Source organism: Klebsiella sp. 141198 (assembly GCF_050600785.1).
GTDB classification, from domain to species: Bacteria; Pseudomonadota; Gammaproteobacteria; order Enterobacterales; family Enterobacteriaceae; genus Klebsiella; species Klebsiella aerogenes.
Genome location: NZ_JAQIRM010000007.1, coordinates 286,163 through 343,833, shown reverse-complemented (window position 1 = coordinate 343,833; position 57,671 = coordinate 286,163). Strand labels below are relative to the sequence as shown.

Sequence of the window (57,671 nt, the reverse complement as noted above, 5' to 3'; positions counted from 1 at the left end):
TGTTCTTGGTAGCTACAGACAGTCGATCGCGATCGATTTCTTGAGTATTCCATTTAACCTGCCGAGCGATACCCATACCCTCTTCCACCCATTCAGGATGATACTGGAAGTCTGAAGTAACTTTACCTAGCAAATAAGTACGGTTGGCTGGCGAATAGGTAATAACCCAATCACCCTTTTGGATTTCGTTCACAAAACGCCAGACCTGCGATGCACCAGAACGCGCAGTTCCCAGCTTTGTTAATGGATCTGCCTCCTGGTATAAGGCGAGTAACTGAGCTCGGGACAGGCCGGGTTTGACTAATGGAGCCAGCTGAGACCAACCGATGCCTACAATTTGCTTATCGCGAAAATCGTCATAGAGCTTGCCGCCGTCACCACGGATCATCCACATTCTGTTGCCCATAGCCGTCCCTTCATGAGGAAAAGAAATTAAGCTGGATCATAAGCTTGTTCGCAGTATGCGTCAAAACCATCAATAACGACGGCCCAGCATTCCCGGATTGTGCTTGCGATAATGTGCCCAGTTAAAATTACAGCTTCAATTTGCATGATATTTCGTCCATATAAGCAAAAGCACCGGCCAGTATCGGCAGGTGCTTTCTGGAATGAGTAAATAAGTGAGGAAAGCTGCAGTGTGAATCAGAAAGGTTATTCCCAATGTTCACTGTGCCGCGCTAATACGATTTCTTTTCAATAAACCAGTTGCCTGCCGCGCCCGCAGAATATCGACTGCCCGCAGATATGGGGACTGTTCCTGCCAGTTGAATCCCCTGCGATCGATACGAACCAGTTCGTACTTTTCTACCAAAAAGTTAACGGCATCGGCCAAAGTTATACCGGCATCGATATGTTCCTGAATTACCGTTTCATCACTGAATGGTGTGTCGTTGAGTGTCAGGCCATAATGTTGTTCCAGCAGGCGTGCAAGCAGCATTTGCCACACTGCCACGGGCGACAGACATAGCGTCGCCGCCTGCGGAGTTGTTGCAGGTAGAGTTTTCATATTTGCTCTTGTGGAGTTAGTTAACGTTGAGTGGGGTAAACGGCGATGTATACATAGCCGCAACTGCCAAGTGTATCGGCTTCGCAGGTGAAACCGTTGTGGTACAGGGTGACGCAGTGGGCATAGCGAGGATTCATTTCACCAGTAGTCAACATCGATTCCATCTGGCTGATAAAACGTGGGAATACTTCATCCAACTTCAAAGATTCTGCGTTACTGAATTCACCGGTAATGCTGACCCGGTCAGCCAGATAGTGCAGTTGGTTTCCCTCCTGTACCAGACGAGCGCCAAAGCAAGGTGTCACATTACGATTCAGACCCCACTTGAGAAATGAATCGTTCTCTGAGTCAGTAGATTTCATTGAAGTGCCCTCATATCCAGCCTCGCTCTGCAAACGACACAATTCCATCTGAACCGATAACCAGATGATCGAGAGTGTTCACATCAACCAGTGCCAGCGCTTCTTTAAGCCTGCCCGTAATGTTGCGGTCACATTGGCTGGGCTCCGGATCACCGGATGGATGGTTATGCGCCAGCACAACAGCAGCAGCATTGAAGCGAAGCGCTGACTTCACCACCTCACGGGGATGGACCTGGACATGGTTAACCGAACCGGCAAATAGCGTTTCACTCTCCAGTAAACGGTGCTGGTTATCGAGATAGAGCACCATAAACACTTCCCGTTCTTGTCCTGCCAGTTGTAACCGAAGCCAGTCACGGGCAGCAGTGCTTGAGGTTAAGGATATGCCGGGCTGGCGCAGATATTTATCCAGCAAGTTGATAGCGAGGCGGATGGTCCGTTGGGCATAGGGGGTTAATCCGGATGTTGCGGGGAGCATGCAACCATGCTGGGCCACAACCGTCAGCGGAAAGAGTTCAGGCTGCGATGACAGCGGGGATAATGCAGTATTCATGTTCGGTATCCCTCAGTCGATGAGATGCATAATGGCGCTGCACTCTGGATGGTTCAGCGCGTAGTCGCGTAAGCGATAATAGTGCTCAGTCATCGCGTCACACTCGGTGCGACAGGCGTGGTGGCTGTAAGCCATTAGGCAGACTGCTATACCGGCAGCCTCTCCGCTCATCTCCGCATCGTTGCCATTCATCAGGTTGAACAACGTCCATTTCTCACCATCAGGCTCCGGAACCATAAATGCGCCGCCGTTGCAGAGTGTATAAAAGCTCCAGACGCCGCCACTGTAATCAGCGCACAGGCGATCCATCCAGGCAAAGATTTGAGGCTCAAGCGTTATCCATTGCGGGATGGAGCCAAAGTGCTGTGGCCAGAAGCCTATGCGTAACTCGTCAGGGACCACCGAGGCAGTAATTGCGGTCTGCTCCGCGAACTGATGATTTAGTGTATTCATTAAACTATCTCCTTATGCCGGAACGGTTGCTTAATATCCGAAAAACTCGAGCATGTTTTCTGCCATCACCCACAGGGCACGATTGAGCTTCACATCACCATCAATACCGGTAACAGCACGGGTGCGGCTGCTTTTCCCCTGTGCGGTTCGCCCTGACAATCCACCTTTCATCAGGTTCTCCTGCACACGCTGGTAGACAGTCCACAGGTCGTCGCTGTAGTCCTCCCGACGACGCGGGGTCAGCAACTGCGATACCGTGACTGGCTGGTGGTCCTCTCCAAATCGATACTTCAGTGCGGCATTTGCCAGTGCATGACGGGCGGGTGCTGGCAACACCAGTGACTGCATTGCATCACGTTTTTCTTCCACCCGGTCAAAGACACCGAGCACTTCGTAAGCCCCTTCAATCACCTTCTCGACGACATTGCCTTTATGCGATACCCGCACTTCTCCGAATGACTGGCCGCAGACCAGACCGTTGGTACAGACACCTCGAAATAGCCCCGGCAGCATCTGATAGCTTGAGGAGCCGTCATGACTGTTGAGCAAAATGATTTCCGGAACCTGATGGCCAGTCAGTTGACCGGCACGACGCAGGCGCAGCATGTGTTTGGTATGCTCCCGCTTGCTCTGGTCGCGAACCTTTGTCTGGCAGGCAAAGAACGGCTCAAAGCCTTCCCGCTGCAGGCTGTCGAGAATGGTGATGGTCGGGATGTAGGTGTACCTGTCTGAACGAGATTCATGCTTGTCACTCCCGAACACGCTGGGTACATGACTCATCAGCTCTTCGTAGGTCAGAGGCCGGTCACGGCGTATCTGGTTTATACGACCAAAGCGGCTGGCTAATCGCATGGCTAACTCCTTATCTGATAATGAAATAAAAACAAAAAGGCCATGTTCCCGAAGGAACATGGCCTGTTGGTATCTGGTATTGGTGTGTTGCGGGGTGGAGAGGTCTGAAATGTAAGTAACTAATCGCTGTAGTGTGTGGTCCGGCACTCACTGAGGTCAGACAGCTCTTTTTGCGTATTTTCCAGGCCCGGACTAAAGGAGCCAACTTTGTTATTGTTGATGTAAACATCGAAATTAGACGACTGACCCAGCGCGTCAATAAATGACACCCAGGCATTATCGCCATTCCTCCAACCGAGGGATGAAGGTAACGGATACTGACTGTTATCCATGACCACCGTTATTTCTGTCCCGTCGTCGTGAGAATCCAGCATCGTACCATTGGGCAGGGTTACTAATACGCCATGCTGCAGAATGTTTTGCTCATCCGGATTACCGGTGCAGTTGAGGTTAAAAATGACCTTCTCGGGGTTACTGATAATGTATTCCGTCACCCCCATACCAAAACCACTCGTCCACATATTGGGAATAGCCTGTGCTGTTGATACAGAAGCCAGCATAGCTAATGTAACTATTACGTAAGGCAGTCGCATAATGTTGTCCTCAAATCATGTAATAAAGCTTTTGTTGTTCAAAACAATAAAGTAATGAAAAAGCAGTTGGATTATTTTATTTGTTTGTAGCGAAACGCTTCTTTCCCGGCATAAATCCCGACGAGATCGTCATAACGAGGGTCCTTTTTATTCGGGCGGAACGTCACTTTCATATCGGGACTGCACATATCCTTCATGGTGAGGTTGAATTCTTTACCTGGCGTAATGGTATAACCTGTTGCCACATCGTCTTTACTGGGAGTGATCCACCCCCATATTCCACCCGGACAATCTCTTGAAGGTCTCGAGCGAACAACAATAAACCATCCCATTGAATCCACTTCCGTCGCTGTACACAGTTTTCTGACCTGGCGGTGGGCATCACACCAGAATATATTCCCACTCTTATTATTCACTGCCGCTGGCAGGAACCCGCTATAAGGACGTGCTGCGTGAGCATTACCTGCGATAAGTAAGGGGAACAACATGACTGGCAGCAAAGACAATAAGTTCAATTTTTTCATTGCATTAACCTTACATTTAATTAGGGAGACCATCTCTAATCAGTTTGTCCGGATTGCCCCCGACTTTCTGAGGGAGAAAATGAATTCAGCGACTGCTGAATAAAACGGAAATGAGGTAAGGCAGAGATAAAATGCTTATCCTCCGACAGCTGATAGAGAAGCTCACTGCGAATAAATGTTTCCCGCGATGGCCTTACCAGATGAATCTCATCCAGCCGGAAGACACGTAATTGCCTGTTATGTTCAGCGACAAGGTACCAGTAACCGTCAAGAGCGATTAGCCGGTAAGGTGCGATGGCCTCATGACGCTCCCCTTCAGTCAGAACGGTGATGCGCTGACATCCCGAAATAGCTCTGACCAGCCTGTAGAAGGAGAGCTTTCCTGCCGGGGGATGAGGTCTGTCCTGATGCCATACCAGACAGGGTCTATCATCACAGTCCAGCAGGCTGCTGACCAGTCGCCGGTCAAAGCCCGGGAAAACTCCGGCCAACCCCGTGCGGTGAGCAAAGGTCAGAATATCTATTTCCTGCCGCGTACTGTGAATATCTGAGCGCAGACTGCACTGCCCCTGGTAGTAATCCAGGTCGAGATACATCAGACGCTCCCGAAAGTCACGACGCAGCGTGCGCTCTGACACCCCGAATTCAGTTGCCAGTTTGCGAATAAACAGAGTTTCACCGGACACTAGGCGGCTAATAATCAACGACAACCTGACGGCAAGCCGGTCATGTCGCCGCTCCTGAAGCGTCATGAAAGATTTCTCCTGAGAAGTTAACTCTCTGAATTAATAATGATTACTTTAAAGGAAGGAGTGGACAGGGTATGGACAACATCGGAACTATTTTTTATTAGCCCCCCGGGCTTATGAACGCTCGTCTGACAGATAATGATACTTCTCCTGATTTAATTGATGATAAAACGCAGTGGAAAGGACGTGTCCACAATCAACAAATCATTAACAACCAGTTCATCATTCGCAGAGAAAATTGCGATGTCAAAAGAATATCCAGTCCCAGACGGCCCGTGCGACCGACACCACCGCATCACGCACGCTACGAATCACCGTTTTCAGCGATGCAGACAGAAACGATGATGACTCAGCCGTATCGAAAACCCGACCCACAGCTTCAACGAAACTGTCACGGGCCTGCGACTTTACTGGCTCTGTGCAGAGTTTCCTGTGCAGTTGTGTCACCACCGGGCTGGTGGCGCGGTCAGGCAGACAGCGCATCATGGCTGCCACCATCTCCTCAATGCCCCATCCAGTGCTGGCGGACACCACATAGACCGGATGAAGCGGTTTAAACATCGCCATAATCGCAGCCTGCTTCGCTTTAAGATTTCCCAGTTGATGCGGTGAAGGTTTGCTAGTCAGGGTATCCCACTCATGACAGGGTTCGATTTTGTCGGCCTGGTTAATCACAAACAGTACCTTTTGCCTGTAAGGTTGCATCACACCGTGCCAGAACTGCTCGTCCACGGTTAGTGCCCGATCATCGGCCTTAATGACCCACAGCACCAGGTCCAGTTCAGGTAGCATGCGCCGGTACAGCGCGCGGTATTCATGGTCCCGCTGCCCGTTTTCGCCCACGCCCGGTAAATCGACAATCATCAGACTGTGACGACCGCTGCGCAACCGGAAGCGCAGTACGTCGCGAGTACAGGCGTTCACGTCACTCACCGGGGACACCTCGCCCCGGAAAAGTTCGTTGCAGAGGGAGGATTTACCAGCACCACTTTTGCCCATGATGCCAATCACCGGCTCGTAATGGGTCAGGTTCTGGATGCGTTCAAGAATAAGCTGGCGAAGTGTGCACGGAAGCGACGCGAGCGGTTGTTCAAAGGCCTGAAGGCCGTCAGGTTTATTCATACAGTAGTCTCAGCGTGAAAAATTAAAAACCCCGCGATCCAGTCAGGAAGGCGGGGGATTCACAGAGATGATATCTATCTGAAATTATTTGGAATTTTTGATTAATACGTAAAGAACTTTGTGCAAGAACGGAAACTTTACACATTACTAGTAAATACCTTAGGCTAGTCCACGACGGAGAGCAGATAATAAGAAGTGACATGCTTGCATATTATTCAAAATGCTGGTATTAGATAAACCTTAATAAGTTAAAGACGTTAAAAAGTTGTGGTCACTGAAAAGTACCTACTTAATATAGTTGGTACATATTTAATATTAAAATGAGTGATCTTTTATAGGGAGACAATCTATATATGTTAATTGATGATATTATTTCAGGAATTGATGAGGGCGGACCAAAGAGTTATTACTCTTTCGAAACGTTTGTCTTGCATCTTTTTAAGCACCATCTAGAGAATCAACAAAAGGAACTTCAAATTTCTCGAGACTCATCACAATTTGGAGATGCTTTTGCTCCGAATGGTTTCGACCAATTTCAAGGGCCAACTTTAATTGAAATAAAGTTCGATTTAACAAAATCCCCATTTCGTATGTTCTTAGATAGATACATACTAAGATTCGCGAATGAATACATTGAAAATAAAATAAAAAATGTGTTAATTGTTTCTGCAAAGCCGATTCCAGAACGATTCTTGCTGCGCTTCAATCGTGAGATTTTAAATAGTTCGTTCCCTTTTAAAGTGTTCCTATGGGGGCCAGCAGAATTAAACAAAATAGTATCAAAGAATAAAAAGATAGTAAATGAAATCCTTAAAAACCTCTTTTCATTAAGACTATCATCTGCTATATCCAAGCCAGTTAGGGATTGGAAAATAGAACGAGATGAAATATTAGAAAGGTTAAAAATTTGCTACAACAAAGGTCAGTTTTCATTATTTTTGGGCGCTGGAGTATCAAGTAGTGCTGGAATGCCAGATTGGAATACCTTATTAAATTCATTGTTTGTAACTTACCTTACACAGGAATTTAACGAGGATATCGCAATTAGTGACAAAGATCTTGATGATATTGTCGGCAGGTTAAATGCTATCAACGAGCCCTCAGCATTGATGGCTGCAAGATACCTTCGTAAAGGATTTTCAAAAGGTGATGGTGAAGCAAAAGACTTCATAGAAGCTGTTACTAAAAATCTGTACAAACTGAGAAATTCTAATTTCCCTATCGATTCTGAATTAATAAAATCAATTGCATCAATGTGTCTTCCAAGGCGTACCGGTGCCAAAGTAAAATCCGTTATCACCTATAATTTTGACGATCTACTTGAAAGGCAATTAATTAGCAACTCTATTTTACACAGATGTATTTATACTAATAATGAAAGCTTTGATCCTGATGAACTTCCAGTCTACCATGTTCATGGATTCTTGCCAGAAAATAGAAAACTTTATGATGGGTTAGATAAATCAACTTTAGTTTTTTCAGAAGAGGGCTATCATCATATTTATTCAGACTCCTACCACTGGTCAAATCTCGTTCAGTTAAATTCATTTAGAGAAAATAGTTGCTTGATGGTTGGATTATCAATGACAGACCCAAACCTTAGACGATTATTAGATATTTCTTCAAAAAACATTGAACGCAGCAAGCATTTTACATTTATGAAAAGAATTTCATCAAATGAATTCTGTTATGAGGATAACGCAGGAAAGAAAATAAAAATAATTGACAACATCGAATCTGCTGAAAAATTTCTTGAGCGACACCACACTTTAAACGAAGAGCTGATGAAAGAATTAGGCGTAACAATCATCTGGTATGAAAAATACGATGACATTCCCAAGTTTATTAGGGAAGTAACGAAGCATTAAAAATATAAAATAATTATAATGGATAGGGGTAGAATATATCATTGATAATCCGCTGCTCGCTCAAAGCTGCCGGTCAACTACTGCGTTCTCCTGATGGTGTATCGACAGCCATTCCGCATGCATGGACAGAATTTGTCTACGGGCGTGGGGTCAGTCCATCTATTGGCTTCCTTTGTTTACGCAATGATATAAGCGGGCTAGCGTGACAAAAGCGTTAGGTTTGTTTAGCAAAAAACCAGAAATGGAAATGTGACAATTTAGGAGAAGAGGATCTATGAGTCCCAGAGTTCATGACGCGTTGCCGCAATTCCCCCCCCCAAGTCTTTGTAAAGTGTGCCCCTCTTCACCCTTGAATGCATTCTGTATTCAGTGGTGAAGAGCCCTGAAATAATAAATAATTAAACCTTATTCAGCAGATCGTATTTCGCGAAGACTTAAATCGATCACAATGATTTTTACATCCTTTATCTTTGGATACTTAGGTGAGATAGATAACCAATGTTGAGTTAATGCGTTTTCAAGTTCACTGAGATTTACTTTCACACCATTAATAACCCAATTTTTATCTGATTGATTTTCACCCTGCCAAATGAGTAAAAACACACCGAAATCGGCTTGATTTTCACGTAAATAATCTCCTATCAACTGATTTTCCAAACGCTCACAGAGGTCAGGTCCTGACCAAGATTTATCCAACAGCTTCAACTCAACAGGAATGGGAATACAAACTTCGTGATGTTGAAGCCAAAGATCTGGCCTTTGACTATTAGCGAGTTCAGCCTCCTGAGCGCAAGTGAATCGCCCCTTCGCTGCATTTTGGATATGATGAGCGACAACAGTACGCATCTCAGTTTCGCTGGTAATTTTTTGATAGGTTTTAGCCAAACTATCATTACCACGTTCAAGCCAGTCCTTAAAATCCAGCAAATAATAGACCCCCATTTGGTAAAGTTGTGCTGGAGAATTAGGTGTAAAGACCAAACTGGCATCGAAATCGTGAACCTGTTTATCTGTCCAACACTCGAAATCTGCATCGGCTAATGCCCTATTGCGAGCTGCTCTCATCATCCACTGCGTATAATCTTTATAAGGATACTCGTTAGTAAGTTCCATCAAAGCAACATAGGTCTCTTTTCCTGGAATTGCAGCTAACCACTGAAAAAGCAGTTCACGGGCGCTTTGAGCATCATCCCTGAGCGTTGGTGTGTAGCAGGTAACAGTCGTACGATCCAAATCGTCTTCAGGTTTGATGTATCTTGTCATAATCAAAAATAATGTTTTTAAGCTCGAAGGGTTACGAACACCACCAGTAAAAGAAGTTCTCTCTTCACCATGACGGAATTTCCCGGTGAGTGTCGTCACAAAGTGTTGTGCAAAAACACTTGCATTATCTTTTGGTAATTGTTCAAGCCATTTATTTAGCTTTGGTATGGCCTCATCCGGTAAGGTATCAACATATAAAGCAAACCATATTGGGAGATTCTCCTCCACCACAGGATTACCAATTTTAACGCTCGCCAACTTTGCAAGCTCAGCAAAACTGACACCACCATTAACCAAAGTGCGGATACAATTCCTCAAGTTTTGATTTAATTGCGGCTCGTTTCTCTCAAGCCAGTGATAAATCCGTGGAGCCAGCCCTATATGACTCCATGGAGCCCGATGTACAATGTCATGTAAAAGTTGATTTACTTTATTTGGTTGGCTCTCATTATCAAACTCCCGCTCTATTTCTTTCCAAAGTGCGTCTAATACAGTTTCAGGATAAGTTTGATACATCTTTTCCAGCCAGCCAGGAAAGCCATTCATTTCTTTTGTTAAATACAAAAGGGCATGTTGAACTTCATCCGGTGGAAGATAGCTAGGAAAATCCGGATTTTCTCTAGATTCGATCTCCAGCCCAAGCAATCCAAAAACAAGCCTAAATGGTATCGAAGTCGTGCTTTCATCTTCAGGACGGTACATCCGCCAATATGCCATAGCTGCATCACGAAACGCACAGGCAACGTCCATACCAAATGTTTCAATAAGATCATGCCAGTCATGATTTTTAGCGAGATGATCATGCTTATTCTTATTTATTTCCTGGTATAGCCAATATTGTCCATTGCTGATCTCACCTGTCGCCAGTCCGGGTGGACTTTTTATATCCTTAGGATTGGCTCTAACACGCTCAATCCACTCAATTCGCTTACGCTCGTTCTGTGCTCGTTTTTCCTCACCTCGACGCTTTAAATCAGCCTGTTGCCGGTTTAGTTCATCTATTTCTGGATCAAAAGGAGGATTAAAATATAATTCAACTTTCTGTACTAACTCATCATGTTGTTCGGATACCTCGTTAATTTTGGATAAATATTGTTCATTATTATTCGACTGAGTATAAATGCGCAGAGCCAAAGACAACGCAACCAACCGATCATCAAGTAATTCTTTTTGGCTAACATAGTTCAAAACTCGCTCAAAACTTGGAACATCAAACTTAAAGAAATGCCCTGGCCATTGGACATGCCAGTCATCGATCAATCTGCGGTTTTTGAATTGCGCTTCGGCTCTTCTGTTCTCTACTGCACGCCAGAAAAGAGCATCGTTTAACTCTGGCCACGCGGGTACTAGTTCTGACAATGCCCCTTTGTATTCCCGAATATGATCGCCATGCAAATCTCTGACTTGAACAAAAGCCAAAAGTAAATCTAACACTTTTGTCTCTAAGCAAGTATCCGAACGTAACAACACCATTTTTTCAATAAGCTCCATGGCTGAAGATAACAGCCACCCATTCCCCTGAGATATCCTAATATCTGGTTGTTCACAATAAGGAGGATGTTTTATTAACGCGTAAAATCCATCCAATAGTACGGTGCACGCTTCTTCATCTTCAAGGGATTGAATGCAAGATACTTTATCTATGAAGACCTTGATTCCTTCGACCAATCCTGTCGTCTCGAATGGCCTATAAGGCTCCAACTTCATGAGGGAATTTAATAAATAGTTTACGTTACGAATGTCAAACGTTGAGTCATTTACGAGCTCGGTCAAAATACGTCGAGGAAAAATGTTCTGTTTCTCATTCAGATTTTTCCATAGCAATGCTTTAACATCATCTGTTGCCGTTGTCACTAACGCTCTAACAGCTCCTATACGAGAGTAAACATCTCTTTTTTGATCAATTGCGACAGACATTAACTCTTCAAGACAAATAGGTTGATTAATTTGCCAAATCAACCTAGTTAAAAAGAAAATAGCATCATCATTTGAATAATACTCTCTGATTAGAGATGATATTTCCTCAACTAAATCAGCTTTGGCTATCATTCCAATAGCATCATTATATCTCACATATCTTTCGTCTGTATCATTTGCAATCCGGCTCACAATGCTTTTAAGCATGCTAACTCGTATAGACAGTGGTAAATGAGAAACATCCCCGCCATTGAGTGCTATTTCAGGCTGTATACTTAATGCTTTATCCCTTATATTATCATCCATTAAAATCAACCAGGGCACTAATGTACTGAGTCTAGGAGTGATAACCTGTTCACCATACATATCACGAAATATGAGGGATTCAACGATTCTTCTGGAATGCCCTTTTTTTAATAATGAATCAAGCCATTTCGCTGAAAGATAATCCCGAATTTCTCGGTGGCGAAAACCAACCATATTGTATATCGCATCACTAAAAATGCCTCTCTCCAGTAGAGCCCACACATGAGGAGGCTCCCACTCAGCTAAAACAACCTCAGCATTCACACCGTTGCGATCAGTTTGCTTATCATAAATCTCAATGCCACTTTTTCCTGTGAAAGTTACGGCACCTGCAAGAAGAGCGGCCCCCTCAAGCGCTTTTGTTGCCTTAAGTGGTCTTGCCTGACGCCTTGAAGGATCGATTTCATCGAGCCGTGTTGCAACATTTCGTTCAAACAGCTCGAAGCGAGATCCGAATTTTCGTTCCTGACTCCATGTTGAAATCAAAAAATCGAGGTCAAACGGGCGAGATGCCATTGCTTGTAGATTCGCTCGCTCAATTCCATCAACAAATTCAGTCGTGTTATCAACCTGTCTCTGAGCAGCATAAAAGCGAATATCATCTAAATTTAAAGAGTTAAGGCTATAGATGTTTAGAGAGTTCTCTTTTCTGAAACTGTTAGCAGCGTTTTGAGTTGAGAATGGTAAATAACGTTCAACCATTTCATAATCGCTTGCGAAGCTCCAAGCATAAGGCCTTCCAGAAATATAAATATGCGCTCTGTGACGAGATTTACTTATTTTGTATGCAAATCGTTTTACCGCCTTTTCGAAAGCATTTGGCGCTACCAGACGAGCCTCATCCACGGAATCCAGAAAGAACCAAGCCTCGTTAGTCGAAGCCAGCCAACCCTCAAACTCTTCAGGAGAGCCAACTTCCAGACCCCAAGCAAAATCCGACTCATTCAAATCTTCTATGCGAATAAAAAAAGCTAATCTACCACTTTGCTTGATGATTTCAGCGCGAGAGCGCATTTCAACGGTCTTGCCAGCACCTGCAGCCGCAAGAATCACAACCCGATACTCATCCTCAAGCTGAGACCATTTTATTGATCCCGATGAGATGCCCATAGATGTGGATGCTTCATCTTCATTACCAAGGCTGTTCTTAGGGACTACTGTAAAGGATCGGTCCAACGATATGATGTCCAGATTCATCGGTTTTACCATTCGCTTAGTTAAGAGTGTAACAACTAAAATACTGTCTTCAATTTATTGATACAACGGAAAATATCTGGTTCAGCTCGCAAAAATTCTAGATTGTTTCATGCTCTGGCTTAGGACATCTACGAACTGAGAAACATGTAGAAGCCATCCCCACTTTTAAGAAATCGCCACACGCCATATTTTTCAAAATTGAGAAAAGTAGCAATAGAAATATTCAAGCTGTAATGACTTTCGGAACCACATAATCTATCTGGGTAGGGCTAAAATGGGAGTGAGGAAAATAGAAAGCTAATTATAATCAAGTACGGTTTTCACTCACAGAAGTCGCCCTAAAGATTTCCCATATAATAAAACGCTTTCATTAACTCATCTTCAGCAAGCGGCGATACCAAACTCGCCACTGTATCTTTCTCAACCTTCATCAATAGCTCGCTACGGGTTATGCCCAATCTATTCGCAACATGGTTAGCGCAACTTCGTAAACCACAATAGCTGAAGTTGGCAATAGTGTCCCCTGTTCGCTCATAGCAGACTTCCCAGTTAACTAGTCTACTTAATGCTAAAAACAGACATTGCTCACAATATCGACTTAATAATTCTGCCGTTGATCACTCCCATTGAAAAAATTCTCAGTATCCAATATACCAATGTTGAGGGCTTCCCTCTTACATCTCTAAAGGATAACTATCATGGGTCTTAAACCTGGTCCAAAACCAATTGCTAAATCGACAGGAAAACCGGATCAACGCCGACGAGATAATAAAGATACTCCTGGCAACACTCCGGTACTAAAGCCAAGTAAGTCCACCGGGAAGTAAAAAAATCAGGGTATAAATGACTTATTTATACCCTGACTACATATCCAGTCTACTGAAGGTATTTCTGCAGCCAGATGCACGTTCCTTCCATATCATACGCCTTTGCCCCATATCCTTTCGCAAGCAAAGACTCTGGTAAATACTCGTCATATTTATCCAGATACTTGTCAGGAACAACTGCAGCAAGCTCAAACTCTGAAGGTAACCCCGACAATAACATTTTCTTAAGTGCACGCTGGACAGAGGCAACGTTTGAATCCTCTACCTCTATCACACCTGCAAATGAACTGGCTTTAAAGCCGCAACGTATAAGCAGGGACGTAATTGTATTGACAATTTTATCCCCCATCCACGGGATCACGTAGCAGTTCTGACCGGTGGCAATAAAACAGTCATTTTGTAGATTGTAGCGTTGGAAGTTATTACTGGCTTCCGCAAAGAGGCTTCTGGCAGCAGCATCAGCATAATCGACTCTCTTGCTGCCTACCACGATACGGTAATCATTTTCCCTATAGATAGCGAGCATCTCCTGGCGAACAACATCATGAACAGACATCCCGCTACCACTGAATAGTGGCGGCTGCCCGCCTTTAGTCGCCTCAACATAGATAACCTTTTTTTCGACCTCGATCTCTGTCACTTTCCAGCGCCGTCCGCCGAAGATGATGTGCTGCTCAGGCAAAAGTGGGGAGTCTACAGGCACTGTGCCAAGGGTTCGGTTTCCCGTAACAATCCGAAACTCCTCAGGTGTATTGAATACGGCATAAAACGTATAGTGATTAGTCAACTTCTCCCCCGCAGCCCCGACAACTATTTCACCGCTGGCAAGTTGAGTGAGCAGGCCACATATCCCCATATGTGTAAGCAGACTTTTGAAGTCATTTATATCGACATTCCGGAACGGACCTGTCTGGCAAAGTTGTGACCAGAGCTGATCGGCACGAACTCCGCCCCATTGCGCAGTAATAGCAAGGATCTGGTGTAGCAGCGTTGAGTAATGTTTCTGCCGGACATCTGCAGGCTCGAACCAGCGTTTAGAGATCATCAACCTGATCATTGCCATCGCCTGGACCAACTGCAGACGTAAATGATCCACAATACTGCTGGTTGCGGTAAGTTCAGATTCAGTAATTAACATTCTCAGCACCGATGGGGAACCGCGCCGCCCTGAACGTCCCATACGCTGACGCAGACTGGAAACAGAATGCGGAGGTGTAACTTGTATGACCGACTGCACCTTACCAATATCAATACCCAGCTCTAGCGTCATTGTACAAACAGCGGTTGTGGGCAAATTCCCTTTCTGCAGTCGGGCTTCAAGCGTCTCACGTAACTCCCTGGCCAGGGAACCATGATGAGGAAAGAATTCGTTAGGAACGACATTTGCCTCACACATGTCGCTCAGTGTTGCCGCTATGCTTTCAGTACGCTTTCGACTGTTAGCAAAGACCAAGTGGGAATTGCCACGGCAGAGCCTGAAAATATCCGCGCAGACGAGCTGTTCGGCAGAGCTCTGGAGCTCTTCTCCTTTTTCGGGAACCCGCTCAAGATAACCTTTAACCTGAACCTGTAGTGTGGCTGTGCTATTACTGTCTGTTACCGTTTCACAAGGTAATCTCTTATCCGGGCGCAATAGTTCTGGCACTTTTTCCAGCTCTCCCAGCGTGGCACTCAACGCGATACGGGGAACTGGATTTAACTGGCGTCCTAGCACATGGTCAATTCTATTAAGCAGAGAAAGCAGCTGTATACCACGCTCTGAGCCAATAAAAGCGTGGAATTCATCAATAACAATGTATGCCACTGAAGAAAACGCCTGTTTGAGCCAACCCAATGAGTTTATGAGCAAAGACTCAAGTGATTCAGGTGTGATAAGTAAGATGCCAGACGGCTTTGTCCGTGCTTTCTTCTTTTTGCTTTGTGGTACATCCCCGTGCCAGGGCGTCACTTGCATTTCCAGGGCTTCACCAAGACTCTCAAGACGACGGTGCTGATCGTTAATTAATGCCTTCAACGGGCTGATATAGATAATGCCAAATCCACCGGTGAGATCTGCAACCGCCGAACAGGCAGGCAGAAAGAAAGCCTCTGTTTTACCCGCTGCTGTACCTGCACTAATTAGTACATCACGATCACGGGCTAAAATTGCTGGAATAGAACTCTCCTGCAAGGGCCTTAATGATGACCAGCCCTGCTTATAAACCCATCTACGGACACGGGGATCGAGACTATTGTAGGCACTGCTCATAGTCTGAAATTCGCCAGACCATCATCGTGATCGCTTTCCTCCACAATGGCGTCATCCATATCGCTGGGCTTGTCTTCTTCAATCGCCACCCCCTCGATGAGCGATTGCCAGTTCATCGTTCTGTTTTGTTCCAGCACAGCCAGCATATCCAGAAAACCTTTTATGGTATTGCGGGGAGTTCGAAAGTAAGCATCTCCGATGGTTTTGCTGCAGTGATGTAGGAACCCGGTCAGAGCATCATCTGGCACCAGATAATTCGCGGGATCTCCACCAGCATAAACATGACGAAGATTTTTCAGTAAAATATACAGTTCCTCAGGAGTGAGGCTGGCGAGATGCAGCGTGGGAGACGAGTAGTCAATCACTTCTGCTTTCTGTGCGAATCGGTTTTCTGCCAGACGCGACTGGAGCGCTTCATAGCTGTAGAGCCCCTTACGTGGATCGAAAAGAAACTCTGGCGTCCCCCCGAGGATAAAACCAATATTTTCGGCGGAGCCTTGCAGGCAGTCATTCAGGATCCGCAAGATCTGTTCGTAGTTGGCTGTTCTCGCTTGCGTATTATTCAACTTAAAGAGGTTCACCATCTCGTCGAGGCTAACTAAAAGTCCGGCATAGCCTGCCTGACGGACAAAAAGGCTCATCAATTTCAAAGAATCATAGAATGAGGCGTCTGAGATAATGGTTCTAACGTCGAGATCATTACGGGCATCAGTTTTGGTAGTGTACTCGCCTCGCAACCAGCGAATGGCATTGGATTTTAAGGTTTCGTTATCCTGCTCGTGCCCGCGCCAGAATGCGTCAATGACCTTCGCAAAGTCATATCCGCCCACCATATCTGACAAAGCGGCAAGGCGTTTATGAATTACTAATGATACCAGGGAATCGTTCGCATCAGCCTCCTTCCTTGCCTCAGTAACAAACCTTTCCACAACGCTAATTAACGCATTGCCATCTGGTTTGTTTCTGGTGGACATATTTTTCATAAGCTCGGAGTAGAGATTACGAGCCTGACCTCCCGATGAGTGAATACGTCTGTCGGGAGAAAGGTCTGCACTGACCGTGACCAGCTTCTTCTCTAACGCAATAGACCGCACAACACTTAAAAAGAACGTTTTACCAGAACCGTACTCACCGATGATAAGTCTGAAGCTCGCCCCACCATCAGCTATCCGTTCAATATCCTGATGGAGGGCAGTTATCTCATTCACGCGACCAACCTGGATATGCTGAATACCTATCCTTGGCGTTACTCCTGATTTAAGTGACTGAATAATAGCGTCGCGTTCTTTCACTCTTATACGTGTTACAGACATTCACTAACCCTCTAATTCTTTGGCTATTTCCAGGTCAACCCAAATATGATCATCAGTATCTTCCAGCACTGGTGCATCAACCACCGCATAGGACCAATCATTGATCACCTCAAGCGCACCGCCGAGCATTAGGTTCCAGTTACTGCACAACTCTGTCGCCTCTTTTCTGGACCATTGTTCTTTATCCAGCAACCTGCGATAAAGTTGGCTATGAGCGGGGTCAAGGCCCCCTTCCCCGGTTAATGAGGCTGGAGCGCTTTCTGGTTGTTCTGGTTCTTCTTCAGTGAAAATCGAGTTCAGTAATTTACGAACATCATCAGTGGCAGATTCGTGGCGGGCAAGTACATTGGCATCCAGTGTAAACCCTGCCGTCGACTGATTAGCTGGTACAGATGAAACGAGAGCAGTTTCAGTTGCGGAATGCTGATGGATATTGCTTGATACGGATGAGGGATCCAGCCCCAGGCTTGTATAAATCTTCTCAAGCTGTTTGACTTCGGCAGGCGTAATTCTGCCATCAGAGCAAGCAACACTAACGATAACCTTACCCACAGCTGATTTTTCCGCAGCACCAAGTAATTCAATCCGGCTTTTCATTCCCGTCATATTCGCCGGGGTATGAAGCTGCCACGTTAAATATGCGTGTAGAGAGCGCTTTTCATCATCGCTGAAGCCGGCATTGTTGTTTATGGCATTCTCGAGCACTTTCTGTTCGGCTTGATCGAGAGAATTGTCAATCAAGGCGACTACCGCTCCTAATCGGAGCGTCAATACAGCTGTGATAAATTCAGGAGAAGGAGAGAAGCGTCCACCTTCACCAGCAGGGAATAAAACAAGAACACCATCGACATCTGCTTTTACGTGGTGGTAATAGGGGTCAGGAGCCAGACAGTACCCCATTTTCTGAGCAAAGGCCTGCATCAAGTCGGCCTCTTTTTTATTGATCTTCGCCGGACAGGTAGCATTCATATGTGACCAGTAGTCAGCAACTGTAACTACCCCAGCCTTACTAAGGATCGCGTCATCAGCCCAGCGTTTGAATGCACTTAATATTTCTTCTGCGCTTTCGTTAACGATTTCTGAAGGCAGCAACAAAATTGCAGCGGTATCATTTGCTGACGTGCCTTTTCTACCAAGGTAACGACTGTAAGCATCCAGTTCATCTGTGCATATATCGGCAAGGGTCATAAGCTTCTGAACAGGGCCTTTCAATGCACTTGGATCAGGCAAGTCGGGAACAGGAAGTTGAATACCTCGCAAACTAGGACTTGCAGGTGTGTAATCTAAACGCAGACGCGCTTTATTCGGCTTCACGACCATCCCTTCATCGTATTTAAAGGTGTAACGCCGTTTAAAAAGTGCAGCAAATTCTTTCGCGCAGCGGCGGGCGGGGGTTCGCAATGAGTATTCAGTATGGTTTGTCACCCACGTCAGAGCCAGATCAGCTGGCACCGGGGCTCCTGCCTCAACTGTCTTTGCAAGGATTAGCCTGAACTGCATGCCATTGCTGAACTCCGAATCATTGCCGAGAGCTGCTGCAAGATTTTCGTTCGGGCGAAGAATGGACATCGCTTCAAGTAACTGGGACGAGTAGTTCCGGAAAGATCGGTTTTCATTGAAAACCGATCTGAGACGGCAGATCTCTTTGAAAAGAGAATAGAACTCATCGTCAGATATACTGTTGTTCCTGCTGTCAACAAGTGCCCGTCTTTCCAGACCATACAGATAAATAAAAACGTAACCAATTGGGCAAGAAGTGTCACATCTATCGCTTGCAAGCCAACTCAGGTACGCGCCACGTGCTTCAGGTGAAAGTGAGGAAAAACTGGGCCAGTACCCTAATGAACTATCTTCGTAAATGTAAGGTGTGGGGTATATCTTAAGCGTGTCGTCAATTAGCGATGCCTCGCTACTATCATCATAATAACCACCTGAGTTATGCCCGGCAGGTTTCATTCGCTGTCCAAGATAGAAGTGGCCACCGGTAACCTCTACCCCACCGACTGTGATCACCTCTCCCGGTAAAATCCAGCGAGCCAAAGCACCGGTAGTTTTTGAGAGATTCTGGCGTTGAGTGGCAGTTATGCTGTATTCGACATTCCGTCCGCCACTTAGTGTAAACGTAGCCAGATTATCATCTTCGCTGTCATCGTTGTGCATTACCGCCTGATTTTTTTTGTTGTTAGCAAGCCATTCTTTAGGTGGTGCTTTCACAGGAGCGGAAGTATAAGAGCCCGCGGAATCAGGTTTCTTCTTTTTGAAAAAGATAATATAAATCAAATAAATAGCAATTATAAATATCCAGAACTCCATGAGGCAGTAACCTTAAAAATAGCTTTTCACCAACAGCGAAAAGATGACGATTGGAAGTGGATTAATCTCAAAATAATACTTCTAAACTACAAAGGTTAAAAGCAAATCACAACCTTCCCGAACCTCCGATTTTCGCTTGCTACGACCCCTGCAGAGCATGAATTTCGTCTATGTCCAGAAGCGGACATTGATAATTCAGAAACAATGGCTGGAGTGTGGTATCAGACCCTCACCTGATGCCTGCCAGCATCGCACCTCGCTTCATGTCTAACCTCTCTGTTAGCCCGGCATGGTCAGTGGCTCTGTTGACAATGGTGCCACTTTCCAATACGTTAAGCACAAGGTTAGCGCGACCCGGCAGCTCACGGCCAAAGCGGAATGCAGCGCAGACTTATCAAATCTTTTTTGGTTAAGTGTCTTTGATTCTTATGGTTCGTGAGCACATAAGACAGATTAGAGACTTAAACCATGAAACAACTCCCTACATGCGCTGAAGCAAAAGCCCACGCTAAATACCTTTCACGGTCGCTCAATATCAATCTAAGCTACGCCCGGGATGCAGTGGCATTACGCTATAACTGCCATAACTGGTCGGAACTCAGCACAGTATTTGGTCAGCTTAGCGATAAGTACATGTCGTTCTATGGCCTTGCCAGCCATGAAGAAAAGCGTGTTTTTAGCCAGCTTCTGGCACCGTATATCGCAGAATTGCAAAATGCCATTCATCCTGACCGCCATGTGCCGGAAAGCTTGATACGTAAGATCGCTGAAGGCCATATTTCCCGGGTATCCGGTAAAGTCATGTCGGCTGTAATACGTGAATGCGAGGATTTTCCTCCCACGACAGTTAAAGAAATCATTGAACTTCTTGAATTTTATGATGAAACGGTCAGCCGGGTATTAGCAGGACATCACAAACAGATCCCGACCAATAATCCCTGGCTGGAACCTTGGGTATTTGGTGTGCGCTTTTATGCCTATTACCACTTTAATGGCAAGCAGGTCACCATCTTAAGCCGGGAGTGGGATTTAGATATTCATGATGCCTACCTGCCACATGCCTGTGACAGAGTATTTTCACGCCCATGGTTTCAGGACTATATGATCGGCTATCTGGCCTACCTCGTGAAGCAATTTATCGGATTGGGTTACGACGGTACCGTTAAGATTTGTTGCATTAATAATTATAGCGCGCTGGATTACCATCAGAAAAAAGCAGCCCCCAACGGTCGTGTGGGGCTCAATCACTTATACAGAGAGTTACTTAATCGCGGGGGAGAAGAAAAGTGGTCGTTTAGTCAAAATGGTCATAAACATGATTTTGGTATCGAGCTCCCGTTTGCCGCATTGACCTCATTGAAGAAAGGAAGAAAATGAGATGAACAAAGCCGGAAAAATAGCGTATTTATGGCTAAAGGCACAGAGCGATAGCGAAAAAATTCGATTTATTGCACAAGCGCTGGGGAGTGTCGAATATCAGGCGTTTATAAAAAAATATCAGCCTGAAAAGCAGCATGCCCACAATCTACCTTTAAGTTTTTTGAAATGGCATTTGCCTCAGAAACTAGTGGCCTCCTATCAGGGCAAGGAGATCGGCCTGAGAAGTGTACCGGAGACGGTTGGCGATAAGCTGGAAATTCGGCATACCTGGATGCCAACAGGACAGTTTGCTCCTTCGCGTCATGGATCTTACATACCACTGGGAACCCACGTTGCTTGTACTGCTCTGATGCAACCCTTTTTGCAAAAACAGCAGGAAAAATGTCTGGAGCAGGCCTGGCAGGCAGCACTTCCCCTGCTTATGTCACCTGACATCAGTAATAACAATGAATTCACCGCTCCATGGCTTGATTTCGAGCCCTATCTCAATGGTGAAACGGATGTGTACTTTTTACTGGATGAACCTCAGGAAAGAGTCAAGATTGGAATATCAGGTAATCTCAGGCAACGCGTGGATACCTTGAAGCAACAACATAATACCAGCCTGAGTCTTATCTCCATAATACCCGCAGGGGGTATTGAGACAGAATCCGCATTACATCTTTTCTTTAAAAAATACAGGTTGGATCAGAAGGGACTTGGTCGAGAGTGGTTTTCTTACACGGATGAATTATGCGAATTTATCAATACCCTGAACACCTATGCAATCAGGAGCCACTGTCTAAGAGCTTACGGCATTATCTGACATAAGATCGTATCTTTAGGGCCCGTGGCGCTACGCACCTACAGGTGTGAAAAATCGATTATTTAACCCCTGTGCCGTATGTAACCATTAAGCCAGTACAGGTCAGGCAGAACCAGGCAACAACATGCCAGAATGAACGCTACAAGCCATCAGTCTTGGCAAGAGAAATTATATCTTCTTCGGAAGCGGTCACGATGATGAATACAGCAAAAACCTATCTTATTACGCTACATCCAGATCACACCAACTGCCTTTACGCGCTGGTGCGTATCAGATATCAAGACTTATGCCCTGGAACTCCGGTTCATGTCAGACAGAGAGTCTACAGTACAGCGCAATATATTCTTTATCATATTGCTGACTTTCACCGGCACAAGATAATTCAACCTGGATGAGTCTGAGGTTGCCACGGGATAGATGAAAACGCACAGCATGGCAGGAACAAGAATCAACGTTACTTTTTGCCCTGGTAGACCACTGTTATGTTGTCTGGTTTTCTTAACGTCGGGGCCGTAGCAGGGTCAATCAGGTACACAGGTACTATCACGGCATTTTTCCCACTAAACAGGATTGGCACCCAGCAGTGAACTCGTGGGTCTCCTGTCGTCTCCGGGATACCACTTGTACCGTATGACATAAGATCAACCACATTGATAAAAAGCGCCTTACCTATATCAAAGAAAAACTCGTTAAAAACCACATCTTTTGCCAGCAAAATCACAGCGTCACCTGCCGCAAATTTGACTGGCGATGAGGAGAGTTCTGAAGTCTCGGCATCAGCAAATATAATCCTTTCGGTATAGATAAAACAGGCGTAACGGGCATCCTGTTCTGACCTATCCAGGATAAACTGACAGAGCTCTTTGATATGTCGATTTTCGACCCTGCCAACTGCATTATCCCGACGGTAGTGTCGCTTATGTTCGCGAACATGCACCTTGCCATTGACACTGTCAAAGTCATACCCTTTTCCAACCTGGAGCTTACTTTCCCAGATCTCCATGCAGTACTTTTCAGCAGTCACAACATTTCTTCGGCGAGGCAAATCCTGCTGGTAGACACCAGACAGTAGCCGGGCCTTAAGTTCGTCCGCAAGCTGATAATAACGATTAATATCTTTCAGTACCGGAACGGTGGCATCCAGCAATGTGGAAATAACCTGAGACCGTGAGATCTTCTGTTTTTTGCTGTATTCATCAACAACACGCAGAGTCTCAGAATTGGTTACATTGAAAGTGATTCGTTCTGACATGCCAATCACCTATTAAGCATTTTTTGGAAAGTGCATAACAATTAACCTTAAAAATCTTAATTATCAACAAGTTTATTTTTTTGATCTTTCTCTTTCGTTATCAATTCATAGTAATATGCTCTCACGTAAAAATACTGAATATGATGCTGTCAGGACAGCCTGCATACCAGGAACGAACATTTGGGTTTTTAGTATAATTAAGGTCTTCATGTTTTAAGAACTTCCTCTTCATATCCCCTCCCGCTGTGATCCGCTTAACCCGTCTGTATATCTCCTGTCCCCACAGTACTGCTCAGTAAACAGAAATACTGTGACTTTCCTGCATAAAAATTACATATCACCACCTTCCTTTGTACACACACTACAGAGGATAAAATCATGGACTTTCCCTGGCCCTGGAACCGCAAATACACAATGAACTGGTTCCTGCTGTCGTTACTGAACCACCATCTTGATCAGCTACTGGAACGTTACTCCCGCCTTCAGCCCCTCAGACTCGATGTGTTCTATCAGAATGACACGTGGCGTTATAACCATCACGGATGGTACGAGACAGAAAGGGAGGTACGCCAGTTAACAGAACATCTGATGTTAGAGAGCAACATCGTAGGTCACTTCTGGGTGCTGGAGTGTACTTCCCGACACAAATGCCATGCCCATATCGTGATGTATCTTGATGGTCACCATAACCAGGCCACCTTTCCAGTGGCTGAACAGGCAGGGGCTGTCTGGCAGAAGATTACACAAGGTGAGGGGTACCACAATCGCTGTGATCCCAAGAAATGCTACGAAGCCGATATCACCCGTCCCGTCAATTACGATGATGCTGCAGCCATCAACAACCTGCGCTACATCATCAGCTATCTCGCCAAGGAGAAATCAAAACACGGGCAGACTTACTACGGGGCCAGCGAGGTACCACCCGCGAGTGGACTGGGCAGACCGCGAGGGCTTCGATAAAACGACGCACTTTTTTACGTCAGTTCCGGTTGTTATGCCGGAGAAGGGTACAGTGATTCATCACCCGATTCCGGTACTCATTTAGCTACCGGAGAATCTCGTCATGACCATTAAACCTTCCCTGTCTGAAGACCAGTTCGTCAATATGGCTTTCATTACCCATCTCACCGGATTAACCGATAAATGGTTCTACAAGCTCATCAAAGACGGTGAGTTTCCGGCTCCCATCAAGTTTGGTCGCAGTTCCCGCTGGCGACAGAGTGAAGTCGAAGCCTGGCTACAGGCCCGCATTGATGCATCCCGGGGAGAGAATTCCGCCCTGGCAACGACCCACAAACTTACCGTAACTCCCGTGGAGGCGTTGTCATGAAAACACCGTATTCCCGTCATGACTTCCTGTTGCAGCATTACCAGCGCTGGCTGGACGATTTCACGCGTCTGGCTGTACGACATGGGTTGTGTCACCCGAACATCCAGGCCAGTCATCAACTCACCATAGGTTCGCTCCGCTTCACGGGTACGGGGCAGGTCACTGCCGTGGTACCTCATGCTTTGTACCGGTTGTTCTGCGGTAATCCCCCTTCGGTCATCACGGTGACAGAGGACATGTCCACCCGGCTGGATTCAGATACCACGCTGCTGCTTCACCATCCCATGCTGGAAGGCATATTGCTGAGTGAATGTGCCCGACTAAAGCAGTTCCCAGTACAACGGGCACTGTTGGTTATGCTACAGCGGCTGACCAGCCGGGAAATCCGACAAAAAAATAGTCTGGCTGTGCTGGCGCGATTTGATGTGCGGGGATGACCCTTGCGACTGGCTGGAGCGTCTGGTCGGACAGCCAGACGACGCGCTGTATCTCTGGCTGGGTGACCGCCAGGATAGTGATCCCGTTTTAACCCTGATGATAGATGAATACCTGCTGTTTACCGGCAACTGATGCCAGAGACGAAAGCACATCTTCCTCCCCCAATCCCGCATTACTTTCCACAGATGCCGTTTCCCGCACCGCTTCACACTAGCGGAACGGCGCTGTCTGCGATTCAACGATAAGGATTTACAGATGAACTCAACCATTTTTACCGCGCACTGTCAGGCCTGGCTTGGATGACCTCACCCGGCTGCAGGTCACTCATGGGCTCTGCCAGCCTGAAATTAAAAAGTGGCACAGGCTGACCGTGACGTCCTGCTCGTTACCAAACGGGCTTACCGGACTGCTCATTATCCCGCAGTTTTTGCTGACGGTAACGCAGGCTGCTTGTGTGGAAGAAGAATCGGTAGCGGGACGTATCATTAAACATGCTGAGGGGCCAGCGCTGGCGGGGATGTTGCGCAGTGAATGTTACCGACTGGGACTCAGTGCCCTTGCTGAGCAGTTATCGCTGCTATTCCGCCAGTATCCACAGCCCGGTATACGTGAATCACTGATGTTGCTGTGCTGGTGTGAGCTGGTGAAAGGGATTGAGCCGGAAGCATGGTACGCACTGCATCTGCTGCTTCCGGCCACGCTGAAGAAATGGATCAATACACGACAAAAAGAGTTCAATGGTTTATCGGCACTGACTGAGGATTACATTCGTGCCACCCGGCCACTGTGAAGGTCGGATACCTGTCCGTAACAGCGATCCGGTACCGAGCGGCATGCGCAATGTACCGGAGCATATGACCTGGATTGAGCAGAAAAATACGCGCTTACTGTATGGCTGTAACGGAGTAGCTGACCATCAGTTAACCGTGCGCCGACGAAGTATCGATTTCTGAGTCTGACAGTTTTTTACGTCAGCATTCCATTATGTGACAGCCACACCAATCCCCCCCCTTTAATCATCTAATCGCAAGGCACAGGCTTCCCTTTTCGGGACGACTTGCGCCTGCCCTCAGGAGTCTGAAGATGTTTACCAAGTTCTTCCTCGCACACAACGGTAAACGGTGCTGTGTGACCTGCCATACCGATAGATACATTACAGTACATAACATCCAGATCGAGGTACTGGCATGCGCATGCTGAAATGTTACATTGCCAATAATCGTGACGGGCACGTTGTGACTGCTAAAGACGCGATGCAGTCACCAGGCAGGGTATGGACCTGCTCTTCCTGTGGCTGCCAGTTGATACTTCATGCGGGTTCATCTGGTGAGGCCCCCTGGTTTGAACATGACCAGCGAACAGTGACGACGAACGTTCTGATGCAATGTACCCATCTCGATCCTGAAGTGAAAACCGAAGCCCGATGCCAAAAACTACGCAGTATCATCGGCAATCTGGATGCACCTGTAATGGTGCTGTTCTGGCATTGCGTGTGGTGCGGAAATCATTACAGTGGGAAAAAGCATTGCACTTCATGCGGAACAGGCATCTACAGTATCGAAGAAACTGACAAACAATCAGATGCGAACTGATTGGGCATGGGTTATTTCCTTAATATGATGAAGATCGCTTTAACACTCATGTTATTTCAGGAAATCTTATGGAGTTTTTAAACGATGAGCTGACAGAAATACAGCAAGTAAAGCGGGTGGTTCAGCAGGCCATCGACCAATACCCACGTCTGGCTGTATTTCGGTTGACGTTGGACTGCCCCAGCCCTGAGTCAATAGGGTGTTTTCAGGATACCGTCTACCGAAAAGTAAGTGAACTGGCAGCAATCCGACAATTGAGCGGCAGACCATCGCCACCAACAATTCTCAGATGGATTGGAAGCAAAACTTATCCCCACTCATATCAGACACTACTGATGCTCAACCAGGACACTTTTTACCTTTCCCGACACGACTCACTTCCAGAGAAGTGTTTCCAGACAATAAAAACTTTGCTCCGTCAGGCATACAATACAATCCGAATAACGAATGAACTGTATCAGAGTAATGAAACAAAAATAACCGTCTTAAGAGTGGACAGAACCCAGGCAGGACACTCTGACGCTGAGCATAAATTATTACAGGAAAATGCCCTGTCGTTTCGACCTGCAGCGATTACACAGAGCCCCAGTATCTTTCCCTGACTGAGTGACGAAACTAAAGACGCTCCCCAGCTATACGCTGCGTATGTTCAAATATCAGATCTAAATCACAGTATTGTTAAACATACCTACATCATAAAGAAAGCTCCTACCAGTTCTCCTCATGAAGATTTGGTACGATTTCAAAATGCTTTAAAATGTGATGTATTCGAGGGACCCTGGAGTCCCTCTTTTTTATTCCACGCTGAATAACATCTCCGTACAAAAATCATTCCTGCTGCACCTTCCTTTCAGGAGTTAAATAATGCGTAAAGAAATATCAATTACATCACCAGATAATTATTTGGCGACAATACAATTTCGACTGGATGAAATGACTAATAATAATGTTGATCAGGAAGACTCACATGAGGAAACGTTGCGTTATCATACTCTGACCTGGGTAAACGCAGCCTCTTCAAATGGAAAAAAAATTGCATTCATCGCACCAGTTTTTCTGGTGCGGTGTCTGAATCCTGTAACCAGGCCAGCATATGTCCTCCCGCCATCGTGCGAATTACCGGAACCATTCACAACTGACATCCCATCTCTTTGTCATATTTTACTGAACGAGCTTCAGCGACTGGGTATGATGAAAAGGTATGAAGAGTTAAAAAACACGTTAGAGTTAATAAAACAGAACTGGCTAAAAGAAAAGCTGGTTTTGGCTAACTGGTATCTTTTGATGTCAGGGGAAAATTATTGGATATACAGTAATCAGTGCACATGCGATGATAATGTTCTGGATTCAGAGATAACCCGCTGTCTTCAGGCACACGGACATCTTCATTCAGAGATAGATGCCTGTGTCTTTTTTTCACACTTCGGGTGTTGGTCAACAACACCATATTTCTCTGACAACTTATCTGATAGCGACTGATTTAACCCCTTCTATTTTCAAAATCTCCGGGCACAGATCGCTGATGGAACTCCCGGGACGCAATGTCAGGACCAAAAGCAATTCCCATACATTCTCTCCTGAGGAACTTTTTTTCAGAGAGCGAAAAGCAAAACGTATAGACCTCGTCTGAAGCACAGTAAATACCCAAGGAACGCTATCCGGACCCAGTTTAACCAGCAAACCACAGTGTCTGCTTAACAAGCGATTACTCAACTGACGAAACACTTCCAGTACAACAAGCGTTAATACGGCCCCGTAGATACCAATTTCATACAAACCACTCCCGATAACCAGGCCAATAGCCGCAGTAACCCACATACCTGCGGCTGTAGTCAGTCCCTTAACAACCTGTTTCTGAATGATTATGGTTCCGGCCCCCAGAAATCCCATACCGCTGACCACCTGTGCAGCGATACGGCTTGGATCTAAAGCGACATGGCTTTCCAGCAGAATATCTTCAAAACCATATTTGGAAACAATCATAAACATGGCGCTACCAATACCAACCAGAATATGCGTTCGTAACCCCGCTTCCTTCGCACGCAGCTGACGTTCAATCCCAATAAATCCACCTAATAATCCAGCCAGTGCAATTCTGAGTAGTAAATCAGTAACCATTATTTACATCCATTTCTTAATAAACATTCAGTACAACTTTGTTTAATGAAACCGGAGGATAACAATCGAATCTGTCAGCTGAATGATGACTGTCTTCAGTTGCACAAAAATGCACCAACCAAATCGCTATACGCTAAGTGAGAAACAATAAACAATTTGTGACAACCATCACAAATCAGTGAATGTAAATATCTCATGCCTCTGCAAATGCCCCTCCAACATGGTTGACCATAAAATCCACACCATGTGGTTATTTATACCACCAAATAACAGCAAAACAACGTAACCGTCCATTTCTGAGTGATTTTCTGCACAACAACAGAACTTTCACTTACGGCCTTTGAAAAGGTATGACATAATAAGATTAATTTGTAATGAAAAGAGAACCTGAATTTTTTTACCCAGTCATAACATCATGTTTCCTGCCTTATATTCCCCACGGAAACCGTAATCATGAAAATTATTCTTAAATTACGATCGATATACTCGATCGATACGATCGATTTTGTTCAATTTTAATTCGCTAAGATTTTTCCTATAAATAACCACACATGAACTGTGGCTATGTCATTTATTAATATCTACGTCTTACCTTCCTGAACCGGGAATATTTATCAGTTCTCTACGGGATAAGAGAAAACTCGTCTGAATATTATTCAGTTCATGTATCAACACCTGTCTGTCTGGATTATTTTATTTGTAACCAAGGAATTGATATGTTCAGAAAAACCTCACTGGCTGTAATGGCCGCCGCCATAGTTTGTGGTACATCCGCCTTTGCCGCTGACCCTCCCACCTCGGGCCCCTTTGGACAGGGCACCATTACCTTCCACGGTACAGTGACTAACTCCCCCTGCAACATCGCACCGGGTGATGACGCTCTGAAAGTGGAGTTTGGCCAGGTGTCTTACCGCGCCCTGAAAACAGCAGATGCCACCACAGCATCCCAGCCGATTGTTATTCATCTGACAGATTGTTCATTTGACCCGGATACCGCATCGCCTGTAACCCGCCCGGAGGGTCTGATGTCCAAAGTGAAGGTAACCTTTACCGGGGACGCAACCAGCAATAATAAAGGGTATGTGAATACGGGGAGTGCCACTAACGTTGCTGTCCAGTTGCTCAAAAACGATAACAGCACTCCGATCCCACCGGGTTACGTTCCGACCGATGCTGATGCCCAGCAGCTGCAGCCCGGTAATAATGAACTGCGTTTCTTTGCCCGACTGCTGGCTCTTGGTGCCGCCACGCCGGGTGAGGTTAAATCTCAGGTCACCTACACCCTGACCTACCTCTGATCCCAGAAAAATAAAAGCAGTGGCTGTGCAGACCGTCCCGGAAGGGGCGCCGGGACGGTTTTGCCTCTGAAAATGTTTTCCGCCCCCGCATTCCCGGTGATAACCGCAGACAGAACCCAAAGACATGAAACTGACCCGGCTCGCCATACTCATCACCCTGACGCTTTCCGCACGCCCGGTACTGGCCACGGAATTTAACGTCAATATGCTGAACACAGAGGACAGAAAAAACGCTGACCTCTCGGCCTTCAGCCGGGAAGGGTATATTGCACCGGGCAACTACCTGCTGGATATCTGGCTGAACGAGCAGTCTGTCCGGGAGCAATACCCTGTCAGTGTGGTCCCGGTTAAGGGGGCCGGCAACGAGGAAGACTCCGTCATCTGCGTGACGCCTGAGCTGGTGGATATGCTGGGCCTGAACGCGGAGACTCTCAGTCGTCTGAAACCCGTTTCTGGTACACAGAGCAAACGCTGTCTGGACCTGCGGACACCGGACAGTCAGGTGCGTTACAGCGCGGCGCAGCAGCGGCTGACCTTTGTGATGCCGCAGGCCTGGATGCAGTATCAGGACCCGAACTGGGTTCCCCCTGCCCGCTGGAGTCAGGGCATCAGTGGCGCGCTGCTGGACTATAACCTGATGGTCAGTCGTTATATGCCGCAGCAGGGTACCTCCAGTACCAGCTACAGTCTGTACGGCACCGGTGGACTGAATCTGGGGGCCTGGCGACTGCGGAGTGACTGGCAGTACAGCCGGTATGACGCTGGTCAGGGACGCACACAGTCCGATTTTTATCTGCCCCAGACCTACCTGTTCCGTCCTCTGCCGTCGGTGCGCTCCAGGCTGACGCTGGGGCAGACTTACCTCAACTCTGCCATTTTTGACTCCTTCCGTTTCGCCGGCGTCACGCTGGCCAGTGATGAGCGTATGCTGCCACCGTCCCTGCAGGGGTATGCCCCGCAAATCAGCGGCATTGCGAACAGTAATGCCGAGGTCACCGTCAGCCAGAACGGTCGCATCCTCTACCAGACCCGAGTGTCTCCCGGCCCTTTTGTCCTGCCTGACCTGAGTCAGAACATCAGCGGTAATCTGGATGTCACGCTCCGGGAAAGTAACGGAACCACACGCACATGGCAGGTCAACACCGCCAGCGTCCCGTTCATGGCCCGCCGGGGACAGTTACGTTATAAGGTGGCGGCTGGTCGTCCGCTGTACGGCGGGTCACACAATAACCGGGCGGTCAGCCCGGACTTTCTGCTGGGGGAGGCCACCTGGGGGGCCTTTAACAGCACCTCGCTTTACGGCGGGGCCATCGCCTCCACCGGGGATTATCAGTCCCTCGCGCTGGGTGTCGGCCAGAACATGGGGATACTGGGGGCGGTGTCCGCGGATATCACCCGCTCGGATACCCGCCTGCCGCAGGGACTGCGTCAGACCGGATACAGTTACCGGATAAACTATGCCAAAACCTTCGATAAAACCGGCAGCACCCTGGCGTTTGTCGGTTACCGGTTTTCAGACCGCCATTACCTGTCCCTCCCGGAATATCTGGCGCGCCGGGCGGTGAACGGCGGTGACATCTGGCACGAAAAGCAGAGTTATACCCTCACGTACAACCAGTATTTTTCCGCTCCCGCCATGAGCGCCTCCCTGTCCGTCAGCCGGCTGGCTTACTGGAATGCGGAATCAAACAATAACTGGATGCTCAGTCTGAACAAAAGCTTCAGCATCGGGGCCATTCGCGGAATTTCTGCCTCCCTGTCACTGGCCCGTAACCAGTACGCCGGCGGCGGAACGCAGAACCAGGTTTATGCCTCCGTGACTGTTCCCTGGGGGGAAGGACGTCAGGTCAGCTATAACGCGCAGCGGGATAACCGGGGAAGCCTGCTGCAGAACGTCAGCTACAGCGATTTCAGCCATCCCGACACCACGTGGAATATCAGTGCCGGGCTGCGTCGTGATGACAGTACCGGCAGCAACAGTAACTTCAGCGGCAGTCTCCAGAGCCGGATGCCCTGGGGACAGGTCAGCGCGGATGCCACCCTGCAGCCCGGTCAGTACCGCAGTCTGGGCCTGAGCTGGTATGGCTCGGCTACCGCCACGGCGCATGGCGCGGCCCTCAGCCAGTCCCTGTCCGGTAATGAGCCGCGAATGATGGTGGATACCGGTGGCGTGGCCGGCGTCCCGGTCTCCGGCGACAGCGGCGTGACCAACCGCTTCGGAATTGCGGTGGTCAGCGGCGGCGGCAGCTATCAGCGCAGCGACATCGCGGTCGACGTCACCCGTCTGCCGGAGGATGTGGAGGTCAGTGATTCGGTTATCAGCCAGGTCCTGACGGAAGGGGCGATTGGTTACCGGCGTATCAGCGCCAGTTGGGGGGCACAGGTCATGGGACATATCCGCCTGGCTGACGGCAAAGCACCGCCGTTTGGTGCGCAGGTGATTTCAGAGAAAACGGGTAAAACACCGGGGATGGTGGGCGATGACGGGCTGGCATATCTGACCGGCATCGGTGACGAAGACCGCAGCGCGCTGGCGGTTTCCTGGAACGGGCGCGTGCAGTGCCGGCTGACCCTGCCGGCAGACCTGACGCTCAGCCAGGGGCCGCTTCTGCTGCCCTGCCGGTAAGCCTTTTCCGGGGTTTTCCCCGGACGAACAACAGGGAGAACACAGAGTGAAACACAGCTGTATTACCCGGGGCGTGGTGATTGCCCTGGCGGCGTGGAGCCTGAACGCGCAGGCCGCCGTCAACGCGGACCGCACGCGGGTCATCATGAACGGGAACGAAAAAACGGTCTCCGTCACCCTGACCAATGAGAACAAAACGATGCCCTTTCTGGCCCAGTCCTGGGTGGATGACAGCAACGGCAGACGAAGCAGCATGCTGATGGTGCTGCCGCCGCTGCAGCGAATTGATGGCGGTCAGAAAACGCAGGTCCGCATCATGCAGGTACAGGGGACCGGGCTGGACAAACTGCCGGCGGACCGGGAAACGCTGTTCTGGTTCAACGTCCGCGAAATCCCGCCAGAGCCGGAGACAACGAATGTCCTGCAGCTGGCCCTGCAGAGCAGGCTGAAGCTGTTTTACCGTCCGGTTGCCATTAAAAAAGGCAGTAATGACACCTCAGAGAAAAAACTGACAGTGGAGCGGGAGGGAGGGAATCTGGTCCTGAAAAATCCGACGCCTTACCACATCACCCTCGCCTGGCTGGGGACCACCCGTCGTGAGCGCCTTGAGGGCTTCAGCGAGGGGGTGATGGTCTCCCCGCTGAGCGCGCTGCCGGTAAAGGCCATTCTGCCGGCCGGGTCCACCCGGCTGTGGGTGGGGTACGTGGATGACTACGGCGGGCTGCAGATGAACCAGTACACCTGTAACGCGCAGCGTTGTGCCATGTCACTGCGGGAGACAACACCATGACAGTACGGAGACGCCTTCTGCCGGCGGTGTTGTGCCTGCTCGCCGGGTACAGCCTCACGGCAGCAGCTTTCAATGAGCACTCTTCCTGCACAGGTACGGGTAACACCCGCTTTCAGATGCATAGCGTCAACTTATATTCGGGAGCACTGCCGGCGCCCGGGACGCTCATATACACCTCGCCGTATTATACCGTGACTTACATGTGTACTACGGAGCTGGACTCCTCCCGGGACTTCAGGCCCACGCTGCAGAAACTGGGGGACTTTCAGGGGGCGATGGAGGCTCTTAATCGTGCCGGGCTGAAACTGGATATCAGTATGACAGAATCGGGGCGGTCTCCGGTACTCTGGGACTGGAACAGTTTACAGACGCAGAATACCATACCCTTTGGTGCCAGTATGGGGTCGAACCAGAATGATGTAAAACGTTCGGTGACGTTTCAGCTTAAGCTGTATGTGAACACACAGATAAACAGCGCCCAGATTGTCGACGTGGGTTCCCTGACGGCGTTCAGCATTATTCCCTGCACGAACTGTACCGCCTCTCAGGGCGTCCAGCTGACGTCCACCCCATTCTCCATCCGCTATATGCCATCTAATTTTGGTTATGTCAGCATCAGTCCCACCACGGTCAACCTCGGTCACATCTACACGAATTATCAGAATCCGGCCAAACGGGCCAGCTTTACGGTCACGGCGGGTCAGCGGATGGGCGTCGGGGGACCCGATGGAACTTTTACCATCCCCCTGCAGACCACGTTTACCGCCACCGGTAAGACGCTGATCGATAACGGTCAGGCGGCCCGCATGACAAACGAGGATGGTCAGGCGAACGGACTGAAGCTGAGCATTCTGGACACGTCTTCCGGCGACAGGCTGACCTTCGGGCAGCCCTCCGACCTGGGCAAACTGGAATCCGGCGGAACCGGCATCCTCGCCACGCCGGTCAGTAAAAACTATACGGCACTGCTGGAACAGGATGCCGGTACGCCGCTGAGAACAGGGCCCTTCTCAGCGGATGTGGTGGTGACTGTGACGTACAACTGAAGACGTCACACGTGGATATCGGGCGCTCCGCAGCAAGGGCATGACATGAAAAATAACAGACAAAAAATCTCAGACTGAAAAAGGAAACAACGGAAACAGGGACGCTGTCAGCGGGTTTACCGGGCCCCCTGTTATCCGGTTAAGGAGTTGTCATTATGTATTCAGAGAAAAAAATTAACGAAGCAGACCACACTCATCACCCGAGTCAGGCCGGATATGATGCCTGTTATATACCGGAGTCCGTCCGTCAGTATCGTGGAGAACCTCTGTATATCCTGGTGGCGTGGTGGTGCCTGCAACAGCACGACTGGGTCAACCGCAATCAGATTTCGGAGGCGTTCCGTGTACCTGTCCAGCGGGCCAGTTACCTGATGGCCTATTTGCGTAACAAAACCCGACGAGTAATCGTTGAAAGTCGTGAAATGTTACTGGCCAATAACGTTTATCGCTACGAAATTCAGGTCACCCGCGTGATGCCTCCCGGTTCCCGTAAAAAACGTCTCCCCGGGGAGAAAAGACGCCTGACCCGCAGACGTATTGGTAATGCAGACACGACACAGGCCACTCTTATCTGGAATAACCTGAGAAAAGGTAATCCATCCCCGGTAAAAGGGGGGGACGAACAATGACTGAACCATCACTAAAAATGCCCGCAAGCAGGAACGTCATTCTTTATGGTGACTGCTGGCCTGTGGTCAGTGCCGTACAGAGCCTGACCACGACCATGCTGCCGGACAGTGAGTGCCGGGCGATATTCGACCTGCCATCACTGATTGAGCGGCTCACGGTTGAGCCACGGGCGGCACTGATTTTATGTCTTCGTCCACGAGAGCATGTTTTCCTCTTTTACGCACTCAGACAGGAGCTGTTTGACCATCCGGCCCTGGTCATCAGCGACGAGATATTCTTCAACGACAGACTCATGCTCAGGGTATGGGGCGATCTTCCCTGCATGATGCATGACGAGTTATCCATGATGGTAACCAGCCAGCAACTATATGAGTTCCTGACAGTTCCTTCCGGTTATTGTCCGGAAAAAAGCCTTCTGGCTGATTTTCTGCAATCACCGACGCTTCCTGTCGGATTTTCTGAAGTGCCTCAGATATTCCACCTCGAAGCACCACTGATGGACTATATGTCGTTACTGATATATCGGGAAATGCTCGACAGAAAAATCACACCTTTTCGTATGCGAATGCTCCAGGCGATCTGGTCTGGTTTTCAGACAAGGGATGAGCTTATGACTGAATTAGATGCCCCAAAAAGCAAAATATGGAATGAAAAACACCGTTTGCTGATGCAACTGGAGATGCCAGCACGTCTGCGTGACATTCTTTATGGCACCCGATTTTGTTCTTTCCTGCAAAGAACAGAATTTATATCACCTGCTGAGGTGGAAAATATACGCTCTGAGGTCAGAGAACGATTGAAAGCCAGGGTTGAAAAGAATTGCATAACAACTCTCTAACGAAACAACGTCCTGAATATACTGAAAAATGATAAAAAGCTGCTGCTGGACTCGCAAAAGAACAGACAGAATCAGGAGCGATAAATGAGTTAACACATACAGGTGAACATTGCGGATATTCCCTCAGGATTGCTGTCCAGTTACTGACGTATAACCCACTGTCACCTGATCACTTTTAATATAATGTACTCAAAAATAACCATCATAATGGCAACTCTTACGACTGAAGCCAGTTATCTGATGCAGGAATAAAAATTATGTTACCCGAAGATATCGTACACTCGCTTGCAGACTGGCTTTCAAAAATGAATGATTTAGAGAAAATTGCTGCACTGAATAGCCTGCAACGATTCATACACTATCATGGCCCGTTTCGCAATGAACCCGTCGGTTGCGTCCAGTGGATACCAGCTGAGTGCGTGATAGCAAACGACTATAATCCGGATACCATAAGTCCGGTTGAACGAAAAATACTGGAGTTGTCATTGTTACAGGATGGATTCACTCAACCTATCGTTGTCACTGTGGGACGGGCTGAAGAACTTCATTATCACGTGATGGATGGCTATCAGCGTTATCTTCTCAGCCAGAAACCACTATTACGTAAGAGGCTGCGTGGGCATATCCCCGTGACAATTATCCGCCCTCAAGATGATGCTATTTTCTCGCTGATGGCAGCGGTTACTAGTGAACAGGTGAGAGTCAAAAGCAAATAATTTGATTCAGAATAGTTCAGGACAGAAAACATGATTTCTTAACGATGTATTTCCCCAATTTACTTACAGGGGTTTGATGCTGTCCAACAAAAGAATATCTGCCCGTGGACTCCCGATTATCCTGCTCCCGCAGTCCAGGCTATATGACTCTCCAGCGGATACCACCCACGCTTTATCTGTTCGATACAATTTCACAGTTTTACGAACTTTCCCTAGGGCTGTCTGCACAACTACAATCCCAGTATGTGTCTTTCTTATTCGTTGGTACATATCCCCCCCCAATAACACTGTCAGTACTATCCTCTGATACCAATGATTTTTAACTCATTGGTATCATCATATGTTTTCGTATTTTTAGAATAATCACTACCCATTACTTCACACTCTGACTAGATGGCCATTATCTTTATCAAGTGTCCTTTAATCTTCAGAAAACCAGGGCTAACCCAGTCACTGATTAAGATTAACTTTCAACATTCAGTAAACCACTCGCTTTAAGCCCCTGCAATATCGCTGATATACATACATCACAATGGTGCTAAATCGATAAGCAAGAAATAACAATCCTAAACTCAAACAAATAAATTTTATTATCACGACAAACACACCTTGTTTTAGAACAACAGATGAATCAGCATTAAATCTCATACAGGCCATCGATTTATTCTAATTATTTCCGGAACATCACGATGAAAAGACAGATCTGCCTTTTTAGAACAAAAAAGTGGATACGATTAATGATATAGCTGTATTTGTATCAGCAAGTGATATCTAAAACAATTCATCTGTACTGAAACGGTATAATTCGCTATGCTATCCTGGTTGGCCTGAGTGTTGATATTACGTGTTTAAGGAGTATAAGAATGTCATCGATTTCTGGGATTGATATTGTTACAGGGTTACTCATCCCCGTAGTTCTGTATTTGATAAAGAAAGTTATTGACTGGACAGGAAAAATCGTTGGTAACCCACGACCTAAACGAAAATACCAGTTTGATAAAATTCCTGCGGATAAGAAAGTAGAGATTTTTTCGAAAATTGATGCGTTAAAGGAAAAAACAACAACGCCGCATGTTCTTGTTCAAATGAAACTTTTATATGAACAACTGGGAATGTATTTGCCGGTATGGCATTGTCACCAACTGGTTTCCTGTATGGCGGCTGAAAATATTAGCTCGCTGGATGTACGTCTGCGAGGTTTTCTGAAAAACACAATTATCGGTCACTATCCTGAGAAAGGGTTCAGCGTTAACACCAAGGTTGTCCGCAGATCCTACGTGATAACTACCTTGTTCGGGATATTTGCAGTTGCTATGTTTATTTATGCAGGATGGGATTCCATCTCTTCTTTCTGGAGAAGCAAAGAGACAGGGTTGTTTATCTTGTTTTTATTGATTTATGCTTCCGCTATTATTACTGTTATAGGTTATATAATTTCCCAGATTGAAGATATCTACCTGGGATCTAAATTTGGGCATTTATTCGAGACTTGGCTCAGGAACCATCCACCGTGTAACGATGTGAACCCTGATACTTCTGCAGCAACGCCAACTGAGGAGCAAGCATCATCCTAAGGCCCCCAAGAAGATTCTCTCGCGAGTTAACATGATTTATTAACGGGAGAGAACCGTTTGAAGTGCGCTTTTCTCACAATCACTATACGTTTCATATTACCTAATTACTTACTGCAGGAGGCTGATTATGAAGGGTATTGGAACTGTACTTCAGGCTGGATACCTCAAACTGGATCACAGTATGAAGACCTACTCAGTTCTCACAGAGAATACTCTTTTGTTTACCGGTCATTTTGCCGATCTTGATCCTCATGGCTGGGGTTCTCTTTACGAAAAATTTACTGGTCAGGCATTTGAGGCTGAGGGATATGAAGTGGAATACAGAGGGCTCACAGCAGGGTTTAATGATGGTGGTATCGACCTTATTCTGCGAAAAGGGGATGACACTATTTTTGTTCAGTGCAAACATGCTTTTAAATCTTCACTATCTCGCAACTCCATTGAGAATATCCTGTATAAAGCAGGAAATTATATAAGCCGTAATATGCCCACGAATAGAGTACATCTGTGGTTAGTTGTACCTGATGTTAAACGAATAAAATGGAAACGGTATTTTTTACGGCACAACACTACACAGAATAAAGTTAAACTTGCTTTGATTGAAATCCGTATGCTATCTATCTGACGTCTTGATTTTATAGTTGCACAGACTGCTCCTTACGACCGCTACACCTATCACCTCTGCGGCAGTATGCTGCAATACTATCCTGAATACGACACGAAACGCCCGTAGTTTGAATACCTGGCCAACACACTGACAGACAACGGGGGGGTAACATTGCCCGTATGCATATTCTGAAGCAAGGGAAGTAAAACTGTAAGTACATCTGTTTTAGTTCCACGCACTTTTTGAGAGTCCAGGGTTTTCGGTCATCAGTCGGTACTCTTCCGGGATCAGTTATTCAGAGATTCATGAGGCTCCTCGCTGTTATATTCCACCAGCCAGCGCTCTGTGATTGTCCGTGACTCATTTAGGGTTATGAACATAATATCTCTATCAAATAGTTCCAGTTAAAACGTTCGTTAACATTTCATTGATTTACCTGATTTAATAAATTTTCGCATCACGCCATGCTCTTCAGCCTATTTCACCAGAACCAGTGAGACTAATTTCAGCCCATTGTCCATCCGCATCCTCAATAGATAACTGTCGTTATCTTTCTGTAATGGGAGAAATAACCTCCCCATACTAGCTATTAAAGTAGATAAAAAACCACCTCCATAGAAGGTGGTTTAAATTTGATAATTAATTAAACTCAATAATGTCCCTCAATGTACCCATACGCCTTCCGGAACAACTCTTTATCTTTCCCTAGTCCAAACTGAGCCAAGGTCAGCAAAAGTGCCTTTTGGATTTCGCGAGGGCCACTGTTGGAGTTTTGCCAGCCATCAAAACGGGTAGCTTTGACGATTTTATCAATTTGCTCAACAACATCACCGATTAACTTAGGGGTAGTTTCTGGGCGTGTTTCGAGGAAAAGCTTGGTCAAAGCCTGTTTATTATCAGCTTCAGTTACTGGGCGCTCGCCCGTTTCGCGCTCGGCTTGTACGGTATCTTTCGCAGCATCCAACAGGCCTTTCAACCAGTCGATGGCCTTGATAACACCAGCTTCATAGTCCTGACGCAGTTTTTCCAGACGCTCGCCCAATGCCACAAATTTAGGATCATGACTGCCGCGCAAACGCCCCATAAGATCAATCTCCAGACGCTTGGCGCGTTGCTCCTGTTCTTTAGCGGTCAGGGTAAAAATAGCGTGCTCGTCCATGACCAACTCGTCAATATCATCGCGAATACGATTGATATCAGTATGCTCATGGATCATCTTGATTGTTTCAGGGCCAAGGGCAGCCCAAACAAGCGCACCAGTCTGCCCCACCGGACGCACCGATTCATAAATTTGCGCCAGCCATTTATAGTCTTGACGATAAGGGGTCAAAAAAGGGTCTGGGTTGATAGCTGACCATAACTTGGATAACACACCAAAGCTAGCTGCGAATTCATCACGCTTCTCGTTGGTTGGCAGGCATTCCTGCGCAGCCATAATGCCTTCAAAGCCTTCTATAGAACGATCTATACCAGGGAAGAAGGCCAGACATTTATTTAGTTGTAACGGCAATAGCTCTTTAAATGCCTCAATTCCCTCTACAACCCCTTCAATTTCTTCAGGGTTGTAGGCCAGAGCGGTACGCAGGTTTTCGAAAACGCCAAGGTAGTCGATAATTAATCCCATGTCCTTGCGTACAGCATCGGTTTCGTACAACCGGTTGGTTCGGCACATGGCCTGAAGAAGAGTATGATCGCGTAGAGGCTTATCGAGGTACATGCAGTAGCAAATTGGCGCATCGAAGCCCGTAAGCAGCTTGGCGGTAACGATGATAAGCTGTAACGGATGTTCAGGATCTTTAAAGCATTCAATCAGATCCTTCTGTACCTGCTCTTCCGCATCAATGTGCTGCCAGCGTTCGAAATCGGCTTGTTTAACAGGTAGCTCCAATTCGTCATGCCATTTGAGCCAGTCCTTATTGAGCTTATCTTTTTTGCCACCCTCTTCAACTTTAACCGGAGCCTGGTCAACGTTCATAACCACTTCAACCGCATCAAAACCGAGCTTTTCACCGAGCAAATAATACATCTGCACACAGGCTTCACGATCGTATACCACAACCATGCCTTTCATCTTTTTCGGCATAACATGGCCGGTAAAATGCTCAACAATATCATTACTCACCGCAGCCATGCGTCTGGGGGATTTCAGCATGATGGCCAGCTTGCCGGCGCGTCTGGACAATGCTGCTTTTTCTTCTTCATCCAGGTTGTTTTCGGTAGCCAGTTGCTCGAATTCTTCGTTGATAGCATCACGATCCACTCGGAGTTCAGCCAACCGAGGTTCGAATTTCACCGGGTTAGTCGCGCCGTCACGGATCGACTGCTTGTAGCTATAGCGGCTCATATAGCGACCAGGATCTTCTTCGGCACCGAACAACTTGAATGTATTACGATCAATGCCAGAAATCGGAGTACCCGTCAGGCCATAGAAGTGGGCATTGGGCAGCGCCCAGCGCATTTTCTCGCCTAACCCACCTTCCTGGGTACGGTGAGCTTCGTCAACCAACACAATGATGTTGTCACGGTTGTTCAAACCATTGGGGCTGCTATCATCAATTTCGATATCTTTAAATTTAAAGATGGTGGTGATCAAAATGCCACGGCTGTCTTGCTCAATGTATTCGCCCAACTTTTTGCAGCTTTGCACTTTAATCAGATTCTTAACGTCGGCTCCACCAAAGGTCTCGTTAATTTGGCTGTCCAGATCACGCCGGTCCACAACAATGAGTACCGTCGGATTTTTTAACGCATTATCGGCACGCAGCATTTTAGCGGCGTAAAGCATCAACAAGGATTTACCCGATCCCTGGAAATGCCAAATCAGACCTTTTTTTGGATAGCCTCTGCGAACACGCTCAACAATTTGTTTTGCTGCTTCAAATTGCGGATAACGCGGCAGGAATTTAACGCGTTTGGGTGGAGTATTTTTGCCCGTTTTGACGGTTGAAAATAATGCGAAAGATTCCAGTAACTGCAATAAGGTTTGCGGATTTAACAAACTCTCGCAGCTGTTTAGTACCGATGCTAATCCTGGTAAAATCTCATCACGAAGCTCAGTATTATGCCATGGCCCCCAGTCTTTAACTCGGGCATTAATTGCGCCATAGGCAAAGGTTTTTCCTTCGCTGGCAAAGCACAGTAAGTTAGGGACAAAGAAAGATTCAACATTTTTCCAGTAGTACTTTTTGCCGCCCATAAAGTCGGCGGCACCGTCTTGCCAGGTTACGCTAGGGCGTGTTGCGGTTTTAACTTCGCCTACAACTAGTGGTATACCGTTCACATAAAGGACAATATCAAAATAGACTTCAGTGGCCGCGATATAGTGGACCTGCTGTGCCACCACAAAGTGGTTATTTTCTATATTGTCAAAATCAATCAGATTGATGGTGATATGGTCGCCATTCTTGCCAAAAGGCAAGGTTTTTTCAGCCATCAGCCATTCCTGGAAGTTTTCATTGGCCTTTACCAGACCGGTATGGCGGGCCTCTAAAATCACTCCCCGAAGTTTATAGATCACCTCATCAGCATAGTCAGACTGTCTGCCGATATCAGGGTTTAACGAACAAAGCGCGTCTTTTAGCCACTCATCAACGAAGATATCCTGCGCTTGTTTAGGCAGATTTTCTCCGTGGCAGTATGTCCACTTGACTCCGCTTAAACCTTTTAAACGGTCGATAATTCCATTTTCTGTGACGGTTTGTTCGTTAAACATTTATTCAGCCCTTAATTTTTCACTTAAATACTCTGAATTTAATTTAGCTACATTATTCACATGATGCTTATACAACCCTCTGAATATAAATAAATCTGAAAAAATAGATATTATTTCCTTTTGCTCCTCAAGAGAAGGCAGAAGCACCGGTAGATTTTCAATTTCGCTTTGACTAATTGTGGTCATAGTTGTCGTTTGAGCCACACATAAAAAATACTTTCTTGCCCAGGGTGAAAGGGCATAAATATACAAATATTCTGGTAAAATATTATCAATATCAACATTTACTCGGATAAAATGACAATCAAATGTTGAAGGCTTATCTTCATTTAAAACAAGGTATGGCCATCCAATTCCATTTTTAACTAACGAGGAACGGTTGAAAAGAATATCTCCTTTCTTTAAGCGATATTTTTCAAAATCCCTTTTAGAACAGCTAATTGACTCCCGCTGATCTTCATTAGAATATGAGTTTACATAGCCATCAACAACATTAAGAAATAAACATGTAACTTGACCATCAGTACCATCCTTAACAAACTGTCCATTCTGAGGTTTACTGATTAATAACTCCTTAAGTTTTTTTATTTCACAATTAGATGTTGACAATATTTTTGTTGGGAACTTTTTGCTATCATAAATCCCAAAGCGTTTTTTGAAAACATCTAAATACTGGGTGTTAATTAAATGTTCTTGTGCATCAATTAATCCATCAGTTGCTTTAACTACAAGATTAGAAACCTTAATTTGTTCAAATAATTTTCTTTTCCCATTTAAATCAGGAAGAGTTAACTGAAAATTGGCAAGAGATTTAAATTTGGTTCTCGGAGAGAGTGAACCAGATGAAGTTTGAATTGCCCAAGCCCAAAAATCATTGGACTGAACTATAAATGGGAACAAATCAACAACATCGCTGTTGGGTTCCATGACAATAATATCACCAGAACAAATGCCATCAAATTCGGCTATAGCTGCTTTTTTTAAATAGGGGCGACGCTTACCAAATAACACATGTCCTTTTTTAAAAACACGAGTAAAGCTAGGATTATCATCTTCAATGTTTCCCCAACGTTTTATTTTCAAAGAGCCAGAGTCTAGATGCTCCAAACCAATATACCGTTTGTAACCATCAGCAACAGGACTTTTAGAGGTAAGCTTCACTTCCCGGCAAATATCCCCAAACTTAACAATACGCTTAACAGTCATTTTTCCTCACCTCATAACCTAGCTGTGAGAGATTGTCCAATAATCTATTCGTCTGTTTTTTTAATTTCAAACGACTAATTTTCCATGCCTCAATGGCATGCTGCAGGCCATATATTTCGTCAGCACCTTGTGACTCAACATATAATGGAATCGACAAGTTGTAGAGATTGCCTTTTATTTCTTGAACATCCACCAAAGCTGCAATATCGCGTTTTTCCTGAGGGTTAAAATAAGCTTCGCATAACACCGACAAATCGTTATCAGATAAACTGCTATGAGCACGTTCACGGGTGACATGCTCAACCCCGTTGATAAACAACACTTTGTTTTTGCGTTCAGCTGGCTTATTGCAATTAAGCACCACCACGCAAGACTCCATCGGAGAGTTGTAGAATAAATTCGGGCCTAACCCAATCACCGCTTCAATGATGTCCGATTCAATCACCTGTTTACGAATGGCCTGCTCAGAATCACGGAACAGAACACCGTGTGGCCAGAGCATGGCAGCGCGACCGGTATCTGGCTTCAGGCTTTTAATGATATGGGTGTAAAACGCATAATCAGCACAGCCCTGCGGTGGCACGCCATAAAGGTTTCGACCATACGGATCGGCAGCAAACTTGTCACGATTCCATTTTTTGATGGAGTACGGCGGGTTAGCAAAAATCACATCAAACTGCTTGAGCCGATCGTTTTCAATAAACTTCGGCTCAGCCAAAGTGTCACCGCGCAACACATCAAATTCTTCGATATCGTGCAAGAACATATTCATACGGGCGATTGCGGAGGTCAGCAAGTTCACTTCCTGCCCATAGAGATGCACAGAGCGCCACTCTTCCCCTCTTGAACGAAGATCCATCACTGCATTTAGCAGCATCCCTCCAGTACCGCACGTCGGATCATAGGCTGTTTCACCCGGTTTTAAGCCCATAATGCGCGTCATTAAATGCACGACTGTTCGGTTGGTGTAGAACTCTGCTGCCGTATGGCCGGAATCATCAGCGAACTTTTTTATCAGGTATTCGTAGGCCTCACCAAGATCATCCTGGGCGACAGATTTAATACCTAGCGGAATTTTACTGAAATGTTCAATCAGATCAGCCAGCAGATGATCGGGCAGGCGCTCTTTATTGGTCCACTGCGCATCACCGAAGACGCCATGTAAACGCGGGTTATTGGCTTCAATTAGTCGAAGCGCATTCTGGATCGCTTCACCAATGTTTTTACTGGTATTGCGGACCTTTTCCCAACTGGCTTCAACTGGAATGTTGAAACGGTGAAACATCGGCATGGCGGCATATTCGGCATCGCCTTCATGGAGCTCCATCGCCTCGTTATATTCTTCCAGATAGACATCTGACAGGCGTTTATAAAATAGCAAGGGGAAGACATACTGCTTGTAGTCTGATGCGTCGATTTGGCCGCGAAGAAACTCAGCAGCTCCCCAGAGCAGCTCTTCCAGCTTTTTATTACTCATGGTACTCATACCTCGAACCCTTCTTTGATAAGCAGGGCTTCCAGCTCCTCTTCTGCTTTTTTCAGCTTAGCCAGATTCCGTTGAAAATTTTTGAGCGCTTCTTCCACAGTAATGGTTTCTTCTTCGAGTGGTTTTTGCACATAACGAGCAATATTAAGATTGAAGTCATTCTCTTCAATCTCCTTCAGAGGTACCCAGCGCGCAACGCCTTCGATGTCTTTTGCATCCGGTCCCTGTTGAGCAAGGCCATGGTAAATTTGGTATATGTCATCAGCCTGCTTGTTGGACAGCGTATTCTGCGCACGCCCTTTGGTATAGATTTCTTCAGCATTGATGATCAATACATGATCTTTATGCGTTGCCGGGCGTGATTTACGCAGCACTAAAATACACGCAGGAATCCCAGTCCCATAGAACAGGTTGGAAGCGACACCAATAATCGCCACAATGCGATTTTCTTTCAGCAATTTGGTTCGTATTACTCCCTCTGCGCCGCCACGAAACAGCACACCATGAGGTAACACGACAGCCATACGTCCATTGTCGTTAAGTGAAGCAAACATATGCTGCACCCAAGCAAAATCACCATTTGTTTTAGGCGCCAGACCATATTGCTTACGGCCATAGGGATCGTTCGACCACAGATCGTATCCCCATTCCTTCAAGCTAAATGGTGGGTTGGCAACAACGCAGTCGAAGGTTTCTAAACGATCGCTTTGTAAAAACTTAGGTTCACGCAGCGTATCCCCGCGAACAATATCGAAATCCTCCTGACCGTGCAGGAACAGGTTCATTCGCGCGATGGCTTCGGTAGTCAGGTTTTTTTCCTGACCTTTAATTTTTAGCAAGCGCGGATCGCCACCGTTTTCTTTTACATGGTGGATAGTTTCAAGCAGCATACCACCAGTACCACAGGCGGGATCGTAGACACTCTCACCAGCTTTTGGATCAAGAATGTTAACCATCAAGCGAACAATAGTACGTGGGGTGTAGAACTCACCAGCTTTCTTGTTAGCTTTATCAGCAAAACGTTTGATCAGGTACTCGTATGCGCGCCCCATATCATCATCACGGACACTGGCAACGCCGAGATTCACCTTATTGAAGTGATTAAGTAACGTAGCCAGTAACTCATCAGAAAGGCGTTCTTTATTGGTCCAGCTGGCATCGCCAAAAATGCCATGCAGTTTAGGGTTTGCCAGTTCTATACCACGGAAAGAGTCTTTTAAAGCCTGACCAATGTCTTTGGTCTCGACGAAAACATCACGCCAGTGGCAATTTTCAGGTATCTGAATGCGGTGAAACATCTTCCCCTTGGCAAGCTCTGCATCCCCAACGCTCTCCATCGCATCGGCAAATTCTTCGTCATATACGTCACAAATGCGCTTGAAGAACAGGATTGGGAAAATGTACGTTTTGTAATCTGACGCATCGATAGGCCCGGTGATAATATGGGCAGCATGCCAAAGATGGGCTTCGAGATCTTTTAGGTTAATCAGTGTCATTAATTTTTCTCTGAACGATTCTGCGAAGCAGGAACCTTTTGCAGTAAATCGTGTATTTCACAGTCAAAAAGCACGCAAAGCCTTTCTAATGTATCCAGGTCAACCTTCTGAGCCGTCTCTTTATAAAGCAAAGTGATAGTGTTGCGACTCAGGCCAGTTTCCCTGACAACATCGGCTATTCGCATCTTATGTTCGCCCATGAGCCGAGCAAGATGGCAGCGGATCATAATGGTCCTTATCGTTGTGCTTAACGATGCAAATCGTATCCCAAAATGCGAAAAAAGCAAAAAAAATTCAAGCTGAAATGAAATTACATCAGTTGGGAAAACATTGAACGTATGGACAGTAAAACATGCATATTCAACATTTTTAAATTCAGGATACATGTCGGGCATAAATACCCGACATAGGTTCCAGTGAGATCATATGCCAATTAGCGACACTTTGGCCTGCAGGAACTTATAACTAATCATTGCTATCGTTTTTTGTCTTTAGAGTATTCAAATGGACTCACCCTCTTCTCACGGTTCGCATCCAGGTAATCCGCCCACCACTGCAGCATTAGCCTACGCTCCCCCAGATGCTCCGCTTTATGGATGTAAGCCGCTCGCACAGAATTTCGTTCCTGATGACTCATCTGCCGCTCCACCGCATCCCTCGACCACAATCCCGATTCAATCAAAGAACTACACGCCATCGTCCTGAAACCATGCCCACAGACTTCCGTTTTCGTGTCATAACCCATCACTCTCAGCGCCTTGTTCACCGTGTTTTCACTCATAGGTTTACGCGGATCGTGATCGCCCACAAAGATCAGCTCACGGTTTCCACTCATGCTTTTGATCTTTTGCAAGATAGCGAGAGCTTGTCGCGACAAAGGAACAAGATGTGGAGTACGCATCTTCGAACCACGTTGAGAATGCTTAACTCCTTCCAGTGGCTCACGCCCGCCCGGAATCGTCCACATAGCCGTTTCAAAATCCACTTCTGTCCAGCGAGCAAAACGTAACTCGCTCGAACGAATGAAAACCAGTAACGTCAAATCCACAGCTAACCGCGTTAATGGTCTGCCGGTGTAGTTATCAATGCGATGGAGTAACTCAGGAATGCGGTTGAGATCTAGCGCAGCACGATGCTTTCGTTTAGCTGTTGCGATCGCACCAGCGATCTCTTGTGCAGGATTGTAATCAATTAAGCCGTTCTGTACCGCAAAGCGCATTATTGCCGTTGTTCGCTGTTGAAGACGCGCAGCCACTTCAAGGCGTCCTGACTTTTCCACTGCTTTAATTGGGACCAGTAAGTCACGAGTACCAATATCTTTGATATTTCGCTTCCCAACTGAAGTAAATAAATTGTCTTCGAGGCTTTTCAATACACGAGCACTATGCGATGCAGACCACTTCTGATTGCTGGCGTGCCACTCTCTGGCTACCACTTCAAACGTTATTGCCTCTTGCTCCTGCTCTACCTTAACGGCTTTCTTGTTCTCACTGGGATCGACGCCATTAGCTAACAGTTTACGGGCTTCATCCCGGCGTGCCCGGGCATCCGCCAGCGAGACTTCGGGGTATTTTCCCAGTGCCAGCATCTTCTCTTTACCGCCAAAGCGATAACGTAGCCGCCAGTATTTTGAGCCGTTAGGGTGAACCAGCAAAACCATGCCATCACCGTCAGTCAGTTTGTAGGCTTTTGCTTCAGGCTTTGCCGAACGAACCTTCACATCACTCAGAGCCATGATGAGTATCCTTTCAAGGGTTCTGTGTGGGTACAAACATTATCGAACCGGGATATACCCGCAGTTGTACCCGCATCAGTAAGTTGATGTAGATTGAATCAGGTTGACTTAGGTTGAGTGAAAAAGCGAGGAAAGCCTTGCGGATACTGGATTTCAGGCACAAAAAAAGACGTCCGTTGACGTCTATTGATGTTCCGATGGTGCCGAAGGCCGGACTCGAACCGGCACGTATTTCTACGGTTGATTTTGAATCAACTGCGTCTACCGATTTCGCCACTTCGGCACTGAAGGGATACGGAAAACGTTTTGGATTATACCTGTCGATAGCCGCCATGCAAGCGACAGCGTGCATCAGTAGTGCTAAGTGTTGAAAAAAACAGCGCAATCCCACAAACGAGCGGTGTGGCGTCACATTTTTCAGCCATCAATGCGCAGCAAACCGGCTCCCTGGCCTTCGCTTCCCTGCCCCTACTGCCAACACATCACCAATTCCGCCCCAATTTTTCTCAAATCCATCTCACCTCCCCCCTCATCGCGCCAACGTTTTATCGCCGCCCACCATAAGTATTTACGCTTCCTCGAGCACTCAATATAAGATTCCAGAATAATTAATGTAATTAATTTATATATTCCATAAAAAACTACTCCATCGCTTTTTCTTATTACCGCAATCCTTAAGAATTTATTAATTACGCCAATATTTTTATAACTTTACATTAATGAAAAGTTTTGTTCTCACTCTTTATTCCAGGATTTTCCTCAGGCGTGAAAGTTCCGGTAAATACTATTTTTACTAGTCGCTGTACGAGTCTCGATGGACATCTTCACTCGGTGAATTTAATCAGGAGAAAGACTGTGACTACCTTAAAACCTTTACTGGCGCGTAACCGCAGCTGGGCGCTGCAGAAGTGCCAGCATGACCCGGAATATTTTGAAAAACTGGTAGCCGGGCAGCGGCCACATTCGCTGTGGATTGGCTGCTCCGATAGCCGCGTTCCCGCCGAAGTGCTCACCGGCAGCCATCCCGGCGAACTCTTCGTCCACCGTAATATCGCTAACATGATTGACCCCGCCGACGACAACTTTATGAGCGTATTACAATATGCCCTCCACTATCTCGAGGTCGAACGGGTGGTGCTCTGCGGCCACTACGGCTGCGGCGGCGTTCAGGCGGCGCTCTCGTTGCCGCAGATGCCGCTAGCCCGTGAGTCCTCGGCGCTGGCCCGCCGCATCGGCTCGCTGCGCGATACCCTGCAGGGTGATATCGCTAATCTGACACCCACTGACACTGACACTGTCACCGACGCGGCCGAAGCGCTTAATGCCCTGGTGGAGGCCAACGTTCGCGCCCAGTTCAGCCGCCTGCTTGACTGCGATCCCGTACAGACGCTGCTCGCCAGCGGACGGCCGCTCAGCCTGCACGGCTGCGTCTACGATCTGGCATCCGGCCATCTGACCACCCTCGTCGAACACCTCTCACCTCAGGAGCATGCCCCATGAATACTCTTCGTCAGGACTCTCTCGCAGGCATTGTCGTCTTCCTTGTCGCCCTGCCGCTGTGCCTCGGCATCGCCCAGGCCAGCGGCTTACCGCCCTTTGTCGGTCTGCTGACCGGTATCATCGGCGGCCTGGTCGTCACCGCCCTCAGTCCCTCCCGCTTCGCCGTCAGCGGCCCCGCCGCCGGACTGGTCACCATCGTCGTCGCCGCCATTGAATCCCAGGGTTCCTTCTCCGTCTTCCTGATGGCGCTGGTGCTGGCCGGCGTGCTGCAGTTGCTGTTCGGCATCCTGCGGGCCGGGCGCTTTATCTCGCTGGTTCCCGCCAGCGTCATCAAAGGCATGCTGGCGGCGATCGGCATCCTGCTGATTATGCAGCAGATCCCCGTTGCGCTCGGCACGGCGGAAGAGACCGGGCTTGCCGATGTGGTTCAGGGCAATGCCGCTTTCTCCCTCAGTGCTATCGCCGTCGCCCTGGGCGGCCTACTGGTGCTATGGCTGTGGGGTTCGCCGCTTATCCGCCGGGTGAAGAGCCTGCGCTGGATCCCCGGCCCGCTGATCGCTGTCCTGCTCGGTTGTGTCACCACCGTAATAATGACCCAAGCCGCGCCGCAGCAGCTTGCCGCTCTGCCTCGCATTACCCTGCCGGAGTTCGGTAGCCTCGGCGATCTGCTGGGCGAGCTGGAGTCTCCTGCGTGGAGCGCGTGGCGTAATCCGTCGGTGTGGATAGTGGCGTTGACCCTCGCACTGGTCGCCAGCCTCGAAACCTTGCTCAGCCAGGAGGCGCTGAAAAAACTGCGTCCGCAAAATCCGCCGCCTTCGCCGAACCGCGAAATGGTCGCCCAGGGCGTCGGCAACCTGCTCTCCGGGGTACTCGGGGCGATGCCGATCACCGCGGTCATCGTCCGCAGCTCGGTCAACGTCAGCAACGGCGCGCAGAGCAAACTGTCGATCTTTATCCACGGCGTGCTGCTACTGATCTGCGGACTGTGGTTTAGCGGCCTGCTGACGTTAATCCCACTCGCCAGCCTCGCTGCCGTGCTGCTGTACACCGGCTATAAGCTGGCGACGCCGCGGCTGTTCATTGAACAGTTCCGCCAGGGCGCCGCGCAGTACGTCCCTTTCCTTGCCACCATTGGCGGGATTATCGGCTTCGGCATGCTGGCGGGGATCGGGATTGGCCTCGCCACCCAGGTGGCATTCAGCATCTGGCGTAGCCATCGCCATTCGCTGCAATTGGCCCGTTACGACGACCACTACGTGCTGCGCATCCAGCAGAACCTGACCTTTTTACACAATCCACATCTGCTGGCCCTGCTGGCGAAAATTCCGGAAAAGAGCGTGGTGATCGTCGAGCACGATAACGTCGGCTATCTTGACCCGGATGTACAGGCGGTGCTGGATGATTTTGCCGAGAGCGCGCCGCAGCGCGGCATCCGCCTCAATCAGTGGCCGCTTGCCAGCCGCTGACCGTCTCCCGGGCGGCTGGTCCGCCCGCTTATCCACCCCTCCTAATGCCAAGCGACGCCTGTTGCCATGCTCTACACTTTCTTCGTTACTACGCCAACCCCAAGGAAACAAACATGAGCATCATTAAAAGTTACGCCGCCAAAGAAGCGGGCGCCGATCTGTCGCTGTGGGAGTACGATGCCGGCGAACTGTTGCCGGAAGATGTTGAAGTCGAAGTGGAGTACTGCGGGATTTGTCATTCGGACCTGTCGATGATCGACAACGAATGGGGCATGTCGAGCTACCCGCTGGTCGCCGGACACGAGGTGATTGGCCGGGTGGCGGCGCTGGGCAGCGCGGCGCAGGATAAAGGGCTGAAGATTGGTCAGAAGGTCGGGATCGGCTGGACAGCACGCAGCTGCGGCCACTGCGACGCCTGTATCAGCGGCAATCAGATCAACTGCCTGGAAGGCTCGGTACCGACCATTATGAACCGCGGCGGCTTCGCCGATAAGCTGCGCGCCGACTGGCAATGGGTGATCCCGCTGCCGGAGAGCATCGATCTGGCTTCCGCCGGCCCGATGCTGTGCGGCGGCATCACCGTCTTCAAACCGCTGCTGACCCACCACGTGACCGCCACCAGCCGCGTCGGCGTGATTGGTATCGGCGGCCTCGGCCATATCGCGATTAAACTGCTGCGGGCGATGGGGGCGGAAGTGACCGCTTTCAGTTCCAACCCGGCGAAAGAGCAGGAAGTGCTGGCAATGGGTGCCGACCGGGTGGTGAACAGCCGCGATCCGCAGGCGTTAACCGCGCTGGCCGGTCAGTTCGATCTGATTATCAACACCGTAGCGGTGGATCTCGACTGGCAGCCGTACTTCCAGGCGCTGGCTTACGGCGGCAACTTCCACACCGTCGGCGCTGTGATGAAGCCATTCCCGGTACCGGCCTTTACCCTTATCGGCGGCGACCGCAGCATCTCCGGCTCGGCGACCGGTAACCCGTCCGAACTGCGTAAGCTGATGAAATTTGCCGGGCGTAGCAAAGTGGCGCCAACCACCGAACTGTTCCCGATGTCGCAAATTAACGAAGCGCTGAAACACGTGCGCGAAGGCAAAGCCCGCTATCGCGCGGTACTAAAAGCCGACTTCTGATTGTTCTTTATCGCCGGGCGTCCCGTGCGCCCGGCGCTTTTCTCCTTGCTTCATCAAACCGTCATCTCCCCGCCATTCCTCTGTAGTCATCACTTCCCACAATCCGGGCTTCCATAAACGCCTGAACGAGACGCCCGTCACCATGAATAAGCGCTGGCTCCCCTGGCTGATACTGTCGCCTTCCCTGTTGTTTTTACTGCTGTTTACCTGGTTTCCGCTTGGCCGTTCGGTCTATGACAGCCTGTTTGATACCCGCATGGCCAGCGACGGCGCACAGTACGTCGGGCTGGATAACTTCGCCCGCCTGTTTGCCGACGGCGTTTTCTGGCAATCGCTGGTCAATAATCTGCTCTATATCCTGCTGACGGTGGTACCCGGCGTGACGCTCGCTCTGCTGCTGGCGGTGGCGCTGAGCGAGAATCACCGCGTCAACCGCTGGCTGCGCACCGCCTTTTTCTTCCCGATGATTATCCCGATGGTTAGCGCCGCCGCGCTGTGGCTGTTTATTTTTATGCCCGGCCTCGGCCTGCTCGATCACTATCTGGCGAAGCTATTTGGCCCTCAGAACAACAACTGGCTGGGGCGCAGCAACAGCGCGCTGCTGGCGCTGGCGCTGATTGGCGTGTGGAAATTCGCTGGCTACTACATGCTGTTTTTCCTCGCCGGGCTGCAGAGCATTCCGGCCTCAACGCGGGAAGCGGCGCTGATGGAAGGGGCCAGCCGCACCCAGGTGTTTTTTAAGGTCACGCTGCCGCTGCTGCGCCCGACGCTGAGCTTTGTTATCACCACCGCGCTGATTTACTCCATTACCCAGATTGATCACGTCGCGGTGATGACGCGCGGCGGGCCGGATAACGCCACGACCGTGCTGCTCTATTACATCCAGAATCTCGCCTGGGATACCCATGACCTCGGCAAAGCCTCCGCCGCCACCTTCCTGACGCTGGCCGGGCTGTTTGCCTTCTCGCTGATTAACCTGAAATTGCTGGAAAAAGGAGCCCACTATGAGCGCTGAAATCTCGCCGCTGATGGTCCGCTCGCCCGCCGCTGCGCGTCCGCTGTGGTTGCGCCTGCGTCGCTCACAGCCCTTTACCCTGACGGTAATCATGTGCTGCCTGGCGCTGCTATGGGTGAGCCCGTTTATCTGGATGCTGGCGACCTCGTTCAGCGCCACCACCTTCGGCGAAGATATGGCCTCATTGCTGCCGCGCCTGCCGCTGACCCTCGATAACTTCCGCGACGCCTGGGACAGCGCCGACTGGCTGAACCTGTACGCCAACACCCTTATCTTTACCTTCGGCACTTTCTTCGTGCAGCTACTCACCATCACCACCGCCGGCTACGTCTTCGCCTGCCACGAATTTCGCGGCAAGAAAATGCTATTTCTGCTGTTTCTCGTCCAGCTGATGATCATGCCGGTGGTGATGATGGTGCCGAACATGCTGACCCTGAAAACCTTCGGCCTGCTCAACACTCTGACCGGCGTGATGATGCCTTACTTTACCTCGGCGTTCGGCGTGTTTCTGATGCGCCAGGCGTTCCTCGCCATCCCGAAAGAGCTGGAAGAGGCGGCGCTGATGGAGGGATGCCGCTGGTGGCAGGTGCTATTCCGCGTACTGCTGCCGATGTCCTGGCCGTCGGTGCTGGCCTTCGCCACCGTCAGCATTACCTACCACTGGAACGAGTACCTGTGGCCGCTGATGATGCTCAACGATCCCGATAAGCAGGTGCTGACTGTCGGGCTGGTCTCTTTCGCCATGGGCGCTGAATCCGGCGGCCAGTGGGGCACCATCGGCGCCGGGACGCTGATGGTCTGCCTGCCGCTGATGCTGGCATTCATCCTTTTCCAGAAACAGTTCCTGCGAAGCTTCGGCTTCTCCGGGATCAAATAAGGAGTTATTCATGCTGTTAGCGCACATTTCCGATACCCATTTCCGCAGCCGCGGCGAGAAGCTGTACGGCTTTATCGACGTCAACGCCGCCAATGCTGATGTGGTTTCTCAACTTAACGCGCTGCGCGAACGCCCGGATGCGGTGGTGGTGAGCGGCGATATCGTCAACTGCGGCCGTCCGGAGGAGTATCAGGTCGCCCGCCAGATCCTCGGCAGCCTGAACTATCCGCTGTATCTCATCCCCGGCAACCACGATGATAAAGCGCTGTTTCTGGAGTACCTGCAGCCGCTGTGCCCGCAGCTCGGCAACGATGCCAATAATATGCGCTATGCGGTTGACGACTTCGCTACCCGCCTGCTGTTTATCGACTCCAGCCGCGCCGGCACTTCAAAAGGCTGGCTGACCGACGAGACCATTAGCTGGCTGGAAGCGCAGCTGTTCGACGGCGGCGACAAACCGGCAACGGTGTTTATGCACCACCCGCCGCTACCGCTGGGCAACGCGCAGATGGACCCGATTGCCTGCGAAAACGGCCACCGTCTGCTGGCGCTAGTGGAGCGTTTCCCGTCGCTGACGCGCATCTTCTGCGGCCATAACCATAGCCTGACCATGACCCAGTATCGCCAGGCGCTGATCTCCACCCTCCCCGGCACCGTCCATCAGGTACCGTACTGCCACGAAGACACTCGTCCGTATTACGATCTCTCGCCGGCTTCGTGCCTGATGCACCGCCAGGTCGGCGAGCAGTGGGTAAGCTACCAGCACTCGCTGGCCCACTACGCCGGGCCGTGGCTGTACGACGAAAACATCAGTTGTCCAACGGAAGAGCGCTAACCGCCATGCTCAGTCTGCAAAACATCAGTAAACATTTCGACGGTAAACCGGCGCTCAGCGCGCTGTCGCTTGATATTCACGAAGGCGAATTTGTGGTGCTGGTCGGCCCCTCCGGCTGCGGTAAAAGCACCCTACTGCGCCTGCTTGCCGGGCTGGATCAGGTCAGCGAAGGCGAAATCTGGTTGCATGATGAGAACATCACCGACACCACGCCGCGCGAGCGCAATTTTGCGATGATCTTCCAGAACTATGCGCTGTTTCCACATCTTTCGGTGCGCGACAACATCACCTTCGGCATGAAGGTACGCAAGGAAGAGAAAAGCGGCTGGCAGTCGCGGGTAGATAAAGTCGCGCAGATGCTGCAGCTGGAGGCGCTGCTCGATCGCAAACCGGCGAAGCTCTCCGGCGGCCAACGGCAGCGGGTAGCGATGGCGCGGGCGATCGTGCGTAATCCGCGGCTGTTCTTAATGGATGAACCGCTGTCCAACCTCGACGCCCGCCTGCGCAGCGAAGTCCGCGACAGCATTATGGACCTCCACCAACAGTTGAAAACCAGTACCGTCTACGTCACCCACGATCAAACCGAGGCGATGTCGATGGCCGACCGCATCGTGGTGATGAACGGCGGCCACGTGCAGCAGGTGGGGCGGCCAGAGTATCTGTATGCCAACCCGGCCAATCTGTTCGTGGCTGGATTTATCGGTTCGCCGGCAATGAATCTGCTATCGCTACCCTGCGTTGACGGTAACGTTCAGCTTGGCGAACTACGCCATCCGCTACCGTCGCGCCACCGCAGCCAGACCCGCGTCTGGCTTGGCATTCGCCCGGAACATATTACCGACCGCGTGGAGCAAGGCCATCTGCGCCTGCCGGGCACCGTCCTGCAACGAGAACTGATGGGAGCCGATTATCTGCTCCACGTCAGCACCCCGATCGGCACCCTGCGCTTCAGCCGTCGCCACCGCGGCGCAGTGCCGGAAAAAGGCGAATCGCTGATCCTCGGCTTCTCGCCTGCCGATGTGCATCTTTTTCATGCTGAGACCCAGCATAATTTACTGATGGAGTGTAATCATGTTTAAACCCCTCACCGCCCTGACGGTTGGGCTCAGCCTCGCTCTGAGCGGCGCGGCGCTGGCGAAAGAGAAAATAGACTTTATGTTTCCGGCCCCGGTAGACGGCAAGCTGACGATGGAGATGACCCGCGTTATTAAAGCGTTCAACGACTCGCAGCAGGATGTCGAAGTACGCGGCATCTTCACCGGCAACTATGACACCACCAAGATCAAAGCCGAATCCGCACAGAAGGCCGGACAACCGCCGGCGCTGGTGATCATGTCCGCCAATTTCACCACCGATCTGGCGCTGAAGGGTGAGATCCTGCCGATGGACGAACTGTTTAAATATGGCGATCAAAAGGCCGGCGATTTTCTGCAAAAGGAGTTCTGGCCCGCGATGCATAAGAACGCCCAGGTGATGGGCACCACCTATGCGATCCCATTCCATAACTCGACGCCAATCCTCTACTACAACAAGACGCTGTTCGATCGGGCTGGGATCGCCCAACCACCGCAGACCTGGGCCGAGCTGCTGGCCGATGCAAAAAAGCTGACCGACGAGAGCAAAGGCCAGTGGGGGATCATGCTGCCGTCGACCAACGACGACTACGGCGGCTGGATCTTCTCGGCGCTTGTGCGGGCCAACGGCGGTAAATATTTCAATGAAGACTATCCGGGTGAGGTTTATTACAACTCGCCGACCGCTATCGGCGCTCTGCGCTTCTGGCAGGATCTGATCTACAAAGACAAAGTGATGCCTTCCGGGGTACTGAATTCGAAGCAGATCAGCGCCACATTCTTCTCCGGCAAGCTCGGAATGGCGATGCTCAGCACCGGCGCGCTGGGCTTTATGCGCGAGAACAGTAAAGATTTTGAACTCGGTGTCGCCATGCTACCAGCCAAAGAGCAGCGCGCGGTGCCGATCGGCGGCGCCAGCCTGGTGAGCTTTAAAGGCATCAACGACGCGCAGAAGAAAGCGGCCTACCAGTTCCTGACTTATCTGGTGAGCCCGCAGGTGAACGGCGCGTGGAGCCGCTTTACCGGCTACTTCTCGCCGCGCAAGGCTTCTTACGATACGCCGGAGATGAAAGCATATCTGCAGCAGGATCCACGGGCGGCGATCGCCCTTGAACAGCTGAAGTACGCGCATCCGTGGTACTCCACCTGGGAGACCGTCGCCGTGCGTAAGGCGATGGAGAACCAGCTGGCGGCGGTGGTCAACGATGCCAAAGTAACGCCGGAAGCTGCGGTACAGACGGCGCAGAAGGAAGCTGACGCGCTAATGAAACCTTATGTTGATAAGACCGCGCTGGGAGAAGTGAAGTAGCGCAGGTCTGTAGCGGGGCGCCCGGCTTGCGACGTAAACGCCCAGGCCGGGTGACCAACCGCCCCCAGCGTAGAATGCGCCGGGGAGATTTTGTCGAAGCCTTAGATTTTATCCGCCTGCGACGAAGCCCAGGATTTACGCGCGTAGGCTTTTCCCGCCGGGCTGGTATCCAGCTTCTCACGCAGATAGTGTTCGATCTGCTCAAGGCTGCGATTGCGCGTTTCCGGCACGCATTTGATCACGAAGATCGCGCCGAAGATACCGATTGCCGCAAAGATAAAGAAGGTTCCGGAGAGGCCGACCCACGACAGTAGCATCGGGA

At 48.7% G+C, this 57,671-nt stretch carries 49 protein-coding genes, 1 tRNA gene and 3 pseudogenes (2 of these 53 running past the window's edge); 28 read left to right on the top strand and 25 right to left on the bottom strand.

Features of this window, described 5'->3' with window-relative positions; genetic code table 11:
• From PGR10_RS22935 to PGR10_RS22890, 10 genes are all read right to left on the bottom strand, one after another.
• A protein-coding gene (locus tag PGR10_RS22935) for a restriction endonuclease (RefSeq protein WP_001757896.1) crosses the window boundary here: on the bottom strand, positions 1-406 show its start. Its footprint begins 602 nt before the window's first position; 406 of the gene's 1,008 nt are visible here — the first part of the coding sequence; its start codon is at positions 404-406; its stop codon lies beyond the left edge, outside the window.
• Between the two features lie 258 nt (positions 407-664).
• Positions 665-1,006: a TA system toxin CbtA family protein gene (locus tag PGR10_RS22930; RefSeq protein WP_032728834.1), complete on the bottom strand. Its 342-nt coding sequence runs from the start codon at positions 1,004-1,006 to the stop codon at positions 665-667.
• 20 nt (positions 1,007-1,026) lie between these two features.
• Positions 1,027-1,368, bottom strand: a complete 342-nt coding sequence (locus PGR10_RS22925) for a type IV toxin-antitoxin system YeeU family antitoxin (RefSeq protein ID WP_200022417.1) — start codon at positions 1,366-1,368, stop codon at positions 1,027-1,029.
• A 10-nt stretch (positions 1,369-1,378) separates the two neighbouring features.
• Complete coding sequence (gene radC / locus PGR10_RS22920) at positions 1,379-1,921, bottom strand: RadC family protein (protein WP_032434298.1); 543 nt, start codon at positions 1,919-1,921, stop codon at positions 1,379-1,381.
• Between the two features lie 12 nt (positions 1,922-1,933).
• Complete coding sequence (locus PGR10_RS22915) at positions 1,934-2,374, bottom strand: antirestriction protein (RefSeq protein WP_135487965.1); 441 nt, start codon at positions 2,372-2,374, stop codon at positions 1,934-1,936.
• 30 nt (positions 2,375-2,404) lie between these two features.
• Entirely contained in the window at positions 2,405-3,226 is an 822-nt protein-coding gene (locus tag PGR10_RS22910) for a DUF932 domain-containing protein (protein ID WP_430924162.1), read from the bottom strand.
• A gap of 119 nt (positions 3,227-3,345) precedes the next feature.
• Positions 3,346-3,819, bottom strand: coding sequence for a hypothetical protein (locus PGR10_RS22905; protein ID WP_200022413.1), 474 nt, complete (start codon positions 3,817-3,819; stop codon positions 3,346-3,348).
• 71 nt (positions 3,820-3,890) lie between these two features.
• Positions 3,891-4,343 (bottom strand): hypothetical protein, encoded by a 453-nt coding sequence (locus PGR10_RS22900; protein WP_032410767.1) that lies wholly within the window; start codon positions 4,341-4,343, stop codon positions 3,891-3,893.
• A gap of 35 nt (positions 4,344-4,378) precedes the next feature.
• Positions 4,379-5,095: a helix-turn-helix transcriptional regulator gene (locus PGR10_RS22895; protein ID WP_001546959.1), complete on the bottom strand. Its 717-nt coding sequence runs from the start codon at positions 5,093-5,095 to the stop codon at positions 4,379-4,381.
• 243 nt (positions 5,096-5,338) lie between these two features.
• Positions 5,339-6,214: a GTPase family protein gene (locus PGR10_RS22890; RefSeq protein ID WP_430924161.1), complete on the bottom strand. Its 876-nt coding sequence runs from the start codon at positions 6,212-6,214 to the stop codon at positions 5,339-5,341.
• 353 nt (positions 6,215-6,567) lie between these two features.
• Between PGR10_RS22890 and PGR10_RS22885 the strand changes: the two genes are divergently transcribed.
• On the top strand, positions 6,568-8,082 hold the full coding sequence (locus PGR10_RS22885; protein ID WP_032434307.1) for an SIR2 family protein: 1,515 nt from the start codon (positions 6,568-6,570) through the stop codon (positions 8,080-8,082).
• 405 nt (positions 8,083-8,487) lie between these two features.
• Here the strand turns inward: PGR10_RS22885 and PGR10_RS22880 are convergent, their stop codons facing one another.
• The 4 genes from PGR10_RS22880 to PGR10_RS22865 form a co-directional block, all read right to left on the bottom strand.
• On the bottom strand, positions 8,488-12,765 hold the full coding sequence (locus tag PGR10_RS22880) for an NACHT domain-containing protein (RefSeq protein WP_430924159.1): 4,278 nt from the start codon (positions 12,763-12,765) through the stop codon (positions 8,488-8,490).
• An 876-nt stretch (positions 12,766-13,641) separates the two neighbouring features.
• Entirely contained in the window at positions 13,642-15,840 is a 2,199-nt protein-coding gene (locus tag PGR10_RS22875; protein ID WP_205854002.1) for a DEAD/DEAH box helicase, read from the bottom strand.
• Positions 15,837-17,153, bottom strand: a complete 1,317-nt coding sequence (locus PGR10_RS22870; RefSeq protein WP_430924158.1) for an ATP-binding protein — start codon at positions 17,151-17,153, stop codon at positions 15,837-15,839. Before PGR10_RS22870 ends, PGR10_RS22875 begins: the two co-directional genes overlap by 4 nt.
• Positions 17,154-17,156: 3 nt before the next feature.
• Complete coding sequence (locus PGR10_RS22865) at positions 17,157-19,466, bottom strand: TerB N-terminal domain-containing protein (protein WP_430924157.1); 2,310 nt, start codon at positions 19,464-19,466, stop codon at positions 17,157-17,159.
• Between the two features lie 468 nt (positions 19,467-19,934).
• On the opposite strand from PGR10_RS22865, the gene PGR10_RS22860 reads away from it, so the two are divergent.
• Together PGR10_RS22860 and PGR10_RS22855 are read left to right on the top strand one after the other, a co-directional pair.
• Positions 19,935-20,843, top strand: coding sequence for a hypothetical protein (locus PGR10_RS22860; RefSeq protein ID WP_430682096.1), 909 nt, complete (start codon positions 19,935-19,937; stop codon positions 20,841-20,843).
• Position 20,844: 1 nt separating this feature from the next.
• Entirely contained in the window at positions 20,845-21,651 is an 807-nt protein-coding gene (locus tag PGR10_RS22855; RefSeq protein ID WP_121540716.1) for a GIY-YIG nuclease family protein, read from the top strand.
• 454 nt (positions 21,652-22,105) lie between these two features.
• On the opposite strand, the gene PGR10_RS22850 is transcribed toward PGR10_RS22855, so the two are convergent.
• Complete coding sequence (locus tag PGR10_RS22850) at positions 22,106-22,903, bottom strand: hypothetical protein (protein ID WP_032434323.1); 798 nt, start codon at positions 22,901-22,903, stop codon at positions 22,106-22,108.
• Between the two features lie 378 nt (positions 22,904-23,281).
• Here PGR10_RS22850 and PGR10_RS22845 point away from each other — a divergent pair, with 378 nt between their 5' ends.
• The 7 genes and pseudogenes from PGR10_RS22845 (at position 23,282) to PGR10_RS22815 (ending at position 27,742) form a co-directional block, all read left to right on the top strand.
• The gene (locus tag PGR10_RS22845; RefSeq protein ID WP_121540715.1) at positions 23,282-23,863 is read left to right on the top strand and encodes an inovirus-type Gp2 protein; all 582 of its coding nucleotides are present in this window, start codon (positions 23,282-23,284) and stop codon (positions 23,861-23,863) included.
• Positions 23,864-23,966: 103 nt separating this feature from the next.
• Positions 23,967-24,167, top strand: a pseudogene (locus PGR10_RS22840) (helix-turn-helix transcriptional regulator); the annotation flags it as partial.
• A gap of 62 nt (positions 24,168-24,229) precedes the next feature.
• On the top strand, positions 24,230-24,670 hold the full coding sequence (locus tag PGR10_RS22835) for a hypothetical protein (protein WP_430924156.1): 441 nt from the start codon (positions 24,230-24,232) through the stop codon (positions 24,668-24,670).
• The gene (locus PGR10_RS22830) at positions 24,657-24,803 is read left to right on the top strand and encodes a hypothetical protein (RefSeq protein ID WP_430924155.1); all 147 of its coding nucleotides are present in this window, start codon (positions 24,657-24,659) and stop codon (positions 24,801-24,803) included. Before PGR10_RS22835 ends, PGR10_RS22830 begins: the two co-directional genes overlap by 14 nt.
• Positions 24,804-24,966: 163 nt before the next feature.
• Positions 24,967-25,461 carry a secretoglobin family protein gene (locus PGR10_RS22825; RefSeq protein WP_430924154.1) on the top strand — a complete coding sequence of 165 codons (495 nt, stop codon included), beginning with the start codon at positions 24,967-24,969 and terminating at the stop codon, positions 25,459-25,461.
• Between the two features lie 397 nt (positions 25,462-25,858).
• Entirely contained in the window at positions 25,859-26,263 is a 405-nt protein-coding gene (locus PGR10_RS22820) for a putative zinc ribbon protein (RefSeq protein ID WP_430924153.1), read from the top strand.
• 864 nt (positions 26,264-27,127) lie between these two features.
• The gene (locus PGR10_RS22815; RefSeq protein WP_159192743.1) at positions 27,128-27,742 is read left to right on the top strand and encodes a hypothetical protein; all 615 of its coding nucleotides are present in this window, start codon (positions 27,128-27,130) and stop codon (positions 27,740-27,742) included.
• On the opposite strand, the gene PGR10_RS22810 is transcribed toward PGR10_RS22815, so the two are convergent.
• Entirely contained in the window at positions 27,725-28,381 is a 657-nt protein-coding gene (locus tag PGR10_RS22810; protein WP_163374920.1) for an MgtC/SapB family protein, read from the bottom strand. The two genes, PGR10_RS22815 and PGR10_RS22810, sit on opposite strands and share 18 nt — an antisense overlap.
• A 716-nt stretch (positions 28,382-29,097) precedes the next feature.
• On the opposite strand from PGR10_RS22810, the gene PGR10_RS22805 reads away from it, so the two are divergent.
• From PGR10_RS22805 to PGR10_RS22760, 10 genes and pseudogenes are all read left to right on the top strand, one after another.
• The gene (locus PGR10_RS22805; protein WP_151379589.1) at positions 29,098-29,679 is read left to right on the top strand and encodes a fimbrial protein; all 582 of its coding nucleotides are present in this window, start codon (positions 29,098-29,100) and stop codon (positions 29,677-29,679) included.
• Positions 29,680-29,803: 124 nt separating this feature from the next.
• On the top strand, positions 29,804-32,305 hold the full coding sequence (stdB, locus tag PGR10_RS22800) for a fimbrial outer membrane usher protein StdB (RefSeq protein WP_430924152.1): 2,502 nt from the start codon (positions 29,804-29,806) through the stop codon (positions 32,303-32,305).
• A 46-nt stretch (positions 32,306-32,351) separates the two neighbouring features.
• Positions 32,352-33,095, top strand: a complete 744-nt coding sequence (locus tag PGR10_RS22795) for a fimbria/pilus periplasmic chaperone (protein ID WP_430924151.1) — start codon at positions 32,352-32,354, stop codon at positions 33,093-33,095.
• Between the two features lie 275 nt (positions 33,096-33,370).
• Positions 33,371-34,141 carry a hypothetical protein gene (locus PGR10_RS22790; RefSeq protein ID WP_430924150.1) on the top strand — a complete coding sequence of 257 codons (771 nt, stop codon included), beginning with the start codon at positions 33,371-33,373 and terminating at the stop codon, positions 34,139-34,141.
• A 155-nt stretch (positions 34,142-34,296) separates the two neighbouring features.
• Positions 34,297-34,770, top strand: coding sequence for a CaiF/GrlA family transcriptional regulator (locus tag PGR10_RS22785; protein WP_430924149.1), 474 nt, complete (start codon positions 34,297-34,299; stop codon positions 34,768-34,770).
• Complete coding sequence (locus PGR10_RS22780; RefSeq protein ID WP_430924148.1) at positions 34,767-35,609, top strand: hypothetical protein; 843 nt, start codon at positions 34,767-34,769, stop codon at positions 35,607-35,609. The genes PGR10_RS22785 and PGR10_RS22780 overlap by 4 nt, the downstream gene beginning before the upstream one ends.
• A 257-nt stretch (positions 35,610-35,866) precedes the next feature.
• Positions 35,867-36,325 (top strand): IbrB-like domain-containing protein, encoded by a 459-nt coding sequence (locus tag PGR10_RS22775; protein WP_430924147.1) that lies wholly within the window; start codon positions 35,867-35,869, stop codon positions 36,323-36,325.
• An 863-nt stretch (positions 36,326-37,188) separates the two neighbouring features.
• Positions 37,189-37,899 carry a hypothetical protein gene (locus PGR10_RS22770; RefSeq protein ID WP_430924146.1) on the top strand — a complete coding sequence of 237 codons (711 nt, stop codon included), beginning with the start codon at positions 37,189-37,191 and terminating at the stop codon, positions 37,897-37,899.
• A gap of 127 nt (positions 37,900-38,026) precedes the next feature.
• Positions 38,027-38,524, top strand: coding sequence for a restriction endonuclease (locus PGR10_RS22765; protein WP_013367827.1), 498 nt, complete (start codon positions 38,027-38,029; stop codon positions 38,522-38,524).
• A gap of 12 nt (positions 38,525-38,536) precedes the next feature.
• A pseudogene (locus tag PGR10_RS22760) lies at positions 38,537-38,717 on the top strand (putative zinc ribbon protein); the annotation flags it as partial.
• A gap of 14 nt (positions 38,718-38,731) precedes the next feature.
• Here PGR10_RS22760 and PGR10_RS22755 read toward each other — a convergent pair.
• The 8 genes and pseudogenes from PGR10_RS22755 to PGR10_RS22720 all read right to left on the bottom strand — a co-directional run.
• Positions 38,732-39,054: pseudogene (locus PGR10_RS22755) on the bottom strand (integrase core domain-containing protein); the annotation flags it as partial.
• A gap of 101 nt (positions 39,055-39,155) precedes the next feature.
• Complete coding sequence (locus PGR10_RS22750) at positions 39,156-42,218, bottom strand: type I restriction endonuclease subunit R (protein WP_430924145.1); 3,063 nt, start codon at positions 42,216-42,218, stop codon at positions 39,156-39,158.
• Complete coding sequence (locus PGR10_RS22745) at positions 42,219-43,424, bottom strand: restriction endonuclease subunit S (protein ID WP_080151413.1); 1,206 nt, start codon at positions 43,422-43,424, stop codon at positions 42,219-42,221.
• Complete coding sequence (locus tag PGR10_RS22740; protein ID WP_274920285.1) at positions 43,414-44,901, bottom strand: type I restriction-modification system subunit M; 1,488 nt, start codon at positions 44,899-44,901, stop codon at positions 43,414-43,416. Before PGR10_RS22740 ends, PGR10_RS22745 begins: the two co-directional genes overlap by 11 nt.
• Positions 44,902-44,906: 5 nt before the next feature.
• Complete coding sequence (locus tag PGR10_RS22735; protein WP_430924144.1) at positions 44,907-46,406, bottom strand: type I restriction-modification system subunit M; 1,500 nt, start codon at positions 46,404-46,406, stop codon at positions 44,907-44,909.
• Positions 46,406-46,633 carry a helix-turn-helix domain-containing protein gene (locus PGR10_RS22730; RefSeq protein WP_048216907.1) on the bottom strand — a complete coding sequence of 76 codons (228 nt, stop codon included), beginning with the start codon at positions 46,631-46,633 and terminating at the stop codon, positions 46,406-46,408. The genes PGR10_RS22735 and PGR10_RS22730 overlap by 1 nt, the downstream gene beginning before the upstream one ends.
• Before the next feature lie 248 nt (positions 46,634-46,881).
• Positions 46,882-48,141: a tyrosine-type recombinase/integrase gene (locus PGR10_RS22725; protein ID WP_430924142.1), complete on the bottom strand. Its 1,260-nt coding sequence runs from the start codon at positions 48,139-48,141 to the stop codon at positions 46,882-46,884.
• Between the two features lie 198 nt (positions 48,142-48,339).
• Positions 48,340-48,424: transfer RNA gene (locus tag PGR10_RS22720), tRNA-Leu, on the bottom strand.
• Positions 48,425-48,996: 572 nt separating this feature from the next.
• Between PGR10_RS22720 and PGR10_RS22715 the strand changes: the two genes are divergently transcribed.
• The 8 genes from PGR10_RS22715 to PGR10_RS22680 all read left to right on the top strand — a co-directional run bounded on the left by PGR10_RS22715 (position 48,997) and on the right by PGR10_RS22680 (position 57,349).
• Positions 48,997-49,641, top strand: a complete 645-nt coding sequence (locus PGR10_RS22715; protein ID WP_430924141.1) for a carbonic anhydrase — start codon at positions 48,997-48,999, stop codon at positions 49,639-49,641.
• A complete protein-coding gene (locus tag PGR10_RS22710) occupies positions 49,638-51,107 on the top strand; it encodes a SulP family inorganic anion transporter (protein ID WP_430924140.1) in 1,470 nt (489 codons plus the stop codon). The genes PGR10_RS22715 and PGR10_RS22710 overlap by 4 nt, the downstream gene beginning before the upstream one ends.
• Before the next feature lie 113 nt (positions 51,108-51,220).
• Entirely contained in the window at positions 51,221-52,240 is a 1,020-nt protein-coding gene (gene ahr, locus PGR10_RS22705; protein WP_032709732.1) for an NADPH-dependent aldehyde reductase Ahr, read from the top strand.
• A gap of 142 nt (positions 52,241-52,382) precedes the next feature.
• A complete protein-coding gene (locus PGR10_RS22700; protein WP_015368525.1) occupies positions 52,383-53,255 on the top strand; it encodes a carbohydrate ABC transporter permease in 873 nt (290 codons plus the stop codon).
• The gene (locus PGR10_RS22695) at positions 53,245-54,132 is read left to right on the top strand and encodes a carbohydrate ABC transporter permease (RefSeq protein WP_430924139.1); all 888 of its coding nucleotides are present in this window, start codon (positions 53,245-53,247) and stop codon (positions 54,130-54,132) included. Before PGR10_RS22700 ends, PGR10_RS22695 begins: the two co-directional genes overlap by 11 nt.
• 10 nt (positions 54,133-54,142) lie before the next feature.
• Entirely contained in the window at positions 54,143-54,967 is an 825-nt protein-coding gene (locus PGR10_RS22690) for a phosphodiesterase (RefSeq protein WP_113374811.1), read from the top strand.
• Positions 54,968-54,972: 5 nt separating this feature from the next.
• Positions 54,973-56,046, top strand: a complete 1,074-nt coding sequence (locus PGR10_RS22685) for an ABC transporter ATP-binding protein (RefSeq protein WP_213794701.1) — start codon at positions 54,973-54,975, stop codon at positions 56,044-56,046.
• A complete protein-coding gene (locus PGR10_RS22680) occupies positions 56,039-57,349 on the top strand; it encodes an ABC transporter substrate-binding protein (RefSeq protein WP_430924138.1) in 1,311 nt (436 codons plus the stop codon). Before PGR10_RS22685 ends, PGR10_RS22680 begins: the two co-directional genes overlap by 8 nt.
• A gap of 101 nt (positions 57,350-57,450) precedes the next feature.
• Here PGR10_RS22680 and PGR10_RS22675 read toward each other — a convergent pair whose 3' ends face one another.
• Positions 57,451-57,671: the 3' portion of a sugar porter family MFS transporter gene (locus tag PGR10_RS22675; protein ID WP_015368530.1), read on the bottom strand. It continues 1,276 nt past the right edge of the window; 221 of the gene's 1,497 nt are visible here — the last part of the coding sequence; the start codon falls outside the window, past its right edge; its stop codon occupies positions 57,451-57,453.

Bases quoted from the DNA above. Each gene is read 5' to 3' on its own strand.
- PGR10_RS22930 (WP_032728834.1), bottom strand. From the start codon at position 1,006: ATGAAAACTCTACCTGCAACAACTCCGCAGGCGGCGACGCTATGTCTG.
- PGR10_RS22925 (WP_200022417.1), bottom strand. From the start codon at position 1,368: ATGAAATCTACTGACTCAGAGAACGATTCATTTCTCAAGTGGGGTCTG.
- radC (WP_032434298.1), bottom strand. From the start codon at position 1,921: ATGAATACTGCATTATCCCCGCTGTCATCGCAGCCTGAACTCTTTCCG.
- PGR10_RS22915 (WP_135487965.1), bottom strand. From the start codon at position 2,374: ATGAATACACTAAATCATCAGTTCGCGGAGCAGACCGCAATTACTGCC.
- PGR10_RS22910 (WP_430924162.1), bottom strand. From the start codon at position 3,226: ATGCGATTAGCCAGCCGCTTTGGTCGTATAAACCAGATACGCCGTGAC.
- PGR10_RS22905 (WP_200022413.1), bottom strand. From the start codon at position 3,819: ATGCGACTGCCTTACGTAATAGTTACATTAGCTATGCTGGCTTCTGTA.
- PGR10_RS22900 (WP_032410767.1), bottom strand. From the start codon at position 4,343: ATGAAAAAATTGAACTTATTGTCTTTGCTGCCAGTCATGTTGTTCCCC.
- PGR10_RS22895 (WP_001546959.1), bottom strand. From the start codon at position 5,095: ATGACGCTTCAGGAGCGGCGACATGACCGGCTTGCCGTCAGGTTGTCG.
- PGR10_RS22890 (WP_430924161.1), bottom strand. From the start codon at position 6,214: ATGAATAAACCTGACGGCCTTCAGGCCTTTGAACAACCGCTCGCGTCG.
- PGR10_RS22885 (WP_032434307.1), top strand. From the start codon at position 6,568: ATGTTAATTGATGATATTATTTCAGGAATTGATGAGGGCGGACCAAAG.
- PGR10_RS22880 (WP_430924159.1), bottom strand. From the start codon at position 12,765: ATGAATCTGGACATCATATCGTTGGACCGATCCTTTACAGTAGTCCCT.
- PGR10_RS22875 (WP_205854002.1), bottom strand. From the start codon at position 15,840: ATGAGCAGTGCCTACAATAGTCTCGATCCCCGTGTCCGTAGATGGGTT.
- PGR10_RS22870 (WP_430924158.1), bottom strand. From the start codon at position 17,153: ATGTCTGTAACACGTATAAGAGTGAAAGAACGCGACGCTATTATTCAG.
- PGR10_RS22865 (WP_430924157.1), bottom strand. From the start codon at position 19,466: ATGGAGTTCTGGATATTTATAATTGCTATTTATTTGATTTATATTATC.
- PGR10_RS22860 (WP_430682096.1), top strand. From the start codon at position 19,935: ATGAAACAACTCCCTACATGCGCTGAAGCAAAAGCCCACGCTAAATAC.
- PGR10_RS22855 (WP_121540716.1), top strand. From the start codon at position 20,845: ATGAACAAAGCCGGAAAAATAGCGTATTTATGGCTAAAGGCACAGAGC.
- PGR10_RS22850 (WP_032434323.1), bottom strand. From the start codon at position 22,903: ATGTCAGAACGAATCACTTTCAATGTAACCAATTCTGAGACTCTGCGT.
- PGR10_RS22845 (WP_121540715.1), top strand. From the start codon at position 23,282: ATGGACTTTCCCTGGCCCTGGAACCGCAAATACACAATGAACTGGTTC.
- PGR10_RS22835 (WP_430924156.1), top strand. From the start codon at position 24,230: ATGAAAACACCGTATTCCCGTCATGACTTCCTGTTGCAGCATTACCAG.
- PGR10_RS22830 (WP_430924155.1), top strand. From the start codon at position 24,657: ATGTGCGGGGATGACCCTTGCGACTGGCTGGAGCGTCTGGTCGGACAG.
- PGR10_RS22820 (WP_430924153.1), top strand. From the start codon at position 25,859: ATGCGCATGCTGAAATGTTACATTGCCAATAATCGTGACGGGCACGTT.
- PGR10_RS22815 (WP_159192743.1), top strand. From the start codon at position 27,128: ATGCGTAAAGAAATATCAATTACATCACCAGATAATTATTTGGCGACA.
- PGR10_RS22810 (WP_163374920.1), bottom strand. From the start codon at position 28,381: ATGGTTACTGATTTACTACTCAGAATTGCACTGGCTGGATTATTAGGT.
- PGR10_RS22805 (WP_151379589.1), top strand. From the start codon at position 29,098: ATGTTCAGAAAAACCTCACTGGCTGTAATGGCCGCCGCCATAGTTTGT.
- stdB (WP_430924152.1), top strand. From the start codon at position 29,804: ATGAAACTGACCCGGCTCGCCATACTCATCACCCTGACGCTTTCCGCA.
- PGR10_RS22790 (WP_430924150.1), top strand. From the start codon at position 33,371: ATGGAGGCTCTTAATCGTGCCGGGCTGAAACTGGATATCAGTATGACA.
- PGR10_RS22785 (WP_430924149.1), top strand. From the start codon at position 34,297: ATGTATTCAGAGAAAAAAATTAACGAAGCAGACCACACTCATCACCCG.
- PGR10_RS22780 (WP_430924148.1), top strand. From the start codon at position 34,767: ATGACTGAACCATCACTAAAAATGCCCGCAAGCAGGAACGTCATTCTT.
- PGR10_RS22775 (WP_430924147.1), top strand. From the start codon at position 35,867: ATGTTACCCGAAGATATCGTACACTCGCTTGCAGACTGGCTTTCAAAA.
- PGR10_RS22770 (WP_430924146.1), top strand. From the start codon at position 37,189: ATGTCATCGATTTCTGGGATTGATATTGTTACAGGGTTACTCATCCCC.
- PGR10_RS22765 (WP_013367827.1), top strand. From the start codon at position 38,027: ATGAAGGGTATTGGAACTGTACTTCAGGCTGGATACCTCAAACTGGAT.
- PGR10_RS22750 (WP_430924145.1), bottom strand. From the start codon at position 42,218: ATGTTTAACGAACAAACCGTCACAGAAAATGGAATTATCGACCGTTTA.
- PGR10_RS22745 (WP_080151413.1), bottom strand. From the start codon at position 43,424: ATGACTGTTAAGCGTATTGTTAAGTTTGGGGATATTTGCCGGGAAGTG.
- PGR10_RS22740 (WP_274920285.1), bottom strand. From the start codon at position 44,901: ATGAGTAATAAAAAGCTGGAAGAGCTGCTCTGGGGAGCTGCTGAGTTT.
- PGR10_RS22735 (WP_430924144.1), bottom strand. From the start codon at position 46,406: ATGACACTGATTAACCTAAAAGATCTCGAAGCCCATCTTTGGCATGCT.
- PGR10_RS22730 (WP_048216907.1), bottom strand. From the start codon at position 46,633: ATGATCCGCTGCCATCTTGCTCGGCTCATGGGCGAACATAAGATGCGA.
- PGR10_RS22725 (WP_430924142.1), bottom strand. From the start codon at position 48,141: ATGGCTCTGAGTGATGTGAAGGTTCGTTCGGCAAAGCCTGAAGCAAAA.
- PGR10_RS22710 (WP_430924140.1), top strand. From the start codon at position 49,638: ATGAATACTCTTCGTCAGGACTCTCTCGCAGGCATTGTCGTCTTCCTT.
- ahr (WP_032709732.1), top strand. From the start codon at position 51,221: ATGAGCATCATTAAAAGTTACGCCGCCAAAGAAGCGGGCGCCGATCTG.
- PGR10_RS22700 (WP_015368525.1), top strand. From the start codon at position 52,383: ATGAATAAGCGCTGGCTCCCCTGGCTGATACTGTCGCCTTCCCTGTTG.
- PGR10_RS22695 (WP_430924139.1), top strand. From the start codon at position 53,245: ATGAGCGCTGAAATCTCGCCGCTGATGGTCCGCTCGCCCGCCGCTGCG.
- PGR10_RS22690 (WP_113374811.1), top strand. From the start codon at position 54,143: ATGCTGTTAGCGCACATTTCCGATACCCATTTCCGCAGCCGCGGCGAG.
- PGR10_RS22685 (WP_213794701.1), top strand. From the start codon at position 54,973: ATGCTCAGTCTGCAAAACATCAGTAAACATTTCGACGGTAAACCGGCG.
- PGR10_RS22680 (WP_430924138.1), top strand. From the start codon at position 56,039: ATGTTTAAACCCCTCACCGCCCTGACGGTTGGGCTCAGCCTCGCTCTG.